This is a genomic window from Bacillus marinisedimentorum (genome assembly GCF_001644195.2).
Taxonomy (GTDB): domain Bacteria; phylum Bacillota; class Bacilli; order Bacillales; family Bacillaceae_O; genus Bacillus_BL; species Bacillus_BL marinisedimentorum.
Genome location: NZ_LWBL02000029.1, coordinates 1 through 57,671 on the forward strand (window position 1 = coordinate 1; position 57,671 = coordinate 57,671).

Below are 57,671 nucleotides of genomic sequence, written 5' to 3' on the forward strand. Positions count from 1 at the left end.
GGGCTCGCAGCTGGACATTGATCTTGCTTAAACACTTATACTGTCTTACCAATTAAAAAAGGCATCCGCCAGTTCGGCGGATGCCAGGTAAATCACATTTGCGGGGTTGGGGTTTTCCTATGATCCTTTTTGTTTAAAATAGACTGCAAAATATACATGGCTGCCAAAACGGCCAGGCCGACAAGCGAAATTAAAAGGTTAGGATAAATCAAAAGAATCCCGGCCGAAAATAGAACTATCCGTTCAATAAAGTTGGAATGTCTGACAAAGAACCCGATCATTGCCGAACTTATCCCTGCCATGCCGAGAAGTGCTGTCACAACAGCCGGCAGGACACTCACGAAAGTAGCGCCCTCCTGCAAAAGCAGCTCCGGCTGCATCACGAATATATACGGAATGATGAAAGCGGCTATTGCCAGTTTAAACGCCGTTATACCGGATTTCATCGGATTCGCGCCGGCGATTCCCGCACCTGCATAAGCTGCCAGCGAAACAGGAGGTGTAATGTCGGCAACAATTCCGAAATAGAAGACGAACATGTGGACAGCTATGACCGGAATTTCAGGGAATGCATTCAAAATAGCCGGTGCAGCCATGGACGCTGTCACAACATAGTTTGCAGTTGTCGGCAATCCCATTCCGAGCAAAATGCTGGCCAGCATCGTGAAAAACAGGATCAGGAAAAAATTCCCTGATGCGAGCTCAATAATGCCTCCGGCAATCTTGCCGCCAAGCCCTGTCAACACGACAATACCTACGACAATGCCTGCTGTCGCACACGCCGATATGACAGGCAGGGCTGTTCGTGCACCCTGTTCAAGAGCATCAAGCATCTCACGGAGAGACATACGTGTCGCTTTACGGAAAAGGCTGACGGCAAAAGCAATTCCGATTCCCCACAATGCTGCATAGGTCGGTGTCCGGCCGGAAAGCAGCATCCATACGATTGTCACTAGGGGCAGAAGCAGGTCCATCTTCTTCAGCAAGTTGGTCCCTTTCGGCAAATCCTCTTTCGAAACTCCGAGAATGCCTTGTTTCTTTGCCTCAAAATGAGTCCCCATAAACACACCTGAAAAGTAAAGAACCGCAGGGATGATGGCGATGATGATAATTTCACTGTACGGCACACCCGTATATTCAGCCATGATAAAGGCTGCAGCACCCATAATAGGGGGCATGATTTGACCGCCTGTTGAGGCGGAAGCTTCTGTTGCTGCTGCAAATTCCGGACGGAAACCTGCCCGTTTCATCATCGGGATGGTAAAGGAGCCGGAGCCGACCGTATTGGCAACCGAGCTTCCTGTCACCATCCCCTGCAGTCCGCTGGCAGCAACTGCCGCTTTGGCTGTACCGCCTGTAAACCGGCCAGTCAGGGCGAAAGCGAGGTCATTGAAAAACTTCCCGATGTCCGTCTTGACGAGCATCACGCCAAAAAACAGGAACAGGTAAATGTACTGCGAAGATATTTGAATCGGTATTCCGAAAATGGCATTCGATTTAAAAAACATTTCTGTACTCAATCGTTTCCAATCAAACCCGGCATGGCCAAACATTGGGATTCCGGTTCCCCACAGCCCATATGCGAGAGCCGCAACCGCAATGATGACGATCGGGACGCCTACCGCTCTCCTTGTTCCTTCGAGAAGCAATACAATGCCGATTGTCGCCACGGCAATATCAAACGGACTATATCCGAATATGATGGCACCATTGATCAGCCGTTCGTAGTTAAACACGATGTAATAATTCGTGAACAGGGCCAGCAAGGCTAAAATCACGTCATACCAGGCGACTCCACTTTTGCTGGTCCAGTGCTTCCTGGCAGGATAGAGAATAAAGATAAGGGCAAGCCCAGTACCAAGGTGGATCGGTCCTTGTATAAGGGAGGGATAAACCCCTTTATAGGCTGTAAACAAATGAAATATTGTTAAAGCGGCGCCAATGATGGTGACCACCCAAGCCCACTTTCCGATATCGATTCGGAAGGCATGTTCCCGGTCATATTTTGCAAGTATTTCTTCACTTTGTATGTCTTTATCTTCATTTTGTGTTTTATATTCTTTTTTCATCTCTTCACCATCCAATCTGATGTTGATTCCCGCGAAAAGGGAGGAATGTATCGGTTTCGTTACAGTAGATCCTGTATTTCGCGGAACCCGAAATTTTGCCGGCGGAGAAATTACATTGCGGCGTCATGCGGAATATTAATAATAGTGGTTTTTAATGGTGCCCGGCGTGCCTCAGAAATATTCGGCAAAACGACCGGACAGATAATGTCCGGCCGTTTTGCCTTATAGTGCAAGCTGCGGCCTGTTAGTCAAGCAGGCCGATTTCTTTATAATATTTTTCCGCACCCGGGTGCATTGGAAGGCCTTCAGAGCCTTTGAGAGCATTTTCTTCGGTGATATGCGCGCCCTGTTCATGGGAAATGTCACCGGAGTTTTCGATCATGGCTTTCGTGATTTGGTAGCCAAGCTCTTCACTGATCTGATTGGTGGAGCCGACCAGGATCGCGTATGCTGTCACGGTTGCCACGGGCTCTTCCAGCCATTCAAACGTATCAGCTTCAATGGTGAATTCCTGGTAGTCCGTGTTTTCTAGCAGCGAATTAAGTGCGTCCCCTTCAATTTCAAGGTATTTGACATCTTTTGTTGCCGCATACAGTTCATCGACACTGGCAGCCGGAAGTCCAAGGAAACCGAACGTGGCATCAAGCTGGCCATCCTGGAGTTTCTTCTTGGCATCGCCAAAACCTTCTTCAAACGCTTCGTAGTCTCCATCACTCAAACCGTAAGCTTCCAGGATTTGCTTGGCCGCAGCCTGTGTTCCGCTTCCCGGAGGACCGATGGCGACTTTCTTTCCTTTCAAGTCAGCGATTGTTCCAACGCCAGTTGAATTAAGGGTGACAACTTGCATGACTTCAGGGTAGATATGCCCCATAAAGCCGAAGTTTTCAATTTTTGAGCCTTCAAACTCCCCTTCACCGTTGGCAGCGTTCAATGCAGGAATATGGACAGTCATACCAAGCTGGAGTTCGCCTCGTCCAATTTTTGCAAGGTTTTCCACAGAAGCACCGGTTGATACAGCACTTACATTGAAGCCTTCAACATCTACATTTTTCTTCATCACTGTCGCCATTTCCTGTCCTAGCGGGAAATAAGTTCCGCCTGTACTGCCTGTACCAAGCTGGATATCCGTTTTAAAGTCTTCTTCGGACCCTCCTTCTCCGCCTTCACCTGCATTGCCTCCATTGCCGGAATCACCGCAGGCAGCCAGAAACATGGACATTGTGAGGACAGTCACAAGCATAATTAGCCATTTCTTCAAAAAAACTCCCCCTTCTAATTTTTTTATAAAACCATCAGAATATTCTGACGGAATGTCCCATAGTTAAGTATTGAAATATCAATCATTATGTCAAAAGTTAAAATTCTACTATATCAAGGAAAGATATACAACACCTGTTATATAAAATATATATTTATATTAAAACAAAAATGTATCAAACCGTCAACAATCTGTAACAGACATGAAACCGGTCAAAAATATTGCTGACGGCTTTATCCGGCTGTTATCCGGCTTTTTTAACGTTGTTGTGCGCATGAACAAATGCTCCAGGCGCCCGCTTATGACGATAGCCGCTGGCGCCTGGAGCTGGACGATTCCCTTCTGGCTTTTTATTCACAACGCTTACATTTTATAATTTCCTTAACAAAGAAAAAACCCGCTTATGATAGCGGGCTTTCTGCTGTGAATATTTCTTCGATTTTCTCTTTGGATACGAGGATATCACGCGGCTTGCTGCCTTTTTGTTCTGAAACAATACCTTGTGCCTCCATTAGATCAATCAGGCGTGCAGCCCGGTTGAAACCAATTCGGAATCTCCGCTGCAGGGCAGACGATGAAGCACCGCCCTGTTGTGCAGCAAACAGGCATGCTTCTTCAAAAAGTTCATCTTCTAACTGATCGGGTTGGGACCGCTGGACAAGATCCTCCGGTTCAAACATATAAGAGGGCTTCTGCTGCGCCCTGACAAAATCTGCAACTCTGTCAATTTCATCATCTGAAACAAAATTACCCTGTATGCGTACAGGCTTGGATGATCCATTTTCCAGGAAGAGCATATCACCTTTTCCAAGAAGCTTCTCTGCTCCTCCGCCGTCGATGATCGTCCTGGAATCAACCTGTGAGGAAACGGCGAATGCAGCCCTTGTCGGAATGTTGGCTTTAATCAAGCCGGTAATGACATCGACAGACGGCCGCTGGGTCGCAAGGACAAGATGAATCCCGCACGCTCGCGCCTTCTGGGCAATTCGGCAAACAGCATCCTCGACATCCTGAGGTGAAACCATCATTAAGTCTGCAAGTTCATCAATGACAATGACCAGATAAGGAAGGAGCTGGTCTTTTTGCCCGAATTCCCTGGCTTTATTGTTATATCTCGTAATGTCTCGGACACCTGCATGAGCAAATAACTCATATCTGCGCTCCATTTCTTCAACCGACCATTTAAGTGCGGCGGTAGCAGCCTTCACATCAGTAATAACAGGGCTGACCAGATGCGGCAGATTATTATAAGGCGCCAGCTCAACCATTTTCGGATCAATCAACAGCAGCTTTAATTCATGAGGAGCAGCTTTATAAAGCAGGCTGACCAGCATGGAATTGATACAGACACTTTTTCCGGATCCGGTGGCGCCGGCGATCAAGCCATGCGGCATTTTATTTAAATCCGTGACAACCGGCTGTCCCGCAATGTCAAGCCCAAGCGCAACCGTCAGCGGCGAATTGCTTTGCATGAATGCGGGGCTTCTTAGTATCTCACGAAGGAAAACAGGAGCACTCTTCAAGTTCGGCACCTCGATGCCAATCGTGTTTTTACCGGGAATGGGTGCTTCTATGCGGATATCTGCAGCTGCAAGGCTGAGTTTTATATCGTCAGTCAGATTGGTGACTTTATTCACCTTCACACCGGGCTCCGGCTGGACTTCAAACCTTGTGACTGCAGGCCCTTTCGTCACTCCCACCACATGAGCGCGGACATTGAAGTTTGCCAGGGTGGCATCAAGAAGTTCACGCTGTTCTTTCAGCCAGTCTTCATCATCGCCTGGTGACTTGGGAGGCACATCGAGAAGCTGCAAGGACGGGTACTGATAAGATCCTTTCCCGGGCATCTTTCTTGCAGCCTTGTCTTTGTCACGCTTCAACATGACAACATTGTACGGCACGTTAGCCGTTTCATTTTCACGGGTTCCTTGCGGACGGTTCAGCTTCTCATCCACTCGTTCCCGATGCTGTTTCGGCACAGGTTTATCATCGCGTGTGTTTTGCTGCCGCCCAGCAAACTCCTCTTGCATGTTCACCGCATCCGGAGTGGTTTTATCCGTTGATGCCCTGTCACTTTCAGTTATTTCCGGCGTTTCTTGAAAATCGGCATTCTCCGCTTCATTGAATCCGTCCGTTTGTTCCTGCTTCAAGCTGTCATTTCTCCCGTCAGGAATTGATTCTGCTTCATTATCCATGTGAATCATCGTCTTTTCCGGGGAAGGCTTTTCAGGGGAATCCACAGGTGCAGCCTCCATAAAGGATTCATTATATCCTGGACCGGTCCCCTGTTCCGCTGCATGGTCGTCCATTCCAGAAACGGCCTCTTCCCTGTACACTTCATGACCGGCTCCAACGGCAGGCTCATGATGCTCCAGGACCGTTTCCTGTGCTTCACCATAACTTTCATACACTATCTCTTCGCTGTGCACATCGTGTTCAGACCTGGTTTGTGACTGGTCACTTTCCAGCATGATCTCCCGGCCAGTGTTACGTTCATGATTTTCATTGACGGACTCCTCATCTGCCTCTGGTTCCATAACAGGCCAATTATTCTCCATTTCAGCTTCATAATCATCATTTCGATATCCTGTTTCCTCTTCCCTTTCAGCGTCTTGCTCAATTGGGGAGAGGGCGTTCAAAAATGAAGAAATGGAAGGCGGCCGGGCCATATCGCCATACCCGTCAGACATCATCGTTTCCCGGGCCATTTCTTTCAATTTTTTGACATCATCCAGCGGTGAAATATAAGGCTTGTTAATGTCGATGAAATGGGATCGGTACATGCCGTCAGGAGCTTTGCCGAATCCATAAATGGGTGACGGGACTTCAGTCCGTTGAAAGGGCCGCTTACTTTCAGAAGGCCGATCAGCTCGTTCAGCGGATTGACCAGCCTGTTTGTTGACAGGTTTCGATCTGCGGATATCCCGGTAAGTTCCTGGTTGCTCCTGATAGACGGCTGGATTATCTTGCTGCTCTTGTTTTTGCCGGATCCGCCTATTTTTCACCGGTTTTTCTTGTTCACGCCGGTCCCTTTTTCGGCCACTTTCATTTTCTTGCCGCCCATCTTCATCAGGGATGAGCGGAAAACGAAAATTCCCCTGCGGATACTGGTAGGAAACACGCGCTTCCACCTCTCTATGTATTCGGGTTTGCTGAGGCGGCATTTCTTTTTTGCTGTCCGTCGGGGGAACACTGCCGTCTTCTTCAGTAAACTGTCTGATCAATCGTTTAATCCAATCCAATCGTTATCACTCTTTCTTGTCGAATGAGAATTTTTACTAATTGTCAAGATGACTTTATTGTACCAAGATTTTGTCGTGATTTGTCTAGTAAATCTCTATTATTTCCAGCAATATAATTGTAAAGAAAAAGGAAAACGCAGGAATAATATCCTGCGTTTCATTTTTCGCTCCAAGGCTGATGTTCATTTTATTTATTAGCTCTGTCAACCGCTGCTGTTAAATTCCACTGCAGATACTCGTTTCCGAAACATCGACAATATCCTTAAAAACAAGGCCGATTTATCAAGACTGAAAAAACGGTTCGCCAGGCTTGCGGCTTTCCTCAAGGATGAGGATCCCCTTTTCAGCCGGTGCATCCGGAAGGTCCAGTTCTTTCGCGGAACAAATCATGCCTGAAGAAGCAATGCCCCTCAGGTCTGCATCTTTGATGATCATACCGCTTGGCATAACCGCCCCCGGTTTTGCAACTACGACCTTTTGGCCATCATCGACATTCGGAGCACCGCATACGATTTGAAGGACGTCTTCTCCTACATCGACTTTACAAATGCTCAGTTTGTCGGCATTCGGATGCTTTGCTTTTTCAATGACATGCCCGACTACGAACTTGGGGGACAGGTCAATATCGAGCGTCTCTGCAAATCCATTCTTTTTAATCATTTCATTGATTTTTTCAGCAAGATCTTGATTCAATTCCACCATCCCGTCTCCTTCGAGAGACAAAAAGGCGGATGCGTTAAATAGATTATACCCGGTTGTTTCACCTGATGTTTTGTCAAAAATACGGACTGCATCGCCCTTCTTTTCATAATCGAGGGTAGTGCGGTCACCGTCTTTCACTGTGACAAGCAGGACATCACCAATGCCTTTTGTATTGTAAAACACATTCATCACTGATTACTCCTTTTCTGTACTTTCCTTTTTTTTATTCTGGGCCAATATGAAAATAGGCTCTAGTTCCTTATTCTCATACAGGAAAGAAAGGGCGGTGACAGGCACCCTTCCATCCGCAAAAAATTTCATTGTCATCTGCGCCAAAATATCGTAGCCGGTATCATTCTGGATATCTGAAATGATCAGCACATCCTGATGGGGAACCGAAATCGCCATCGTCCCTTTCACCGACGCAGCCATTTTTTCAAGGAGAGCTTCATTTAATATCCTGCTCGCATCATAGCCGTCGTTCGCATTCAAAAAGTAAAACGTATTGCCTGCCACCTGATCCTGTTTCATGTCCACAGAAAGGGATCGGACATTGAAACGCGCCACTTCACGCACACGATCGGCGCTCCAGCCTTCCTTCTTTATGAAATCCATATCAAGCAGACGATACGATTTTCCAAGATCAAGAGCATAATAAATCCGTGTTTCCGCAGTATGGTCATCAAACAGCAGCTTTTTCCCGTCTTTCGATTCGACCGGGAACGAAGCCGAGCGGATGACAGGGAATATGTTCTGTTCCTTTCCTTCGAGATGCTGCTGTTCAGCCATCACTTTCAGCGCCTCTTCGACATGATAGACAACATCGTCAACAGCTGCTTCTTTTCTTTCCTCATATTTCGCGACAATCCCTCCGAGTTTTAAATTAATTCCTTGATTTGTCCGTTTATGTTCAATGCGGAGTTCATCATTGTCCCGGTTATAAGAGGTCTGCCAGTCAGGGTTCTTAAGCCTGTCTTCAAGCAGCCTTTTCATTTTGAGGCTGGTCATTTTCACTGCGATCGCCTCCCTGTTATTTCGTTGGTCGCACAATAAATTCATTTTACCATTCTTCGCTGTGAAGTAAAAATACCGTCTTTGAAGACGGTATTTTTGCCTGGTCACACAATATCCGCGGCGTTAAAAAGGATGCATTCAATCTATCCGCCGTGTCGTCTATGTGAGAGATTCAATGAATTCCTGCACCTGTTCTTTTGTTTTTCTGTCTTTGTTCACGAACCGTCCGGCTTCTTCCCCGTCCCGGTATGCGACAAAACTTGGAATGCCGAAAATGCCGAGATCAGCGCACAAATCGATCATTTCATCGCGGTCAACATAGTAAAATCGGTAATCCGGGTATTCATTTTCCAATTCAGGCAAAAACGGTTCGATGAATCGGCAATCCGGGCACCAGTCTGCCGAGAACATCAAAATCGCATCACCTGATTTTACAGCCTCTTGATATGCTTCTATCGTTTTTAGTTCTTCCATTTCATCACCTGCTTTTAATAATCAATTTTCATATCGCCGAATTTGATCCAGCCTTTTTTCCTCATCCATTCAGATAGTATCAGACTGATGACAGCAGGTCCAACGAAATGCAAAAGGATTACTGCCAAAAAAATATCCCAAGAAAAGCCCATTACAGAAAATGTCATGATTTGGCCGACAAGGCCGCTCGTTCCCATGCCGGCTCCGGCGGCATTATTAATCAATTCGAGCCATACCGTAGCGAATGGGGCAAGAACTGCTCCGGCAACAGTAGGCGGAATGAGGATGTACGGATTTTTAACGATATTCGCCACCTGGAGCATGGATGTGCCGATCCCCTGGGCCAGCCAGCCGCCAATGCCGTTCTCACGGTAGCTGCTTGTCGCGAAACCGATCATTTGCGCTGCGCATCCAATTGTTGCCGCTCCCGCTGCCAGGCCATGCAAGTCAAGCATCAAGGCGATCGCAAGGCTTGAAATCGGGGCTGTCAGAGCCCATCCCATTAACACCGCAACCAAAATCCCCATAATGAATGGCCGCTGGTCTGTCGACCACATGATCACCTCACCAAACCACTCAGTGAAGCCTTGAATATATGGTCCGACAAGTGCCGCAACAGCATATCCGGTCAATAACGTTACGAGCGGTGTGACGATGATATCAAGTCTCGTTTCCTTGCTTACAAGTTTTCCGATTTCTGCTGAAATCAGCGCCGCTGCATAACTTCCTGCCGGCCCGCCAAGCTGTCCGCCTGCAGAACCGGTAATAATGGCAGCAAAAATAACAAGCGGAGGTGCCTGAAGTCCGTATGCGATCGCACCGCCAATTGCCGCTCCCATCAAGCCCATGGCGAGCGTCCCGATTTCTACAAGGAACCCGAGCTGAGGGACCTGCTCCCCGATTGTTTTAATGATCAGTCCGATAATTAATGATGAAAAAAGTCCCAGTGCCATATAGCTTAATGCCGTAACAAAATAAACTTTCGGCGAAAGTGTGACTCCTTTTTTAGCTAAAAATTCCCTCATCTGCTTTCCCCCCGCTTTTCTAATATTTCTCCCCTTCTTATTATAGATCGTTTTCTACATGTGTAAAGACACTTGTATATGCCTTTCGTATGAAAATCTGTTTGCCAGTCCCCGATAATCGTTCTATAATTAGTAAAATAGAGAAATTTTTGCCGAATAAAGGGGGATGTTGGTGAAAACAATCCGCAGTAAAATCCGTATCATTGTTGGTGCTTCGCTGTTTGCACTTTTAATTGTTTTACTTTTTACCACGGTCTTTTTTACTATGCAGGAAAATGTTAAGGAAAAACAGCAGAACTTGAATGGGGCCATTACGGTGAGCCAGGATATCATGATTAAGATGAGTGAAATCCGCGGCCTTGAGCAAACCTTTTTAAGGACGCCTTCCAAAGACCTGGCACAAAAATTGAATGAAAACACTGATGAAATGATCGGCATCTCAAAAAAAGTCGAAAAGCAGTTTGAGAACGAACCCGGTTTAAAAAAGCAGTTCAGTGAATTATCAAGCCTGGCAGAAGAATATAAAGGCAAATTACAGCCGCTTGCCGCAATGTTCAAACAGCTGGGTTATTCCGACAATGAAGGACTTAAAAGCAGCCTTATTTCAATCCATGAATCATTTGACGGATATGCCGGCATGTCAGGGGATGATGCTGCAAACGAACAGCTCAGCAAAGTAAAAATGCTTGAAGCGCAATTCATTGCAGATGGCAATAACGAAACATACGTACAGCTCCAGAGTGAAATTGATACATACGAAACACTCGTTATGGAAGCGGCTCAGGGCGAGAGCAGTTTCACAACAGATTTTTTGAAATACCGGAGTGCACTCGACACCATCCAATCAGCATTTATCCGCTCTGAAACAATCACATCTGATTTTGAGGAAATCGCAGAATCAGTAGCAGCTGAAACGGCTGCTGTCAAAAAAGAGGTATCAAACAAATTATCTCTCATCTCCGAACAGCAGCAAAAGCTCCGCAGCTATTTAATCGCCGGTTTAATCGCAATCGGAATCCTGAGCGTTTCCGGCATTCTCGGCATGAGTATTTATCTGACAAGAAATATCATGTCATCGATCCAGTCACTAAAAAAGGGAGCAGAAGTAATCGGGGAAGGAAACCTTTCCTTCCGTGTGGATGTTGTTTCAAAGGATGAAATGGGAGAGCTTGCTGAAACGTTCAACCGCATGGCTGAAAAAATGCAGCTTACGATGAAAAACGTCCTGGATGCCTCTTCTGAATTATCGGCTTCATCCGAAAACCTGACGGTTGTTTCCCGGGAAACGAATGCAAGCGCCCTGGAAGTGAATGAAGCGATTCACCAGGTAGCAAAAGGTGCACAGGATCAAGCTGAACAAATCGAAACGAGCAATCAATTATTGCACTCCGTTTCCAGGGCAATAAGTGAAACGAGTGAATCCGCTTCGGCAATCAACGCAGATGCATTGTCTGCCGAAAGAGAGGGGTCCGAAGGTCTGCGGGTCATGGCTGAACTTGACCGTGTGTCACAGGATTTCGTTAAGCTCGCGGCCAGCCTGACCGACCAGGTAAAGCTTGCTGCCGATCAATCGCAGCAAATCCATCATATTGTACACACTATCGAAGAAATTGCAGAGAGCACAAACCTGCTTGCATTAAATGCAGCTATTGAATCGGCACGAGCGGGCGAATCCGGACGAGGCTTCGCTGTCGTTGCCAAAGAGGTAAGAAAACTGGCGGAAAGATCCAAAGGGGAGGCCCGTTCAATAAAAGGGCTGATTGAACAAATGTCAGCAAAAATGGAACAGCTTGCCGGCGAAGCAGAAGCCATTGATCACCTCCAGGAAACACAGCTTCATTCCGTCGACAGGACGAAAGCTGCGTTCGAAGCGATTGTAGAAAATGTTTCCCATATCGGTACAGCGGCCGGATCGGTGCACAAAGCTTTTCAACATGTCGAGGAATCTAATCGTGAACTTGCTTCCAAACTTACAGATGTAAGTGCAATATCAGAAGAATCAGCCGCCACAGCGGAACAAGTCAGTGCGTCAAGTGAAAGCCAGATGCATGGAATCGAACAGGTGAGCAATGCCGCCAGTCAACTTGATGAAATAGCCAGACTGCTAAAAGAACAGGTTTCCCAGTTCGAGATCGGGGAGGATGAATACGCAGAAGCAGGCAGGCCGGATGAACTTGAGCAGGAAAGAAATGATGATTCAGAAAAAGTACAAGCAGAAAGCAGCTTGGACAGCGTTGAACCATCAGCATTGGATGAGTCAGCAGAACGAGAAGCGGCAGCCTCTGCAGAAGACCGGGAGATTGAGACAGCTGACGATTTAATTGAGGAAAAGATCAAAGAGAAACAGCTGAAAAGCCATAAAGAAAACTCGCCGATTGACGAACCTTCAGGCGAAGACAGAGGCATACGGTAAAAAAGCTGTTTGTACAATCGAATGCCGGTTAGAACAAAAGCGCAAGGCGCCCGCCTAGCGGCGTACGCATAAGCGGGGGTACCCGCAGGAAGGTGATCTTTCCTTCCAGAGGGGATCACCGCTTATGACGATAGCCGCTGGCGCCTGGAGCTGGACATTGATCATGCCTAAAAACTTATGCTTTCTGACCTATTAAAAAAAGACCAAAAAAACGTCCTTTTCCAGGACGTTTTTTTGGTCTTTTCAGAACAGCCGGCTACTCCTTCTGCTCTTTTTTCTGGATGGAACGAATGATTTTCATCATCTTCCTGCTGTCTTCAGCGAGCTCATCCCTTTCAGTTTCCGCGGTTATTTTAGCACCGCCGATTCCGGTGATGACTTCATATCCATTATCTCCTACAGATATGACTTTTATGAAACCAAAGCGCCCATCCTCTTTGAACGATTCAAGCAGAAGCGATTCTTCAGCTCTGGCGATATCTTTATACAGTGCTTCGCTTGCTTCATCCTCCAACTGGTTAAAGAATAAAAGATATTGCTGATCTTCTTCTGCCAGAACAAAATTGTTCCCGTCTTCAGATTCCATGCTCATATTTTCAGGAACATAAAATTCCATCAGCTTCGTCGTTTTATTCGGTTCAGCCGGTTGGGCGCTGAACTCTTCCTCAACAGCGGTTTCCGTCTCTGCCAGCACCTCCTCTTCCGATTGGGTGCAGCCGGACAGGATAACAGCGGCAAGCAGGATAGTGAACAGTAAGAATGAAAGCTGGTTAAAACGGGGCATATGCTCCCCTCCTTGGCAAGTCTTTTTTCCTATTCTTATCATACCCTATTGCAATTTTTTATGCCAAGAGCCCGTTACGCCGTTAAACACATCAAAACAAGGGTGACAAATAACTGTAACAATTTCCCCTGTTTCTGTGAATCATTCTTTGTCCGGAAATGTCAATCCGAGTTTGATACAATGGACAGGAGTATATTAAATCGAAAGAGGAGGGATTAAAGTGGAACTGACCGTATATCTCGCCGGCCAAATCCATGACGACTGGAGACAGCAATTCAAAGAAAAAGCTAAGGAAAAAGGACTGCCGCTTCAATTTGTCGGCCCGATGGAAAACCACGACAGATCGGATGACATTGGGGAAGATATTCTCGGGAAGCAGCCCAACAACATTTATAAAGATGACAAAGCATCTGACTTCAATAATTTGCGAACCCATGTACTCATGCAAAAGGCGGATGTCGTTGTAGCCTTGTTCGGTGAAAAATATAAGCAATGGAACACGGCCATGGATGCCAGCACTGCAATCACTTTGAATAAGCCGCTTATTCTCATCCGTTCAGAATCACTTCATCATCCTTTGAAAGAGCTTTCAAACAAAGCGTCCGTAACTGTTGAAACCCCGGATCAGGCCATTCAGGGACTGGCGTATATATTTGAGACAGAGTAATACAGAAAAGTGGCAATCGCCTGCTTAGCGGCGCAGGCGTAAACAAGCGTGCAATCGCATGGCGAGAAACAGCCCGGGTTTTGCATGAAGGCATCAATCATTGGCTTGAAAAATGTGAATACGGTGCGAACTATAGCCTTTCCCGAATAAGCAAAGACCATTTTAAGCGGATTTTTCCGAACTGAAGCAAAATGATATCAAAACAAACACATACACTTGATTGCCGTATTCAACTGAAAAGCTTCCGCCTCTTAGGCGGAAGCTTCTTTTATACAGGGCTAAGGTTGATAACAACGTCACTGAAACAATTCGTTTTCCGTGAACGAGCCATTGCTCACACCTTGCATCAGGCTCTCTTTATTTTACAAGGGTGACCGGAATATTGGAAAGGTGAAGGACCTTCGTGCTTGTGGAACCCATCACCATGTTTTTCACACTGCCCATACCGCGCGTGCCCATAATGATGATGTCCGCATTGATGTCTTCTGCGGTTTCCACGATTTTCTCAGCCGGATCACCTGTTTCTACTGTCGAATCAGCCACTATCCCGGCTTTTTCAAAGATCGGCACCAGTTTTGAAACGTCTTTCATACCTTCATCATAGTAATAGTTGCCCAGGTCCTCTTTGCTGATAAACATACGGGCATGTGATGAATGCAGGGGCGGCTGAACGTTTAGGATGACAACCGCCGGGGCATCACTGTCCTGCTTACCTCCGTAATGCTTGACGATAAATTCGGCCGCGCGTACTGAGTTTTCAGAACCATCAGATGTTACGAGTATTTTTGTCATTGTTTTTCCTCCATCCTGTCCATTCATTTTCCGGCAAGAGGCTTAGCATGGTACTCATATTGCCCTGCTAACAATTTCACCAGATGATGATACATTTCCTGCCGGGTGACCAGTCCGTTGGTAAATATTCCGATGGCCCCTTCTTTTTTCCGTATATTTTTCCTCTTCGTAAACCAGTCCATCACTTCTCCCAGTTCTCTACCCTCTTTCACCTTCTCTGACACTTCTTCGGGCAGCAAAAACCGTGCGCCGCTGGCTATGAGTATTTTTCCACTGCGGTCGGAAATGGCTCCCCAGTTGCAGACAAACATCCCGTGTTTTGTATCCGTAACCCCGCCCTCAAGACCGATTGCCAGGTCTGCGTCACTTTTTTCCAGGCAAGCCTTTGCCCGATTGATTGCCCCCTGTGCAGTTTCTTCATCTCCAAAAGGCTGAGCCGAGACACCGGAAACTGCATGGAGCTCAATGAACTTATTTGCTTCATGGCCAAATACTTCTCTTACAGCTTCCGCCTTAACAGGATTGGTTGAACCGATTGCAATCTTCATTTTTACACTCCTTCTGAACAGTTTGCCTGTTTTCTGAATTGGGCAAACACGCCACCTGTAAAGAAAACATGCCGATTGGCGAGCCTTTAGGCGAAGGCAGAGGCGTAGTTGCCCTTATCCATATTCTTAAAATTGGCCGCTGCGTCGAAATACTCCCTTGCTGACAATTTATGCTTTCCTGTATGGTAAAAAAGAAGCCGTTTCCGGCTTCTTCTTTCTGGTATTTCTATCATCCGTTCTGGCGAATGGAATCGACTGTAGATTGATCAGACGCTCTAACCAGTTTAAGCAGCAGCTCCTTTGCCGCAGCATAATCATCGACATGGATCATGGAAGCAGCAGTATGGATGTAACGCGAGCAGATTCCCACAACTGCTGACGGCACACCGTTATTTGAAAGATGGACTCGTCCAGCGTCAGTGCCGCCCTGTGAAATAAAATACTGATATGGAATATCATTGCTCTCCGCTGTATCGAGTATGAACTCACGCATCCCTTTATGAGTAACCATCGAACGGTCGAAAATTCGAAGCAGGGCGCCCTTGCCAAGCTGCCCAAACTCCTTCTTGTCTCCTGTCATATCATTGGCAGGGGAAGCATCAAGTGCATAAAAGATATCCGGGTTGATCATATTGGCAGCTGTCTGCGCCCCGCGAAGGCCAACTTCTTCCTGGACAGTGGCACCGGAGAATAGCATATTCGGCAGGCTTTCACCTTTCAATTCTTTCAGCAACTCAATTGCAAGCCCGACACCATACCGGTTATCCCATGCTTTAGCCAAAATCTTTTTATTGTTTGCCATCGGGGTGAACGGGCAAATCGGGGTGATCTGCTGGCCTGGTTTAATCCCTATTTTGCGGGCGTCCTCACGGTCATCCGCCCCGATATCGATTAACATATTTTTTATTTCCATCGGTTTTTTCCGTTTCTCCTCATCAAGCAAATGTGGAGGGATAGAGCCGATGACACCTGTGACAGGCCCGTTGTCTGTTATGACCTGAACCCGCTGGGCAAGGAGAACCTGGCTCCACCAGCCGCCAAGCGTCTGGAAGCGGATCATGCCATTGTCGGTGATTCCTGTCACCATGAAACCGACTTCATCCATGTGGCCGGCAACCAAAATGCGCGGGCCGTTTTCCCCGCTCTTTTTCACGCCGAACACACCGCCGAGATTATCCTGTATGATTTCGTCTGACACCTTTTCAAGCTCTGCTTTCACATACTTTCGAACTTCATGTTCAAACCCGGGGGCACCCGGAATCTCTGTCAATGTTTTGAACATGTTTAACGTCGTTTCATTCATATTTTTGCTCCTTTCAGCATAACCTTTTCCTCTTTCGGTGAATCTGAATATGTATCTTCTTTATTGTATCGAAACTGAAAGCATGTTTCCACTTCCAGCCAGCCGGTTTAATAGAGAATTTTGCCATTCTTTTGTATAATACAATTAACACGTTTTTACCACCACCGGTGATTCTTCTGGATTAACTTGGAACAATAGTTGAATTAAGACTCTATTAGGAAGGCAGGGAAAACGATCATGAATGTGAAAAACTTTTTGATTGGTGCAGGCATCGGTGCTGCTGCGGCTGTATTACTCATGCAGGCCCGTGACGACCAATATATTTCCGCCGAAAGAGCACTGAAGGATGTAAAAGATCTGTTTAAAGAGAAAGGGCCCATTGACGGATCGTGGATACATATGGTACCGGAGGAAACTGAAAAATTCGGTTTACCCTATACCGTCTATCGGGGAGGCGTTTCCCGTTCTTCTGAAGGAAGCACAGAGCAATATGAGTTTATGATCGATGCAAAAACCGGATCGATTCTGGAAGTCGAAAAATCCGGGTGACGATCTTTACTGATACCTGAAAACCTGCGTAGTGTAACGGGTTCTTTTATAAAAGAAAAATGCTCTTAAACCAAATGAAGTTGTTGATCCGGTCGCATTGGAAATAACAATTAAATTCTGCGCAAAAACAAACGGTCAGAGTTTTAAACTGACCGTTTGTTTTTTTTTTTGCCTTATTCCATTAAAGCACCCTTTTTAATGAAATAACCTCTTGAATATGATAGCGTTTATTCTGGAACTTATCCGTTCCTTTCCGCTGCAGGCATTCGCTTTCACCACGGGCACAAATGAGACATCCGTTCCTGCTTCCCTCTGGTCGCTTCATCCGCAGGACATTGAAAAAGCTTCTTCGAATTGACACCGCACGAAGAAAATTGGTTTTAATTTCGAGGAGTCGAATGCCTTCGGCTCCAATCCACTCAGTTGTAACATCATGTTTTGCAACAAACACTGAACAACTGTGATGTTATGATCTTCGCTCCAGTCATAAGCTTTTTGCAAACATCAATCTTTCATAAGGACCCTAAACCATATCGATAAAGGCAAGAATAACATGGATTGAACCATTATCGTTCGAATTATTCAATCGGATCTTATAGGTAACAGAGAGTTATCTTCCTTAAAATAACAATGGGCGCATGAATGCTTGTTTTTATCCAAACAAACAGGCTAAATAAACTTGAAGCGGGATATCTTTTCACGCGCCAGTTGATTGAAGCGGAAGGGGCTCGACTCCTGCGGGAGCAGCGGGACAGGTGAGATCCCGCAGGAGCGGAGCGACGAGGAAGCTCACCGCCCGCCCCGCGGAAAGCGAGCCCCTGCAGCGGAAATCAACTCCCCGTTTAAAGTGCAACGTATGGGAACAAAGTCTTCCCTTATTCCACAATCCTGCCCGTTTGTTGAATATCATCTCATATTAATATTTTCGTAAACCTCTCTTTCTTGGGATTTAGAGGTGAATTTGAGACCATTTAAGAAAACTGCAGATTGGCGGGCTTTTAGGCGAAGGCAGAGGCAGATCTGCACTGTCTATATTCTTTAAATTGTCCACTCCGCAGAAATATTTTTTGCTGACAATTTATCCTCTTTTGCAGGAACAAAAGCGCAAGGCGCCCGCTTATCGGCGTATGCATAAGCGGGGGTACCCGCATGAAGGTGATCTTTTCTTCCATAGGGGATCACCGCTCATGACGATAGCCGCTGGCGCCGGAAGCTGGATGACTCCCTTCTCGCTTTTCATCCACAAAGCAAAAATTTTATAATTTCCTTACAGTAAAAAAGGGGTACCAAATCTGTACGATTTGGTACCCCTTTTTTTGATATTCATTAATATTTATACCTCTACACAAAACCCATAACGCGAAACGGGCTTTTCTTTTTAATGATATACTTGCCTGCTGCCGTAAACATTGTTGGCAGTCGTCCACTCAGTTGTGGAATACTGGCGATTTTCCCAGTAGAACATGAAGAACGCTGGAACAAGCAAAATGGTAGCGAGCAGCGTCAGGATAACTCCGAAATGCATGAATTTTCCGTTTTGATCCTTCTGGGCTTCTTGATAGTCTGCCACTTCCGGAAAAACCGCCACATCCTGCAGGGTCAACGCTTTATCATTTTGCGGATCATAAAAGACGGTGTCTCTGTGTGAAAAGGCAAAAAAGTTATCGCGGACCGTTTTATAAGTAGCCGTTCCGGCGACAACCTGCTTTATATCGCTTTCCTTTGAGGACACTTCAAATAGTTCAGTATTTCGGATTTCTAGAGAACCATTCTTAAAGTCGCTGTGCTCCTCTTTCAATTGCTCATTTACCGCAGACATCATTTCTGCATTGTATTTACCCGTATTAGTGCCTTCTGCCGCAAATGCCTGCATTCCCATGACAGTTCCTGTCAGCATAACAGCTGCGAACAGTGCTGCAAACCACTTTTTCATCCTATTACCCTCCTAGAATCCATGATAAATGATCAGTTCATGCTACTATAATAATAGTAGATACATAGAAAAGTTTCAATAACGGTTATTTCCTTTCTTCCCTCTTGACCGCCTCGATAACCTCTTTGCCGTCCCCGGACCATTTTATCACTCTGTACTCGTTATCATGGTAAAAGGTGAACCATGCATTGCGGCTGTATGCTTCTTTCATCCATTTTCTCTTCTGGTCAATCGAGTCCATCGGGTAATCATCAAACGCTAGCACCCACAAAACATTTTGATGGGCCTGGGTAGGCATTAAATCCGCCATATGGATAATCGGCTCTTCACCCGTTTCCAATATAACGATACTGTGACCGTCACTATGCCCGCCGGTGTGATGCATGACCACGCCCGGCACCGGTTCCGCTTTATCCGCAAAGGTGCGGACCTGGTGTTCCAGCGGCTTCCAATTTTCCTCCCAATATGTATTACTGGAACGAATATTGGGATTCTGCATTTCATTCCATTCCGTTTCGGAGACAAAAATTTCAGCATTAGGGAAGGCTGGCACAAGCCTGCCGTCTTTCCACTTTGTTAGGCCGCTTGCATGGTCGAAGTGCAAATGGGTCATTAAGACAAGGTCGATATCGTCAGCAGTAAACCCCAGACGCTGTAAATCTTCATCCACGGAGCTTTCCTCCGTCACGCCGTAATTCCGTTTCATTTTGTCAGAGAACTTTCCATTGCCGATCCCTGACTCGATCAATACATTTTTTCCGCCTGTCTGAAAAAAGATCGGGTCTGTCCTGAGCGGAACCTGGTTCTTTTGGTTGGACGGATATTTTTTGCTCCACAGTGCCTTAGGCACAACGCCAAACATTGCACCGCCGTCCAGGTGTGTCATTCCGCCGTTCAGCCAGGTTAACGTCACATCCCCTTTTTTAAATGTTTCCATCAAATCCCCCCGTGTTATTAAAACTACTTCTTAGTTTAGCAAAAGTCATTTATTTGTTAAATTAAAAGTATTCAGAATAAGATAGGCGTAGGAGGAGACTGTTTTTCGTTCACCAGGGTTTTGCCGTAATAAAGCTTGAAGACAGCAAAAGCTGCCCCAATCGGGACAGCTCCGGAAGTATCAACGGAATGCGGCCTCACATCTGTATATCCGCATCCCCTTTGATGAAAACTTTTGTTCATATTCAGTCATGATATTTCCTTCAAACCCGCTGTCATGCAGATTCAAGCTAACATTTTTTATCACCATGCCGTATTTTGAAAAGCTTTCCAGCGAATATTCAAAAAGTCCCTGGTTATCAGTTTTCAAATGGACCTCGCCTTGTTCACAGAGTACCTTTTCGTATTGGGCCAGAAAGGTTTCATAGGTAAGCCTTCGTTTTTCATGGCGGTTTTTCGGCCACGGATCAGAAAAATTGAGATAAATCCGGGATACTTCACTATCTCCGAAAAACGCTGTCAGATCATTAGCATCTTCATTCAGAAGCCGAATGTTTTCAAGGCTTTGGTCAAGCACCTTATCAAGTGCATTTATAATGACAGATGGAGCCTTCTCAATTCCGATAAAGTTAACGGCGGGGTTCGCTTCAGCCATCCCAGCAACAAACCGGCCTTTACCGGTCCCGATTTCCAGATGAATCGGGTTCCCGTTTCCGAATTCCGCCGCCCAGCTGCTGCGGAGGCTTTCTGGATGGGTCGGTATGACCGCACTGTTCTTTTTGATTTTATCTTTTGCCCATGGCTTATGTCTTTGCCGCATAGTACCACTTCTTTCTTTCAATTTCACAACAGGTTTTATCCGTTTTACAACATAACACGAAATTACGCAAAACGGAACTGTTTTTCAGTGTGCAAACACCGGTTTATGGCGTGAATATCACTGTATATCGTGCGAAACCGGCCTTGTGGCGTGAAATGCAGAAGTTCTGGCGTGAATGAACTGGTGGTTTGCGTGAATTAGGCATAATAACGGATTATCCGACGAACTGCAGAGGATTTCACGGCATGTCAATAGAAGACAGTTGAAGTCCAAAAAATAAAACGAAAAGGATGGATAAGCATGATATTAAGGGAAACTGCAGACCATTTTATTTTGTACAAACAGCATGATCACGGACTATTATCGGGTGAAATGGGTGCCAATTGGGGAAATGGAGTATTCGGCCCGCTACCTTTCCGGATGACTTTTGCTGCAGCCATCCATGATATCAGCTGGATTGATGAAGATGAAAACATCAGCTGGAACAGCGATGACAACAAACCATACGATTTTGTCGACTTGCCATTGAAAAGGCGCCTTGATATGTATGCTAAAGGCCTTGATCATACTGAAAAACTGGACCCTTACAGTGCTGTACTTGTTTCCAAGCATTATAGTTCCTTTTACAGCGAAGAGGACGGGGAAGAGGTTAAAACTTTTTTGCAAAACGAGCGAATTAGGCGCACTGAGCTTGCCGAAACAGCTTCCATTTCATCGTCAGAGCAAACTGATGACCTGAAAATCCTGCGGATGCTCGATAACCTTTCTCTGTATGTTTGCCTGAATGGGCCTGGCACACCAAAAACAGAGGTGCACCCATGGTATCAAGACGGCCTAATGGCGTATACAGCGGATGGCGGAGAGCAAAGATTGTCTCTTGAATGGACGAATCAGCATACGATTACAATTGATCCTTTCCCTTTTCAGGCGGAGTGGACAGCTTCCATTCCCGTTTATCGTATTCATAAGTCGCAGAAAGGAGATAATCTTGATAAAATGAAGGAACAAAGCCTTCAGCTGGTTACATTTGCACCGGTATCGGCCCGGCCCTAAAGGAGGGATTGCCTTTGAATGAATTTCTGATTACCTGGGCACCCATTCTGGTGGTTTTTCTTGCAATAGCAGCGTTATTATTGTGGGGTGCCAAAGGCAAATAATATGCAAGCCGGCCTGAAAAAAAGGCCGGCTTTTTTCGGCCGCGTTAACCATCAGCTGCCGCCATCCCAAACATTGGTCACACTAAGAATGTATAATCCCACAAAAGCGACGGTAATATAAAAGCAAAAAAGGAAGTGTCAATTGTGACGATTACCTCGCAGGATCAAATCGGGATGATTCGCGAAATTTTATATAACCATAAAACAGACTGCTGCGGGCAGGTTTCAGAATATCAGCAAATACAGCGTCTTATTCAATCACTCGTGGCAAAAGGAAGCCTGAATGAACAAGAAAAACAAACGATGTATGACATCTACCAATACACCCAGAACGGTGTCAATGGGCGGAATATTGATGAACACATCACCACACATGATGAATCACTGGGCAAATGGATCCATGAATTGGATGCCTCTTACATTCAATAACAAAAAAGTAAAAAAAGAGAACATTTCCGGGGAAATGTTCTCTTTTTATCGCAATGTGTCATGATTTAGGACATTAGACAGATAGTTGAGCCAGTTCCTTGATTCCGAAGGCTGGTTCCGCTCGCTATGCCAGATCACCCACAGGATGGTCTGTGATACAACATACCATTTCATTCGTTCAAGCAGGCTGCCGGTCAGGTCAATCCCGTATTCCTCAAGCCAGCCTTGCCATTCTTCCCTGGGGATATACCAGGATAAAAGCATGCCGAGATCAAGTGCCGGATCGGCGATCATTGCCCCATCCCAATCAATCAGGAAAAGTTCTTCACGCTCACTGAGCAGCCAGTTGTTGTGATTCACGTCACAGTGGCAAACGACCATATCCTGCGACTGGACTGCCGCCATCTCTTTTTCCAAAAAACGCATTGCATGCCGGATGACATCGTTCCCCCGGCATTCTCCGCTCATTCTTTCACCGATTTCAGACAGAATATGTTCCGGCAGAAGCGGTTCCTTGCCAATACGTTTCAGCATGGAAAGCAGGGCGTCTGACTGATGAATTTTGCTCAGCAAACGCGCGACCGAAACACTGTTCATATCGGTGGGTTTAAGCTCACGCCCGTTCAGCCAGTGCTGGGCCGTGAACACATCGCCGTTTTCCATGCGTTTCGTCCATATTAATTTCGGAACAATCCCTTCGGCTGATAAAACAGCTAGGAAAGGTGATGAGTTGCGTTTCAGGAACAACTTTTCACCGTTCTTCCTGGCAATGTATGCTTCACCTGTCTGCCCGCCGGCAGGGGTGATCTGCCACTCTTTTCCTAAAATCTGCTCCAACCATTTCACCTTCAATTTCGTCATAACATATTCTTCCTAAACTGTCATTTTTATCGGTGCATCCATATAGTAAAAGTATACAGCAATTTCCCGCATGTTCACACAATATTTTTCATTTCTTCACGTATTTCGCCATATTTCAAAGACCAGGAGAACTCACGTTAACCGAAAAATAACTATATCGGGCTTCTGTCCCTCCGGATAATTATACATTTGCACAATGTTTTGCCGTTTTCACCATTTTTCTAAACCACTTTTGTATGTTATTACAATTTTCATTGACTACCATATCACAGAAAGCGGTTTTTGAAAAAACGAGCCAGCAAAACCAATAAGGTAAAGACAGCGATTGGCGCTGTTATCCATACCCAATCGGCAGCGTATTGACTTAGTGATGCCCGCCAGCTATCTTCTTTATAAAATAAAAGGACCCATAAAAGTGCAAATAAAGCTGAGACAATCAGATCTGAAAGTTTCACCCGTTTTTCCCTCCTCTTGCGGCTGCTTCTATGCTTCTGCCCGATTTAGTCCGCTTTTTCGAATAAATACTCCTTCTCGAAGGCTGTACACTTACCTGAATCGGAGTCATTCCCGCCTGTTCCCCATCTGTATGGACCGGGAATGGCGATTCGCTAGTAACACTTATATTCCGGCCGGTAAACAATTCGACTTCCTTCAAATGTTTATGCCAGCCGAAAAACACACTTCCGAACAAAAGAAGAAGTTTCCATGCGGGCAAGTTATATACGACACAAACATCCAGTATCCCGTCAGCAGGGTCGGCAGCCGGGGATATTTTCATCCCGCCGCCGTAAAAAGGGCTGTTGGAAATCGTGATGAACCATACCTTTTCAAACATAGCCGTTTTTCCATCAATTGTCACCGTCACATCTGCAGGCTTGTATGCTGCCATCGTTTTTAAAAGGGCGATCATGTAAGCAAACCGGCCCAATCCGAGTTTGTTCAAAAACGGTTTATAGGCAGCTTCGTCAGCCGTCTTTGATACTTCGGCATCAAAACCGGCGCCAACACTGTTGACAAAACGCTTATGACGTCCTTTCCCCGTACTGAACAACACTCCGCCGACATCATACTGCCCTGTTTTGCCGCCTCTTCCAATGATGGTATTCAAGGCATCAAGCGGCGCTGACGGTATTGAAAAGCCCCTTGCAAAATCGTTGCCCGACCCGGCAGGTATATATCCGATCTTTATATGCTCATGAAACGTGAGTCCGTTCATGATTTCATGGATTGTCCCGTCACCGCCTACGGCAACAATCGCTTCCAGATGGTCGGCATGAATTTCCGCAATCTGGCGCGCAATCTGCTCGGCATGTCCGGGCCTTTCCGTAAAAAAGGAACGGAATCTAACGTTTTTTTGTTGAAGTTCCACCTTGACTTTATTCCATTTTTTTAGAGCTTTTCCATTTCCAGCTGCCGGATTAATGATAAAGAAATAAATTTTCATCTATGTGTACCTGTCCCCGTGTTTGATATGCAATATAATCTGAATATCTTCATTTTACCTTAAGAACCGGAGATATGACATATGCAGTTATCCACTTGCTTTTGCAAAGGTGCAGGAGAGTTGCAGAAAGAGCTTCATTCATCAATCTCCCATTCAGGCCGCCGGTAAGCTACGGTTTCGCAGTGAAGCAGCAGTTCACGGGCTGCCTTGAGCTGCATATGTTTAAGCGGAACCGGCTGCCTCACCCGCATGACCCGCCACTCCGGATATCCTGATTTGTCCAGCACTTTGAGTCCGGCAGGCGGATATGGAAAATCGATTCTGTCTCTGCGGCTGTACAGCACTTTCTGCACGGGAAGTGCAATCGAAGCGGATGACAGGATACGCGATATAATCCTGGCGGAACGATCGAGTGATATCATCGGGTTCAGTCGCTTCTTTATATCCTTACCGGTTTGTTCCTGCCAAAACTTTCCCTTCGCCGCTTTGAATACTGTTTGCCCGCTTCCCTGCAAATGCGTCATTACGATGACATCCACAGGCGTTACGAGAATGGTATCCAGTTCAACAGTCGCCTGCTGAAAACGGAAAACCGGCTTGTGCATCAGCAGGTAACTGTCAGGAAAGCCCTGTAATAAGTGAATGAGTTCAACGTTTTTGTTCCAGTTTCTATCAACTGAGGATTTTTCCCTCAGTGTTGATGTACCCCATCGCATCTTATAGCCGAGCATTTCATCACGGAAACGCTCTTTTAACTCCTCTTCGCTTACAGAACCGGCGGAGTGCGGGATCTTGCTGCTCTCTTCCATCGTAACAGCACTGCGTTTCAGCAGCGTTTTTATTGTTGACAGGGGCCCCTTTCTGTCCGGTTCGTCCGCAGTCTCCCACTGCTCGAAAAAGTCATGCCTTTCAGCACCGGCCTCAGGCAGCGGCAGCCCTTCCTCCCACGCCGCTTTAAACGACTGCCAGCGTTTCTGTTTATGGCTGATGAATTGGCCTGGATAACGGTATATATCCTTTTCATATCTTGATATATAGTCCTGAAGTTTGATCAACTGTGCCATTTTTAACCTCCAAATGGAATTTAGACGAACATTGCTGTCAGAACAGGTGCAAGCACGGAAGCAATTATCGCGCTAAGTGTCATCGCGATTGAACTGATGGCCGCTTCTTTTTCGCCGATTTCAAGCGCCCTTGATGTCCCCATTCCGTGAGCTGCGCTGCCCAGACCGATTCCTTTCCCGATGAAATGATCAATTCTGCATACTCTTAAAAGCCCTGGGCCAAACATCGCTCCCCCGACGCCGGCAACCATAACGAACACAGCTGTGATGGCTGGAACCCCTCCCAATACGGTGGAGATATCCATGGCGATTGGGGTTGTTACCGACTTCGGAACGAGCGACGCCAGGATCTCCGGTTCTGCTTCCAGCCAGACGGCAAATATAATCCCTGACAAAATTCCAATTGCCGTACCCGTAAAAACCCCCGCCATGATCGAGAGAAAATATTTTTTCAATACGAAAAACTGGCGGTATAAGGGATAAGCGAGCGCAACCACAGCCGGGCCGAGCAGTTCATCAATCCATTGCGCCCCTATCATATAGGCATCATAGGAAACACCTGCTGAAAGCAGGATGGTTACAATCATGATTGTTGATGTCACGATCGGAACAGTAAAAGGAGTGTACCATTTTAAATATAATATCTTGCTGAACCAGTAAACGCCTGCCGTCATGAATATGGCAGCTGCAGCCAGAAGAACCGTCATCCCCTTTCCATCCTTTCCTTCCGCCGCGCTGTCTCCTGGCTGATCCATCCGCCGCCTGTCATCACGAGCGCAGTACTGACAAGGACGGCAGCGACTGCGAGCAGCCCTTCACCCGTAAACAAATCCAAGTAATTCATGACCCCAACGGTAACCGGGATAAAAAGAAACGGCAATCGTGACAGCAAAAACGAAGCCCCCCTGTCAAACCAACCCGTCTTGACCACACCGGAAATCAGCAAGCCAAATAACAGCAGCATCCCAATGATGCTGCCGGGGATAAACAGTCCGAATAATTCTGCTATTCCATTCCCCAATTGATAAATGCCATACAGGAAGGCAACTTGAAGGCCGGCGAGCACCGCCTTTTTCATTGCTCTCCACCGAGCTGGAATATTTTTAATGGCTGATACATAGGTGTTCGGCGCATATGGGTCTGGTAAAGGACTGCATGTTCAACATCCTCGATGATTTTTCCTTCTTTAGGAGCAGGGGCTTGATCGGATACATGTGAAAAACTCTCATCCCCGACCCACTTCCTGGCAATCGTGATATGCGGGTTGAATGGACGCTCATCAAGAATAAAACCGTGTTCACGGCAAACATCATATACTGAATCACGCAGACGTTCCAACTGTTCGGATTTTTCGGTTCCTGCCCAGAGGATGCGCGGAGAATCCTTCCGGCCGAATGTTCCCATCTCGTTAATTTGCAGCCTGAATGGTTCCTGGCCGTCCAAAACGGGAGCGAGTGCATTTTTAAGCCGTTCCATGCGGCTGAATTCTGCCGATCCTAGAAATGCCAGGGTAATATGGTAATCCTGGGGGTGGACCCATTTTTTAAAAGAATATCTTTTTTGCAGCATAGCGGCCCAATCCTTGATTACACTTCGGGCCGGCTCTGTAACCGGGACTGCAATAAAGTAATGTGCATCTGCCATTCCTTTTAACCTCCTGTCGGTTTTCGTATATAAATAGTAACAAACTCATAGTGGAAAACAAAAAAGAATACCGGAACTGCAATTCCTACTTTGTTTATAAGAAATACGGATTTTGTGATAGACTAAATGTATAAACAAGCATAAAATCTGCGCACATTAAAATTCATATAAAATGCAAAGGAGAGAAAATGATGCGTGTCGTAAATAATGTTGCCGAATTAATCGGAGAAACGCCAATCGTTAAACTCAACAAACTGCCGGATCCTTCCGGAGCACATGTATATATAAAACTCGAATCGTATAACCCGAGCCGCAGTGTGAAAGACCGGGCTGCACTCAACATGATTGTTGAAGCTGAAAAAGACGGCCTTTTGAAACCCGGCTCCACCATCATCGAACCTACAAGCGGCAATACCGGCATCGGACTCGCCATGAATGCGGCCGCACGCGGCTATAGGGCGATCATTGTCATGCCGGATACGATGACACAGGAACGGATAAATTTATTGAAAGCATACGGGGCTGAAGTCATCCTGTCCCCTGGTGAGGAAAAGATGCCGGGAGCCATCAAAAAAGCTAAAGAACTGATGCATCAGATTCCCGGCAGCTTTATGCCGATGCAATTTGAAAACGAAGCGAATCCGGGAGCCCATCGGAAAACAACCGCACTCGAAATCATCGAGGCGATGAAAGAAATCGGAAAACCCCTTTCTGCCTTCGTCGCTGCATCCGGTACAGGCGGCACGGTAACCGGAACTGGGGAAGTGCTGAAGGATCACTATGAAGGACTCACCGTTCATGTTGTTGAACCTAAAGGGTCCCCTGTCCTTTCCGGAGGCAAGCCTGGAAAACACAAGCTCGTGGGCACCAGCCCCGGTTTTATTCCCGATACGCTGAACCAGGAAGTTTATGATGAAATATTCCAAATAACCGATGATGAAGCATACGATACAACGAAAAGGCTTGCTTCTGAAGAAGGCATCCTTGTCGGGCCGTCTTCCGGCGCAGCATGCAATGCCGCCTTGAAAGTCGCCTCCAGGCTATCCTCTGAGCAGATTGTCGTTTGCATCGGGTGTGATACGGGCGAACGGTATCTTTCAAGTGATTTGTTCGGTAAAGATTCTTGATTATCAAGGCTGATCCTGTACGAATCTCTACCGATCGAACAGGATCAGCTTTTTTACATTTGCCTCCGCTTTTTCCTGTCAATTTGAAGGATCACAAACAATAGGAGGACGCCGGCGGCGGTTTGAACTGAAAAAAACATATAGAGGCTGAAAATACCGGCCCGTTCCAAAATGATACCGCCGATGAATGTGGAAAACCAGCTACCAGCGCCATTCCCCATTGCCGAATACAGGGAAACAGCCGTTGCCCTTACATCCTTCGGTGAGATATCCCGTACATATTGGAGGGCAGCCGGGATAAACAGCCCGATTGAAAACCCCTGGGCAACCGTCGTAGCGTATATAAGCGCCAGTGACGGTTCATAGAAATAAAACAGCCATCGTAAACCTGATACCAATGCAGCAAGAAACAACACTCTGATCATGCCAAGCCGCCTTATAAATGCGGATGCGAACTTCATGAAAGGCGCTTCACTGCCTGCCGCCAATAAAAAAGCCAGACCGACCCCTGTCAGCGTCCCCCCTGAATCCTGGACGAATATACCAAAATAAAAATTGTTTGCAAAAATAGGGCCAAACACAAGAAAAGTCGTTATCAAAAACAAAACGAATCGGGGAAGCTTCAGCAATGTTGACAGACCTGCCCCGAGATTCACCTGCTCCAATCTGCCTTCTTCAGGCATTTTCCAGGAGAAAATAGCGGATACAGCAAGGACTAGGGCAAAAATATAAAAAATAACCCATAGGCCTGCCGATTCAGAAAGCCGGCCGACCACAAGCACCGAAACGGCGAATCCGACTGCTCCCCAAAGCCGGATTGCGCCGTAATCATACCCTTCTTTTTGAACATAGTTCAATGTGATGCTGTCCGATATCGGCACGATTGAGCTCTGGAAAAAGGCTAGCAGGGCAGCTGCGGCGATGAACAGCCAATATTCTTCTGCAAACGAATAAAAAACAGCTGCCAGTGCTGTCGCCAAAATCGTAAATGCGAGAACATAGCGAGGTTTTTGGGTATAATCCGCAATCATGCCCCACATCGGCTGAATCAAAATCATTACAACCGGGCTGATTGACATAATTATTCCGATTTGCCCTCCTGTGAGACCGTTTTCCCGCAAATACACAGCAAGCAGGGGAAACAATCCGCCAAACCCAAAGAAAATTGTAAAATAAAACCACTTGAATGTCATATATTGATGATATCTTGAATCAATTGCTGCATGCTCCAAACGAAACTCCCCTTTTTTACTGTGTGCACATCTTACTGAAACAGGGTCCAGTATGCCCCAGAGTTATTCTCCGCAAAATAAGACCGCTCCCTCAGTGGAGGAAGCGGTTGCCGGTTCAGCGGGCCAATTCATATATCGCCTGCCCATAAATAGCAGCAGCTTTTATCAAGTCGTCAATGAAAATATGCTCATCTTTCTGGTGGGCAACATCGGGCCGGCCGGGGAACAGCGGCCCGAATGCAACTCCAGCCTGTAAAGATCGGGCATATGTCCCGCCGCCAATGGCAACCAATTCAGCCTCATCACCGGTCTGTTCTTCATACACTCTGCTCAATGTCCCGATCAAGGGATGCGATTTGTCGACATGATGAGGCGGTGTGTCATCAAACCCTTTCATACGGAAGGAAAATTTGGCCGCCTCTCCTTCGATTTGTTTCTTTGTCTCTTTGATTTCAACACCGGCTGGATATCGAAGGTTAAGGCCCAGTGTCCCGCCCTCCGCTTTACTGTACCGAAACAGACCGGCATTGATGGTCAGGTCTCCAAGCTCATCGTTTGCTGCCGCAACACCGAAGCGGTTCCCGCGGGAATCATCGTACAAATACTGGTTGATGAATTCGATGTACTGGGCACTTTTCTCATCGAGGTCCAGATTCGAAAGAAAGTTTGCGAGGAGCAGACCGGCATTTGTACCGTTATCAGGCTCCATGCCATGGGCGGAAACCCCTTCAAGCCGAATCTTCATCTGCTGGCCGCCCAAATCTTCATAGGTCCCCTCCACTTTGTATTCCTTGAGGTATTGGTCCAATTGCTTTTGAAGCACTTGCACTTTCATTTCTGTATAGATTACAGCTTCGGCAAAGTCCGGAACCATATTCAACCGGTGACCGGAATGGAACTGTTCAAGGATGAAGGCTGCGTTTTCTGTATCAAGGCTGGCATTTTGCACAAGTTCAAAATCAGCTATGCCTTTTTCTGCGTAAATGATCGGAAAATCGGCATCAGGTGCAAACCCCATGTCCGGCATTTCCTCTTGCTCAAAATAATGTTCAACTCCACGCCAATCACTTTCCTCATCCGTGCCGAGAATGATCCTTGCCCTTTTGGAAAGAGGGAGCCCAAGTTCCTTCACCATTTTCAAACCAAAGTACGCAGCAATCGTCGGTCCCTTGTCATCCATTGCACCTCTGGCGAAGATTTTACCGTCACGGATTTCAGCGCTGTAAGGACCGCTTGTCCATCCGTCCCCTTCAGGCACGACATCTACATGGCAGAGAATACCTATTAGCAGTTCTCCCTGACCATATTCAATATGTCCTGCATATCCATCAAGATTTTTCGTTTGGAAACCGTCTTTTTCACCCATCTCCAGCATGAAACCGAGTGCTTCAGCAATACCGCTGCCGAACGGAGCGCCAGGCTGACTGCCGTTCTCATCCAGAACACTTTTGATCCGCAAATAGCGCTGTGCCGTTTCAATTATCTCGTCTTTTCTCTTTTCGGCTTCTTCCTGCCAGTTAATGTGGGACATTGTAACAGCTCCTTTATTGCCCGCCGGCAATTTTCTTGTAGGTTTCTTTATCGCATATAATATACAGCATGGCATCGTCCGGAATCTCTTCATCCAGTTTTCTGTTAATGTCAAGGCTGCTGCGGTCGGCAATGAGCGTCGCCCCTTCGTTCAACAGGCTGTCAAACGCATCCCTGTACGTGTGCCAGTGCCGTTTCTTTTCAATCGGATATAAATCGTCGCCATGGTTACGGCTCATCAGCTGTGAATAGAGCGACGCAATTCCTTTTGTAAAAGCTGAGCGGACAGCAAGCCGTGAAATCGTTTCGTGCGTCACAACGAATTCATCCACCTGGCTGTGCTGGAAATTATGGATATGCTCTTCATTCAAAATCTCTACTGTCGTATGTACATTTGTCGCATAATGTTCAATAGATGACGCGATCAATAACGTTTTCCCATCTGCAAGCTGTGTGTTTTGGATCGTATCATCCGCAAAGACGATGACCGCCTGTGACTGGCTGACATTCGCCATTTCGATAATTTTTTTATCGGCAGCCTGTCCCTGTACATAATGGACACGCTCATTTAAATATGGAGCAGTCGGCAGTTCATCGATTATGACGATTTCGGCCTTATCCGAAGAATCCAAAATTTCTTCCACAGCGAATTCAGCTTTCCGGGACCATCCGATAATGACAATATGTCCTGTTCCTGTATACGCCAACTTTCCTTCCTCCCTCAATTTCCGGAACACTCCGAACCAATCGATTATTTTCCCGATCACAACGCCGATTAGTCCAATACCGAATATGTATAAAAACATCGCATACATCTTGCCGGCAATTGTAACAGGCGAATAATCACCATACCCTACAGTCGTCACCGTTGTCATTACCCACCATAGACCTTCAAAAGGAGTAGGAAACGTCTGCGGTTCCAGGTATGCTATAAAAAAAGAGCTGAAAAACAGCAGGGTGGCAGTTGACCAGAAAAGGACCCAGTTGTTTAATCGGACCATTTTAATGATGAATTTAGTTATCACAAGCATACCGGCACCTCCCTCCCACGATCTCCATATCATGGAAAATTACAAAAAAGCCCAAAAGGCCATGTGATTATTCTAGCATAAAAAGTGCACAATGTTATCCTTTACATTTTTCTTAGTAATAAAAAATGGACTGCCAGCGATATGGCCATAGCAAACATTGCCCAACTCCCGATGATTGTAAACCAGGCTGCACTAAATGTAATGAGCAGCACCGGGCGCCCAATCGCTTTTTCAGTTAACGCAGCAGCGGCTTTAACATAGCCTTTGGATGAAAACATCATGGTAAAAGGGTCAGCAGCTATTTTCCGAACAATATCGTGTATCCCTGTCTTTAAAAAGAAAAAGGATGCCGTCCATACAATCATTTTAATGGCAAACGGCTTAATCAACACGAGAACAGCTGATGTCAAGCCGATAAACTGTAAATAAACCGGCATAAACTCCCTGCTTCGCAAAAATACCTTAATAAAGCTTTCCGATAACCGGTTAGAAGCAGTTCTTCTTTTGTATAATTTACCCGATGACCTGCAGACAAGCGGCCGCTCCCTGGCCGGAACAGGTTTTTCCGCCTGGAACATTCCATCAGAAAACGCTCCTGCCAGCTGATACACCAACTTTATCAGCACTGATGTTTGCAGCTGTTCATACATGATGTCCCGGTAAAACGTATTTTTTTCTCGTATCCGTTTGCCCGCGGCAAAGATTCCAGCGGCGAACAAAACTGCAGATACAGCAACTGAGAAAGCCGGGGCAGTGCCGGTAAAACTGATCCCGAATCGCACCGCGATGAACAGCAAACCGAATACAGCCGGGGATAGGAGGACCTTATTCCAACCCTGTGCCGGGATAACCCGCGTTTCTTTAACTTGTAAAATAAGCGGCTGGACAGCGTAAAGGAACCCAATCACAAGCATCAACTCTTGAAGTGTGAGCCCATAATGGACAAGAATCAACGGGGAGATAAAGCCTGCTGCAAATAATAGGGCCGCAAAGTTTCTTATATAAGAATAGATGGCACCCCGGAGTTTCAGGCCGGAAATAACATCATTGCGCTGCAGGAGAAACAGGGTGTCAGCTTCAACAAGGAACGTTCTAGATCCCCCCTGCCAAACCACCCAATAAAGAATCAGCCAAACAAAATCGATCGGAACCGGCATGATCCATTCTGGAGAGGTTTTCCACCACAAATAATAATTCGCTGTAAATACGATAAGTGCGGGGATGATGATATATACTGCAACAACCCGGTCCACGATCATGTCCATCAGGCCGGAAAAGTGCTTCCATTCCTTTCCCAGACGCTGCCAAAACAACGATCCATCCATCACCTTCCCGCTCCCATGACGGAATGGAAACAATCAAACAGCGTGCCTTCCGAAAGATTGCACTGCGCCTTGATCTCTTTAAACGTGCCGCCGCCTATTAAGGTGCCTCCGGACATTAGCAAAAAGCGGTCACACGTTCTTTCAGCTGTATCAAGAACATGAGTTGACATCAATATTCCAGCACCCTGAGCTCTTGCGTCCGTTATTTTTTGGAGGAATGTTTTCATCGCATTAGGGTCAAGCCCGATAAACGGCTCATCAATGATGAATAAAGAGGGCTTTACCAAAAAAGCAAGAATCAGAAGCATCTTCTGCTGCATCCCTTTTGAAAAGGTTCGCGGCAGCTTTTTCAGCGCATCCTCCATATTGAATTCTTTCAGAAGCAAGCGGGCCCTTTTCTCCGCTTCTTGTTCATCGATATTAAAGCTGGCTGCAGCAAACCGCAAATGCTCTTCCATTGTAAGTTCATGATAAAAAACAGGCCGTTCTGGTATGTAAACGTAGCTGCACCCTTTCTGGAAAGTGATATTCCCTTTGCTGAAAGGCATGACACCGAGCATGGCTTTCATCGCAGTACTTTTTCCTGCCCCATTTGGACCGATCAAACCGATGAGGTCACCGGGACGGATGGAAAACTGCACATCTTGTATCGAAGTGATCCCCTTTTCATAGCCTGCACGGTGTATATCTACTGTAACTAATGGCTCCATTTCATTCACCTCATTCTTACTTACGCCTGCAGGATGAAAAGGTTTCAGTAAGTAAACAGACAATAAGAACAGTAAATATGTTGTTAAAAATGTGTGAAAAAATTAAAATCTTTGGCATTTTCACAAATAGATATAGTAAAATGGTGTTGAAAATACATTCTGCGCTTTACGGAAAAGGTGATCAAACTTTTAAGGAGTGGTTATTTGAAGCCGACAACTTCTCGTATGCTGAACAGGATTAAAGCCGTGTATATGTATATCAACTCACATGGAACGGTATCCACGAAGGAACTTGTAGAAGAATTCGGAACAACTCCGCGAACGATACAGCGTGACCTGAATGTTCTTCAATACAACAACCTTGTAAAGAGCCCGGGAAGAGGAAGATGGACCACCACAGAAAAAAAAGTGAAAGTAAAAAAACCGTCGTGACGGCGGTCCCTTACATATGCAATCAAAAAGCGCTCCTGCTTTTGCCTGGCAAAGGCAAATACAGGAGCGCTTTTCTAGCTGGTTAAAGTTCCGCGGGATCGTCCGCCATCTTGTCCTCCTGTGTAAAGTCAAGCTGGATCCGGTTATTTTCAACCACCATCCCGCTCGCGGCAGGCACATATTTGTAATCATGCCGGAGCAGTTTGTCGGCAGTCTTAATTTCAAGCCCCGCCACTTCTGTTCCGTCAAACAGCACATCATGCACACGGCCCACAGTCTCTCCGCCGCGGGTAACTGCATCATATGTGATCAATTCATGATAAGACAATCCCGGTTCAACACGGGATCCATCAAGTTCAAAACCGCTGTGGTCGACAACCAGTTCATCATGATTATTTTCAAGCAGGAAATCTCCTTTGATGATATACTGTTTCACCATGCTCTGCGTTTTTTCCTCCATTGCCTGAGATGGGGCGATATTAAATGTGTTCATCCCCTGGGCAGCAGTCATATCCACTGCTGTATCATAAGACTGATTAGGGGTTACATCTTCACGTGGCATCTCCACTGTGTGCTCATAAGCAAGATAAGAAACAAAAGGCTCCTGGTCGGTATTCAAATAAAAATCTTTGAGCATTCCCAGTTTTTCGCCGCCGTCTTTTGTCAGCAAAGGCTTTTTCAGCATATCTTTTCCTTTTTCCATGAAAGGGTCACTCCTTTTAGGTATCGTTATCTTTGTATGATAAGTACCCTTGAGTCCCCTTAATCAAACAGTATCTGCATGTTGCGGGCTTTGCAGCTGTTCAAGTTCCTCATCGGTCAATTCCCTGTATTCACCGAGTTCAAGCGTTTCATCCAGTTTAAGGCTGCCCATGCTGATACGCTGCAAATACGTAACCGTTTTGCCGACTGAGACAAACATCCTTTTCACCTGATGAAACTTCCCTTCAGTAATCGTGACTTCGATTTCTGAACGGCCAAGCTCTTCATCAGCCGATAAAATTGATAAATCGGCAGGCTTTGTTTTATATCCGTCATCAAGTGTGACTCCTTCTTTAAACGCCTTAACATCATCGTCATCCACAACGCCTGATATCACGGCATAATACGTCTTCGGCACATGCTTTTTCGGGGAGAGCAGCCGGTGGGCGAGCTGGCCGTCATTTGTCAGCAGCAGCAGACCTTCGGTATCCCTGTCCAGACGTCCAACCGGAAAGGGTTCGAAAATGATGTCTTCCATTTCGAGAATATCGACAACTGTCTCCATGCTGTCATCCTCGGTCGCTGAAATGACGCCGGGGGGCTTATTCATCATCAAATAAATAAACTCCCTGTACTCCACAAGTTCACCGTTGACGGTTACCTCATCTTTTTCGGGATTGACCTGTGTCTTCGGATCGTTCACTGATTCACCGTCTATTTTCACTGCCCCGCTCTTCAATACTTTTTTCACTTCTTTACGGCTTCCGTACCCCATGTTTGCCAGCAATTTATCAATACGCATTTGACTTGCGCCTCCTTCCATATCCTTATAAAATAGTGCCTATATCTATTCCGCCAGGCAGATTGACAAAAGGCATCTATATTAACGCACCCTCTTAATGGTTTCTTCAGATATCCATTGATTTGTTCCTGCTATTAAAAAGTTCTAAGGTTCGGGAGGATTTAAACTGGTATGTTCCGCTAATTCATCCATCACCATTAAAATCAGCCAGACACCCAACCGGAACTCCATTTTCGCCTTCATTCCATATCCGTATACAATTGAATCATCTGTTGCCTTTTGAACTACCTGAGTCACAAGACAACCAGCAAGGAGTTGTTGTTATGAAACGTGTCGGATTATTGGCTACCGCCCGGAAAAAACAGAACAGGCCGGCACCTGTCCATTCTTTTTACACAAGCACGCTGTTTCAAAAATCGATTGCATATGCAGCTCAATACTATGATACCCTTTATTTTTATAATGCAAAAGATGGTCTTCTATTTCCGGATACCATCATGCAGCCGTATGATGTTTCGATTCGGTCTTTATCATCTGGACAAAAACTGGAATGGGCTGACCGGATAGTAAAACAGCTGAGCAGGCATGAACCAGCCGGAGAATGCAGCGTGTTCCTGCACGGCGGCAAGGTATACCGGGATTATCTTGAGCCGGCATTGCAAAAGGCAGGGTTTTCCTTTGAAGTGCCGCTGCAGGGCCTCGGAATCGGCCGCCAGCTCTCATGGTATAGCGACAGGCTAGAAAGACGCTCCCTCTAGCTAAACTTCATGAAATATGGGCATCCGCCCTTCCGCTTTTGCCCCAGATACATATAGTGTACAGGAAAATAAAACAGTAAGGAGCGGGTAAGATGTACGATTACAACAGGCAGCAGGACCAATCATTCTTCCCTGGGGTCCCCGGATTTCCAGGCTATCCTTCACCAGGTTTCCCTGGTACACCGGGCTATCCAGGTACACCAGGATATGGAAATATCGAACGGCAGCTTCAACGTATCGAACGCCGCCTTGACCGGCAGGAACGGCAAATTGACCGCCTTGAACGCAGAGTGTCCAGAATTGAGCGCCGCCTTGGCATAAGCTGATCAGACAGCAACTGTAAAAAAGAAGGCCGTTTATAAGGCTAAGTAGTTCCGATTACGTGGAGAAAATCTAAAATAACAGCCGAAGATTTAGCACCGTGAATAACAAGGAAATTAACTTTACAAAATGCGCACAAAAAGCTTGGGAAACATCCCAAGCTTTTTCCTTTTGATATAGTGTTCTTGTATCCTTCGGGCAAAATAATCATGAGATTTTATCTTCTAATTCTTTAACTCTTTTTTCTAACTTTTTCGACCTTTGTTCCGCTTCATAAGCGGTATAAAATGCTCCCGATGCAAGAGTAAATGCTGCCAGAACCCAATACCAATCCACTTCATTTCCCCCTAAGAATACAATATTTCCACAAAACGGAACTACATATTATAAGGCCCTCTTTCTTCTCTTTCTGAGAAAACGCACTCGCTCTCCGAGAACAGTATAAGCAAGATTAGAGTAAATGCCCAGAAGCAAATACACAATGCCGCCGATACCGATGCCGACAATCAAGATCAAAAATGATTCCATCCTGCCGTCTTTGTAGAAAACAAACGGTGACATGAGCCACTGGGCCGCCAGGACAGCTCCGCCCATGATTGCCGCAAACAGCGCCATAAGCAGCACCCTTTTGCCCAGAAAAGCAAGATTATAGTTTGCATGTATCCTTATTTTCCATAAGTTATAGATGACAGCTGCACCAAAACCGATATAAGTTGCAGTTATGGAACCGAATGTTTCAAATGCCATAATGAGCGGGACGTTCAGCACCACTTTCAGCACCCAGCCTATAGCAAGTCCGCGAACCGCAAAACGCTGGGCATTGATTCCCTGCAAAATTGCTGCTGTTATTGTAAACAGGCCGAAGAAGAGTGCAAGCGGTGCATAAAATTGTAATATCTCTCCGCCTGCCTCACTGATATCAAAGAAAAAACCATACGCCGGAAAAGCGAGCACAGACAAGCCGACACCTGCCGGCATAATCAAATAAATTCCGATTTGCAGCGCCTGGCTGATCTGCCGGTGCAGTTTCCGTATATTATTTTCTGTAAATGACGACGTTACCGTCGGAATCAAAGTGAGCCCGAATGCAGTTGCCAGCGAGACGGGAATCAGCACCAGTTTGTTGCTGTAAAAATTGAAGATCCCGAGCAGCGCCTCGGAATCCGGGCTGTCCATCGTGCGGTTGAACGTGAACTGATCAACTATCTGGAAAAGCGGGATTGCAAGGCCGACAAACACAAACGGACCAGCATAAGACAGCAGTTCTTTGTACATATCCTTTAAAGGCATATTATGATTGGCGGTGCTGTCTTCAAGCAGTTTATCAAGATGTTTTTTCCTTTTGGCCCAGTAGATGATCAAAACGAGCAAGCCCGCGATGGCTCCAATAAACGCAGCAAAAGTCGACCAGCCGACAGCATCAGCCATCTCGCCTTCCCACACCCTCAAAATCAAAAAACTGGCACCGAGAATGAAGGCGATGCGGATAATTTGCTCCACAACCTGTGAAACCGCCGTCGGACCCATCGATTGATGGCCCTGAAAAAAGCCCCTGATCAGACTCATCACCGGAACGACAAGCAATGCGACACTTACCATCCGAATGACCATTGTCACATCGGCAACCGAATTCCCCTTACTGTTTTCTTCGATGACATATGGGGCGATAAACGGAGCCAGCGTAAATAACAGCAAGAAAGCGGCAAGCCCTGTCGCCGACATAAGAACGAGCCCTGTTTTAAACAGCCTTCTGCCCGTATGGTAATCCCCCATCGCGTTGTATTTGGAAACGAACTTTGAAACAGCGAGCGGAACCCCCATCGTCGCGAGGCTGATGAAAATGGTATATGGATTATAACCGTATGAAAATAAAGCACCGCCCTTCTCGCCGACAAGCGCATAGAACGGGAAAACATAAATCATACCGAGGAATTTTGATAAAAACGTTGCGGCAGTTAAAATCAATGTACCTCTTAAAAGACGGGAATCTGACATACTGTTCCTCCTGTACGGCCTTTTAGACGGCCGGGCAAAACTGTTTCTGGATAACTCCTGTATTTTATCATATCTCAACAAAATAGCGTTAACCAGGCTGCCGTTCTTGATAGGCATCCGGTTAAAAACCATTCCCTCATTCGTCTCAAACAAATCTCATTATAACAGTTAATTTGAAATCACGGGCCAATACTGCTATAAAAAAAGTACTGGCAGTAAATGCTGAACCAAGAGGAAGCTGGTGAAATGATGAAATATGATGCGATCGTAATCGGCGGGGGGCCTTCCGGCTTAATGGCAGCCATCGCCGCCGCCGAACATAACAACAGGGTCCTTCTAGTTGACAAAGGAAATAAGCTTGGCCGCAAGCTTGCCATTTCGGGAGGCGGCCGCTGCAACGTGACGAACAGGCTGCCCGCCGAAGAAATCATTAAACACATTCCGGGCAACGGCAGATTTTTATACAGTGCATTTTCCATCTTCAATAATGAAGATATCATCGCCTTTTTTGAAAATCTTGGCGTGGAATTGAAAGAAGAGGACCACGGCCGTATGTTCCCGGCCAATGACAAAGCCCAATCCGTTGTGGATGCATTACTGGGGGAGCTGAAGAGACATAACGTTGATATCCGGACAAATACACCTGTCAAAACTGTCCGTTATGAAAAAGGGGAAACGGCGGGAATTACGCTGAACGACGGAATCAACGTGGATGCAAAAGCGGTCGTTATCGCTGTCGGGGGCAAGTCAGTACCACATACCGGGTCGACCGGTGACGGGTATGCATGGGCTGAAAAAGCCGGACATTCCGTGACTGATTTGTATCCGACAGAGGTTCCGCTCACATCTGCTGAACCATTTATTAAAAACAAAAGCCTCCAGGGGCTGTCGCTGCGTGATGTATCCCTCTCCGTCATTAATCCGAAAGGGAAGACAGCCGTCACACACCGGATGGATATGATCTTCACCCATTTCGGCATTTCCGGCCCGGCCGTCCTTCGCTGCAGTCAATTTGTCGTTAAGACAATGAAGAAGTTCAATACGGAAAACGTGGAAATGCGCCTCGATGTGAAACCTGACGACAATGAGGAAGCTGTGTTCCAAACAATTGCCAAAATGCTGAAGGATCATCCAAAAAAGGCCATGAAAAATGTATTGAAAGGGTATTTTCCTGAGCGATATATGCTGTTTTTGCTGGACCAATCCGATATTGGCGCTGACACACCGGGCGGCCAAATCAGTGCTGAATTGGTGCGCAAACTGGCAAAGGCTGTAAAACAATTCACTTTCACGGTCAACGGCACACTCCCGATTGAAAAAGCATTTGTCACTGGCGGCGGTGTAAGTGTCAAAGAAATCAATCCGAAAGAAATGAGTTCAAAAAAAATGGCCGGATTGTTCTTTTGCGGGGAAATTCTTGATATCCACGGCTATACAGGCGGTTATAATATTACGTCAGCCCTGATCACAGGCCGGATTGCCGGGATGAATGCAGGACTGTATGCATCCGGGTCCTGACGTCTGAATGAAGTAAGAGGTGCTAATTCGCACCTCTCTCGTTCAGTCCGATTCCCTATAAATGATCATCGCTGAATACAGGTACTCGAAACCCGCGTTCTCATCACCCGCTATTGCCGTATGGAATTTGATATCTTTTACGGCGTGCTCGTCAACCTCTTCCAAAAAAGCATTCACACCTTTCTGCAAGTCCTCCTCGTGCGCTTCATCCACTATTTTCACTTTAAGCATACGCCACCTCCATAGAGGAAAAATACAACATCCGCCCTGTCGAACCCTTTGGCGAAATGGAGGTTTTTTTATTAAAAATTGACAATAAAACCGTATTGGAAACTTTGAGTCTTCATGAATGTCAATATCAAATCATGCTGTCGCCTGCGGTGGAGTTTTCATCAGATAAGTCCTCCATCGGCAAAGAAACCAACAGCTGTGTTTGACACACCCTTTACAGTAAAAACACTGCACTCCATCGGTCTCTGGCCGGGAGTCCAGTGCCCGATAAAATTGCAGAATCGCTTTTATAACTCAATTGGGATCTCACTGTTGCTTTGATCGACTTTTTCCTTCAGCTCGTGATAAAATTTCACTTTGATTGCTTCCTTGTCCCCATAAAGATAAAGTGTGTCACCTTCCTGGATTTCCGTCTCATACAGCTTTTCACGGATCTTCATATCCCCCCTTATCAAGTAAAGAAGGTTAACATCCTCTTTTTCTTCGATGACATCATCGGCATTTTCCCCGAGATACCTGGACCCCGGATGAATGGGAATGTTAATGATTAAATCGTTGTCGCTTAAGTACAATACTTCTTTGGCAGTCATTTCCGGGAGCTCAAAGGTTTCCCTGATTTCGGCCTTGAATTTTTCCTGGATATAGTACTGGATTCCTTTTATGCGGATAAAAAAGAAAAAGAAGAGCATGCCAATGATGACCCACATCAATTCAGTCGTACGGAAACTGTTCGATAAAATTTGGCTGATTGTCGAGATTATTACGGCAAGCGAGAAGGCACCGAATAGGATCAGAAAGCTCCCGATCCGCCTCCGTACCGGATGGGAGATGACCAATTCACTTTCTGAGGTGGTGAAACCCGTACCCGTCAGCATGGAAATTGTCTGAAACCGCGCGACTTCATGAGACAGGCCGGTTAGTTCCATTAACACAGTCGAAATCCGAATGACAAGATAGACAGCAAGAAAATACATCAATATAAAGATAAAGGCCATGAATGTTCCCTCCACCTGCAAACTGCAGGACATGCGATACTACTTTATTTCACTCTGCCGGAAGTAATAAACCAATTTTATATGCCGATATTTACCACCATCGCCCCTCCTGCAGGATGCCAAAAAAGCAAAACCTCCGCGCCGCGGAGGTTAGACTGTCACATAAAATATTTCATTTTTTCCGTATCTGTTCAAAATACGGGCGGCTATTCGTGCAGCCCTCCGCCCTTCGCAAATAAGGACAATATCTTGTTGGCAAACCGCATTCGACTTTGCTTCCCGCTGCAAATAAGGAAGCGGAATATTTTGCGCGGCTTCGGCCGGTCTGCGATACGCACTGATGAAGTCGCGTATGTCAATCAGGCAATATCGGCCGCAATCCGTTATATTTCCTTTGAATTCTTTTATATGAAGACTTGGTTTGATATAGACCTGCCAGACTGCCAGCAAACCTAAAGCTGCTGCAGCAATAACTACAAACCATTCCATCAACATCACCTCAACCTCTTCGTTCATGCATGCCTGCCGCTTTTTGTTATATTTGGCTGTGTTCATCTGGTTACTTTAATGATTTTCCTCTTGCAGGAAAAAGCAAACCCGGCCAGCCACGCTCTTACCGGAAGCTGTCGGGAAACAGGCTTCAGCCTGCCTTCACTCTTCCATATATACTTCCTGATACGCTTCTTCCAGATTCCGTATCCGCCTGACAATTTCAGAGTTCTTATTGATTTGATCGTCTAAAATCGAGCCGACTACCAATTTATAATAACTATTCATTGCCTGTGTTTTAGTGAAATGATTCCGGTTTTTGGCTATGTAGTCCCTGAAATTTTCAGAGAGCCGGTCTTTGCTGAACATTTCATTGTTCACAGCTTTCTCCCCCTTTAGCACTGCAATTGAGCAAGGAGTGCAGGAAAATATTTGTCGAGCTGATTTTTATCATAATCGCCTCATGCTTATTAATCAACGAAAAAGCCCTGCCGGCAAAAAACTATTTTTGTCCTCTTCCTGAGATGTTATGAGTTCCTCTAATCGGACCAGTACACATATATATGGACGATTCAGCGGAAATTAACAGCCGCATTTAATAGAGCCAAAAAGAAAGGACGAAATCAAATGCGATTTCGTCCGCCAATTGTTGTGTTATGTTCATTTTTTCTCCCGCTGACTGAACCAGGTTACGGCAAAACATGGCTTTCTTCAATTCATTAATTTGCTACGATATTCACCAGCTTGCCAGGCACGGCGATCACTTTGCGGATCGTCTTGCCTTCGAGCATTTCCTTGACGTTTTCATCATTCATGACAAGCTCTTGCATCTGTTCTTTATTGGCATCGGAAGGAATATTCATGCGGTGCTTCACCTTGCCCATCAGCTGAACCACAATTTCCACTTCGTCTTCCACGAGCTTTGACTCATCATACGTTGGCCATGCTTCGTACGTAATGGTGTCAGCATGCCCCAGTTTCTCCCATAACTCCTCTGCAAGGTGCGGAGCCACCGGTGACAGCATCTTCACAAAGCCTTCCATGTAAGTCGTTGGCATCGTTTCTGCTTTATATGCTTCATTGATAAACACCATCAGCTGCGAAATGCCGACATTGAAACGCAGCTCATTAAAGTCTTCTGTCACTTTTTTCACGGTCTGGTGATAGACACGCTCAAGGGTGTCGTTCGACTGTGCATCCGATATCGCTGGATTCAGGGCTCCATTTTCAGTGACGAATAGGCGCCAGATCCGATCCAGGAAGCGTCGTGAACCGTCAAGGCCGTTTTCAGACCATGCTATCGATGCTTCAAGCGGTCCCATGAACATTTCATACAGGCGCAGCGTATCGGCGCCATGGCTTTCCACGATATCATCCGGATTCACAACATTGCCGCGAGACTTGCTCATCTTTTCGTTGTTTTCACCAAGAATCATTCCCTGGTTAAAGAGGCTCTGGAACGGCTCTTTTGTCGGAACGATCCCTGCATCATACAGGACTTTATGCCAGAAACGGGCGTAAAGCAAGTGAAGGACAGCGTGTTCCGCCCCGCCGATATAAATATCAACCGGAAGCCACGTTTTCAGCTTTTCCGGGTCGGCCAGGCTGCTGTTGTTATGCGGATCGATATAACGCAAGTAGTACCAGCAGCTACCGGCCCATTGCGGCATCGTATTCGTCTCGCGGCGGCCTTTCATGCCGGTTTCTTCATCCACGACATTAACCCACTCTTCCACATTGGCAAGCGGAGATTCACCTGTTCCGGACGGTTTGATTTCATCCAGTTTCGGAAGCATGAGCGGAAGATCCTCTTCAGGCACCGGCTTCAGCGTTCCATCCTCCAGGTGGATGATCGGAATCGGCTCCCCCCAGTAGCGCTGGCGGCTGAACAGCCAGTCACGCAGGCGGTATGTTGTTTTCTTCGTGCCTTTTTCCTTATCTTCCAGCCACTCAATGGCTTTTTCGATCGCCTCTTCTTTTCCGAGCCCATCAAGGAACCCGGAGTTGATGTGCTTACCGTCTCCTGTATAGGCTTCTTCATCGATATTTCCGCCTTCAACGACTTCCGCAATCGGCAAATCATATTTTCGGGCAAATTCCCAGTCGCGCTCATCATGTCCCGGAACGGCCATAATTGCACCAGTGCCGTAACTCATCAGCACATAATCGGCGATCCATATCGGCAGCTTGCTGCCATTGATCGGATTGACCGCGTAAGCACCGGTGAATACACCTGTCTTATCTTTGGCAAGGTCAGTCCTTTCAAGGTCGCTTTTCGCTTGGACCATTTGCTTATATTCATAAACAGCAGCTTTATGCTCTTCCGTCACGATTTCATCAACAAGCGGATTTTCGGGGGCCAGCACACAATACGTGGCGCCAAACAATGTATCAGGCCTGGTCGTGAAGACGGTGAACCCTTCTGCAGAGCCTTCGATCGCAAAATCGACCTCAGCCCCTTCTGACCGGCCGATCCAGTTCCGCTGCATTTCTTTAATGCTTTCCGGCCAGTCGAGCTCCTCAAGGTCTTCAAGCAGGCGGTCCGCATATTCGGTGATTTTCAGCATCCACTGCTTCATCGGCCGGCGTTCAACCGGATGGCCGCCCCGTTCACTTTTTCCGTCAATGACTTCTTCATTGGCAAGGACAGTGCCGAGTGCCGGGCACCAGTTCACCGGCACCTCATCTACATATGCCAGCCCGCGCTCATACAATTTCAAGAAAATCCACTGCGTCCATTTATAATAATGGGGATCAGTCGTATTGATTTCACGGTCCCAGTCGTATGAGAAGCCGAGAGATTTGATCTGGCGGCGGAACGTGTTGATGTTATGCTCGGTGAATTCGGCCGGATCATTTCCGGTATCAAGGGCATACTGTTCAGCCGGCAGTCCGAACGCGTCCCAGCCCATCGGATGCAGCACATTATATCCCTGCATCCGCTTCATCCTGGATAAAATATCAGTTGCCGTATAGCCTTCAGGGTGCCCTACATGAAGTCCGGCACCTGATGGATACGGGAACATATCAAGGGCATAAAATTTTTCCTTATCCTGCTGTTCCACCGTCTTGAAAGTTTTATTTTTTTCCCAATACTGCTGCCATTTCTTTTCAATCGCTTTGTGGTCAAATGACATGAAATTTCCTCCTTCATCGTGTTTGGCTCCAATAATACGGCTAAAAAAAGCCTCCCATCCCTGATAAAGGGACGAGAGGCATCATATCCTTCCCGCGGTACCACCCGGTTTAGTGCATAGAGCACCCGCTTATCAATCCTTAACGCGGACGGACGGCAGATCTTACTTTATCTGTTTCAGACCTGCAACTTTGAAGGCGAGTTCATGGAGAAATCAGGGTTGGCTTGCACCGGCCGCCAACTCTCTGGACCCTATTCTGCCACTACTAATCCTTCTCATCGTTATTAAGCCGTTTCCATAATATCTTAATTCTAAATATAGGCCTTCCCGACTGTCAAGTCAAGAAATGCGGAGACCACCGGCCCGGTGTACACATAGCAGGTCGTCTAAAGGAATTCCCTCCTTTATCATCAATCAAAATGCGTTCTGGCCAAAGCGCCTCATACTCCTGAAACGACAGGCTCGGGCTTGGCGGCTTCAATCTCTTTCAGCTTTCTGTCATATACAATCGTTGCAGCCATAGCAGCTGCATAGAAACCGATCAGGAGGGTAAAGAGAATCTGCATGCCAAACATATCGGCAACCAGGCCTCCAAGTACAGGTCCCAGCATCCGGCCCCCTGTCGCCGTGCTGTTGACAATCCCCTGGTAAAAGCCCTGCCTGCCTTTTGGCGCCAGTTCATTAGCTGCGGTCGGCACCGCCGGCCAGACAAACATCTCTCCGATTGTAAGTATGACCATTGCAGCCGCAAATCCGGTGAATTCAACTGCCTGCCCTGCTACTGCAAAGGCAGCAATAAAAATGGCAAGCCCTGTCAAAATCTGGGCTTTGATTGTTTTAACTCGACGGTCTACAGCAAATTTGAGGAGCGGCTGGCCAAGAACAATAAGCGCGCCGTTGATCGTCCACAGCAAGCTGTATTGCTTTAACGAAATATTAAGCTCCTGTGTATATGCAGCAATAGTCGATTGCCACTGCACATAACCCATCCACGCCAGCAAATATCCGAAACTGAGGAGGATTAAAGCCTGGAGACGTTTTTTGCTCTTTACGGAAGAAGCATGGTTCAGGATACTTGTCGGGCTTGCCCCGTGATCAACCTGCCCGTCCTGAATCCCTTTGAATCCAAAAACAGCGAGCGCTAAAAACGCAAGGTACATGACGGTGTTTGCGATAAATACGTATTCAAATTTATACGACGCAACCAGTCCGCCTCCGGCGGCACCAATTGCCACCCCGAGATTCTGGGCGACATAAACGGCATTAAATGCTTTACGGCCGCCTGCAGGCCATACGCTTCCTGCCATCGCATACATGGCTGGAAAAATCATTCCGGCTCCGAAGCCGAGCACTGCCATCAAGATCGCATAGGCATAAAAATTCTGGTGGAAGAAAATCATAGACGTTATTGCTGTTGCAGTAAGCAAGATCCCGCTTATAATCGTCCGGTATCCGCCAATTTTATCAAACAGGGTTCCGCCGAAAAGATTGCCGATAATTCCTGCACCTGCATTAAACATAAGCACAAGCCCTGCAACTGCCAACGATTTCCCTAAATGTTCATGTATATAAATAGTATTGAGCGGCCATAGGAACGAAGCCCCCGTTACGTTGATTACCATGCCGGCAACAAGCAGCCACAGTGCTTTTGGCATGTCCACCCTCCTCTTGCATAATAATCCTTCGCATACCAAAATAATTTTAGTCATTTCCTTCAAAAGATGCAATAAAAAAATCCCATTCTTACTGTACAATTTTTTAAGAGAAAAAACCGAGAGAGACAGCCTCAAAAAGCTGTCCCTCTCCGTTCTGTTTTCGCAAAGTAAATTGAAAAAAATTAAAACTCGTTCAGAATCATATGCTGCTGCAATTGCCGGACTTGCAGCTGAATTCTGTACACCTGCTCCTTTTGCTGCTGATTTCCGCTTTGCATTAATGTATCAAGATCGTATGCAAGCTTTTCAAGCTCAAGCTGTGCCTGTGAATACCCTTCTTCGTTATAATGCTCCTGTTTTTTCGATTCATTTAATTGCTTTTCCGCAAACGTCAAGACCTCTTCGGCCCGATGGATGTGGTCATCGACTGAGGCGCGTGTCGCCATTTGTAACCCTCCTTCTTTTTGCGGTTAGTTTGCTCAAAACCTTTTTTGCTTATTTATGCCGGCAGAAGCTGCATGTCTTTTCCATTTGGAGAAAAAGGCGGAACATGCTAAAATGCCTTAGTATAACTTTTTACACCTCGCTTAAGGCCAGGTGTGTTCAGAAAGGGTGAAAATGGATGAAAAGCATCAATCCGTTTCCTTATTCTAATGACCAAAAAAGATACCATACATGGAACTACCATTTGCGCAAGCAGTTTGGACATAAAGTGTTTAAAGTATCCCTTGACGGAGGATTTGATTGCCCAAACAGGGACGGCACCGTCGCACACGGCGGCTGCACATTTTGCAGCGCAGCCGGCTCCGGTGATTTTGCAGGAAACCGGAAAGAAGATCTCATCACACAGTTCAATACGATCAAGGACCAGATGCATGAAAAATGGAAGGACGGCAAGTACATGGGCTACTTCCAGGCATTCACGAATACCCATGCACCTGTTGAAGAGCTGCGCGAAAAATTCGAACCCATTCTTGAACAGGAAGGGGTTGTCGGCCTATCCATCGCCACACGGCCGGATTGCCTTCCGGATGACGTCGTGGAATATCTTGCCGAGTTGAATGAACGGACTTACTTATGGATCGAGCTCGGCCTGCAGACTGTCCATCAGGAAACAGCAGATTTGATCAACCGTGCCCATGATTTCAAAACATATGTTGAGGGCGTCGAAAAACTGCGGAAACACGGCATCAGGGTGTGTTCCCATATCATCAACGGTCTGCCGGGGGAAACACCCGGGATGATGATGGAATCCGCACGTGCAGTAGCAAAGCTTGACGTACAGGGAATCAAGATCCACCTCCTCCATTTGCTGAAAGGCACACCGATGGTCAAGCAATATGAAAAAGGGCTTCTTAAATTCCTGTCTTTCGAAGAATATATCAACCTTGTTGTCGATCAGCTTGAAATCATGCCGCCGGAAATGATTGTCCACCGTATTACAGGGGACGGACCACCCGATTTAATGATCGGCCCAATGTGGAGCTTAAAAAAGTGGGAAGTCCTGAATGCCATTGATTCCGAACTCGAACGCAGAAACAGCTGGCAGGGAAAGAAATACGAACTTGCCGGGGCTAAAGCGGAGGCATGATATGCTTGAGCGAGTGATTCCGTTTGCCCACAGCTTGTTAAAAGAAGCATTGCACCCCGGCGATACAGCAATTGATGCGACTGCCGGGAACGGTCATGATACCGTTCTGCTAGCCGAACTGGCCGGTCCGGACGGCACTGTCTTTTCGTTCGACATCCAGGAAGAGGCGCTGGCCAAAACACTGGAGCGTCTAAAAGCCCGGCACCTTGACAGCCGTGTCCGTCTCTGCCTTGACAGCCATAGCAATTTGAAACAGCATATCCCAAGCGAAAAGCTGAATGAAATCCAGGCTGCCATATTTAATCTTGGATACTTGCCCGGGGGTGACAAGTCAATTGTGACAAAGGCGGAATCTACGATTTCCTCCCTTTCCCAGCTTCTCGATTGCATGAAAGCCGGCGGGATCATCATACTTGTCGTTTATCCAGGACATCCTGAAGGGAAAACCGAACGCGACGAACTCTTATCCTATGTAAAAAAACTAGACCAGCAATCCGTCAGCGTTCTTCAATATGGATTCATCAACCAAAAAAACAGCCCTCCTTTTGTGCTTGCGCTCGAGAAAAGGGCCTGATCGAAGCTGTCCGCAAAGGGCAGCCTGTTTTTTTGCAGAAAATATTTTTCAAGGCAGCCCACATTCCGCTCCAAATGTAAGCGTTAACATTTTTGTCACATTTTTATTTGAATTTTTAGATAATTAGTGGTACACTTAAATCAAGATAAAGAAACAAGCATTAACATCGCAGGGGACTCAACCATCTTGGCACGTTCCGTAAAGGAATGAAAGACCAGGTGAGTCCTGGCAAATGCAAAATCGAGTAACGCCGGCAACGGCAGTGAAAGTGAATTGCAGGGATGACATTTGGACAGCGGGACGACAGATCGGAAAACGGATGTAATGAATTGTAATCCGATAACGGTTATGAAGACCTTTAAGGTTCAATGAACAAAACTCATTCCATTGATTTCAGAAACAAAGCGCGGAAAAGAAAGCAGTACTTCTTTTCTTACCAGAAACGAAGAGATCGATGAAATAGGTTCAAAGAAACCCGAGAGGAAACCAAATCGATTATATGGAAAACATCCCCCATTACACATCGTATTCTGTAAAACCGAACCAACGTTCATCTGCTCAAACCAAAATCGGGAAAGGTAACAACCACCACCCGCATGAAACATGGAAAGATGGAAACACGGAAACATGAGAACGTCGAAAGTGGCAACACAAGTAAACAGTATTGTGTGAATGTGAAGAAATTGGAACATGGAACATGAATGATTGAGACGGCTCTTACGTTATGGAGAAGTGCCATAACAGAAAGCCAGATCAAAACGGAGCGTACACATATCATCACACAAACGGAATTGGAGTAAAATTGTTAGATCCTCCAGTCAAATCGTATAAGCGATCCGCTGGTTTCCAATAAAACCCGTTACCGTTAAATCATTTAGTGGTGATGTGGCATGGTTGAGCCCCCTGCGGTGTTAAAAATCCCCTCATTGCGAGGGGATTTTTTTTGCCTTTTTCGATAACCCATTACGCGCCACCCTGCGATATAGCTTCCCGTTCACGTAAAAAAACCGGGTAATGTGCCCGCCGCATTTTATCATTTTCCGTGCAATCCTGTTTACGCTGTGCTGGCGGCCCACCTTTTGGTCAGACAAATAAATGCCTAGCAGGCCTTTATTGATCATCCGGTGAAATTGACGATTCGGCAATTGATCAGTATGCTTATCCGCTTCCCGGATAAAATGCTTGAAACGCTCGAGCATTTCCCCGTCATGAGGGTAGTAAAAGCAAAAATTCAAATCACCGCCATCCCTGTCCTCTTCCTGGTCAATGAAATAATCCAATAAGATATGGAGCCCCTGTATATATGGAAAATAGCCGTTCATGACTTTTCGGGCCTGTTCCTCTGTAAACTCTTCCTTGAACCCGTAAGAAACAAGACAAAAGATTCCAAGAGTGGAACCAGCACATGCAGAAAATTCATACCATGTCATTTCAGGAAGGCTGCTCTTATTCTTTTCAAACCAGGCCTCCAGTCTTGGAACCCTTTCTTCCGCATGGACATGTTTATGTACCTGAAGATCACAGTAATAGTCCGCAAGTTGATAAAGCATCGGCGAAATCATTTCATAATGCGGAACCTGCGCCAAACTATTCTGGCAGGCAAGGACTAGGCTTTTCAAATATCCGCCATCATTTTGCTCTGCTCGATGCCGATAATAATCAGCTGTCGGTGCACCCGGTGTAAGGGCATGGAGCATCGATTCGTGAAGGGCAGTAAAATCATCGGCATCCTGAGAAGTGCTGCGGTCACACAAATTATCAAGATAATCGCTTATTGTCTGATATGCTGTAATGAATTCAATGCTCGTTTTCAAATCACGCCCAGCGAGGATGCCATAAATCGATCCGCCTTCACAGTGGAACGTTTTCGTTTGTATGCTTGCAAGCGCCTGTTTTCTCAGTTCTGGATCAGGTATCGATTCAGCCCGCCTCTTCCAGCGGTTTAACTGGTTATGGACTTCGGGGAGCACTTTCGTGTAGATGCCGGCCATCAGGGTAACTGGTGTTTTCGGTACTGCACCCAAGCGATCACTCCTGTTCATTTTGTAACTTTTTTTCCCAGGCAAGATTTTCAAGGGTCATATCCACAAAGCTTTTTGCCATCTCAAAAACCTGTTCCCTTTCTGGATCATTGAATACTTCATGGTATAAGCCAGCCCATTCTTTATACATCTTTTCGTTCACTGGAAGCTTGTCAAAAAATTCACGTACAAGCACTTTATCTATAATTTTATCCTCTCCGCCCTGGAATAATAAAACAGGAACGTCAGGAAAATTCAGCACCTGTTCGGACGCTTGCTTTATTGCCTGGACCAGCTCCCGGTACCATCGGACGGAAACCTTGCGGACAATCAGGCTGTCATTTTCGTCCATTTCATTGATTTCCCTGTTCCGTGTCCCCATGCCGGGTTTCAAATGGGAATCAAACATCGCTCCCGGAAGTACTGCGTTCAATGCCTTGGATGCCATTTCCAGCCTTTTCGGAGGCGGTTCTACAAGACCGAGCGCCGGTGATGATAACAGGACGGCCGCAACGGGGAAATGCTTTTCCTGCATTGACCTGATGGCTATCAGCCCGCCCATGCTGTGCCCCAGTAAAAATACCGGGAGCTCGTATGTGAATGCTTCTTTCAGCCACATTTCAACCGCTTCGATATACTCATCGAATGAATCAATATGGCCCCGCCGGCGTGTTGAGGTTCCCTGGCCGGGCAAGTCACCCATGATGACATGAAAGCCTGCCGCCCTCCACATTTCAATCAGCCATGAATATCTGCCATGGTGCTCCCCTGCTCCATGAACCATGACCATAACCGCTTTTGCATTGTCAGCCTCCCATTTCCACATCGTGCTCGCTCCTTTTTAATCTTTTCTTCTATATCGACTTTTCTGGTACACTGGTTTTATACAGGATACGTTATATTTTAACGTTGTAATTAAGAATGATTTTGAAAGGCAGGAACTGAAATGATTTACAGCTATAAAGGGAAAACTCCGCAGATCTCCAACAGTGCCTATATCGCTGATTATGTCACAATCAGCGGCGATGTATCAATCGGCAAGGATTCAAGTATCTGGTTTAACACATCCATCCGCGGCGATGTCGCCCCGACCATCATCGGGAACGGGGTGAATGTCCAGGACAATTGCGTACTCCACCAGAGCCCGGGCAACCCGCTTATCCTTGAAGACGGCGTTACTGTCGGGCACCAGGTCATTCTCCATAGCTCCATTATCCGGAAGCACGCCCTCATCGGCATGGGGTCAATCGTCCTGGACGGCGCCGAAATCGGGAAAGGGGCTTTCATTGGAGCCGGCAGCCTTGTTCCGCCAGGCAAGAAGATCCCGCCCAATTCACTTGCATATGGACGTCCGGCGAAGGTTGTAAGGGAATTGAACGAGGAGGATCTGGAAGATATGGCGAGGATCCGCAGAGAATACATGGAAAAAGGCCATTATTATAAAAAACTTACCCCCATCGAGCCAAAGGATGATAACTAAAACGGCATTGTCAAATGGCAATGCCGTCCAGTGCTTTTTCCAATACTAATAATTCCCCGGTCAGCACAAAGAAATCATCTTTTTGACGTTTCGTTTCACTGAAGCCGGCTTTCCTGTAGAAAGCAAGGCCCCGCTGATTGCGGACTTCAACACAAACGCGCAGCGGCCCTTTTTTAACCGTCTGCATAACAGCCGCAAGCAGCTCGGTGCCGATCTTTTGCCGCTGGAATTCCGGCAGCACATAAAGCCGTAAAATTTCCCAGCCCGCCTCACGCTTGATGATTTCCATTATTCCTGTAATCGATCCGTCTTCTTCCGAAACAAGGAAATGGTGATTCTCGGATGATTCACTCTCTGAAATGGATTTCAGCAAGTTATCATAGGCATATACCGTTTCCATGAATTCTTCGGTTTCTTCCTTTGTATAAAACGTCCCATACGTATCCATCCAGCTTTTAACGGCAACTGTACGGACCGCTTGAGCATCCTTGCTTGTTGCAGGTCTAATTATCATCATAGCCTTCCCCCTGTTTTGTAATAATCCCTTTGTAAAAGATGCAAGGCTTGATCGCCAAATCATATGTCAGAAATCGAACAGCTTCCAGATGCCAATCAGGCATATTCCAGCAGCTGAATTTTCTTACTATTTATTCAATTATAAAACAGCAGGAAAGGAAAAGAAACGTGTGATTTCATTACAGTCACTTTTTGGCTTGATTTAAACAGGGTTTCGAGCCAAACAATTTCGCATGCATTCTCTGTGGGCGCGTGACGCGCCGTATAACGCCAAACGGCTTTTCGGTGTCGGCCCAGTGAGCGGGTTTCACGCCGTTTCTCCCGGTTTTTGAGCCAAATCTGCCGCTTTTCTTGCCAACTCCTTCAAATTTCACGCCACAACTGTTCGCTTTCACGCCATACGGGTGGTTTCACGCCATTCAAACGAATTTTCGCGCCATAGGAGCGGGTTTTCGCGCCGACCGGCTTTACGCTACGTCCAGGGTGCGGCTTTCGCGCCGTCTCTCCCGGTTTTCGCGCCAAATCTGCCGCTTTTCTTGCCACCTCTTTCAAATTTCACGCCACAACTGCTCGCTTTGGACGCCATACGGGTGGTTTCACGCCATTCAAACGAATTTTCGCGCCATAGGAGCGGGTTTTCGCGCCGACCGGCTTTACGCTACATCCAGGGTGCGGCTTTCGCGCCGTTTCTCCTGGTTTTCGAGCCAAATCTGCCGCTTTTCTTGCCAACTCCTTCAAAATTCACGCCACAACTGTTCGCTTTCACGCCATACGGGTGATTTCACGCCATTCAAACGAATTTTCGCGCCATAGGAGCGGGTTTTCGCGCCGACCGGCTTTACGCTACATCCAGGGTGCGGCTTTCGCGCCGTTTCTCCCGGTTTTCGCGCCAAACCGATTACGTTTCACGCCGATATAGCCCGCTTTCACGCCACTTGGTTTGTTTCACGCCGTTCAAGCATTATTTCGCGCCAAAAAGCTGCGCGCTCAGGCCCTCTGACCGGATTTCTCCCCAAACAGCTCCGCGAACAGACCCCATGAATTACACCTCACACTAAAGGAAAGAAATTTTCCGACTGGCCTTAAGTGGGTAATCTCTAAAAAAAGCTCAGAACCGCTAATTAAAACGATTCTGAGCCTTTATTATTGTTCAGGATTCTCTACAGAATGAACTGCTTAAAAGATTCAGCAGTGATTTTAACACTATCCAAACACTTATTCAGCAGAAGCGAGTTCCTTCAGCGCGCCGGCTTTATCGGCTTTTTCCCACGGAACATCGATATCCGTACGGCCGAAATGACCGTATGCCGCTGTCTGTTTGTAAATCGGTTTTCTCAGGTCAAGCATTTTAATGATGCCTGCCGGACGTAAATCAAATGTCTGGCGGACCATTTCCACCAGTTTCTCTTCAGAAACTTTTCCTGTTCCGAACGTATCAATTGAGATGGAAACAGGCTGGGCAACACCGATGGCGTAAGCAAGCTGCACCTCGCATTTGTCAGCAAGGTCTGCAGCTACGATATTCTTGGCGACATAACGGGCCGCATATGCTGCGGAACGGTCCACTTTTGTCGGATCCTTACCGGAAAAGGCCCCTCCGCCATGGCGGGCATAGCCTCCATACGTATCGACAATGATTTTTCGTCCAGTCAAACCGGCGTCACCGAGCGGACCGCCGATGACGAACCGGCCTGTCGGGTTGATGAAAAATTTCGTGTCTTCATCAATCAGGTTTTCAGGAACAATCGGCTTGATGATATATTCTTTGATATTCCGCTGAATCTGTTCAAGCGAAACTTCCGGATGGTGCTGTGTCGAAATGACGATAGTATCAATCCTGACAGGATTGTCATTTTCATCATATTCCACCGTCACCTGTGTCTTTCCATCAGGGCGTAAGTATGGGAGGATTTCTTCTTTGCGGACTTCTGTCAGCCTGCGGGCAAGCTTGTGCGCGAGTGAAATCGGCAAAGGCATCAGTTCCTCTGTTTCCCTTGTGGCGTACCCGAACATCAAGCCCTGGTCGCCGGCTCCGATTGCTTCTATTTCGGCATCTGTCATTTGCCCTTCCCTTGCCTCAAGAGCCTTATCAACGCCCATCGCAATATCGGGGGACTGCTCATCGATAGATGTCAAAACTGCACAAGTTTCCGCATCAAATCCGTATTTTGCCCGTGTATATCCGATTCCTTTTACGGTTTCACGCACAAGCTTCGGAATATCCACGTATGTCGAAGTGGTAATTTCACCTGTTACAAGGACAAGCCCTGTATTTACTGTTGTTTCACAGGCGACACGTGCATTCGGGTCGCTCTTTAAAATTGCATCAAGAATGGCGTCTGAAATCTGGTCACAAATTTTATCGGGATGCCCTTCTGTCACCGATTCAGACGTAAACAAACGGCGGGTTTTTGTCATGGAACACTAGTACCTCCTTAAATAAAGACTGCTGATTGATACGGTACTCATTTCCCTAAAGGGATTATAAATTAACTTCCTCTTTGGCCTCTTGATGCCTGAAAGAGTCCTGTCAGCGGCAATAACAGGCAAATGATCCCCCCTTGCAGCAATTAACTCCGCTGCCCGGCAGGTTGCTATACTTCCAAAGCCTAAAGATGGGCTGAAAGTATAAAAAAACCTTCCCGTTTGAGGAAAGGTTTTACGCTCTTGCCTTTCGCTCTTATCGATCAAGGCTGTCCGCCTTGCTCAGGTTAGCACCTTTTCACATAGGGTGACGGTTGCCGGGTTTCGTTGGGCCTGTCCCTCCACCAGCTCGGGATAAGAGTATCCGTTCGCGTGCTATCATAACGCATTGGTCGAACCATGTCAATAAAACCGTCATGAACATCCGGACGTTTCAGGCAGTTTCCTCGTTTATTGTGTGAATAATATAAACATCCATTCCTTCTATTATCGTTATATTCCTTTCTTACGGTGTCTGCTTATAACCAAACTTATTCAATTTTACAGGTAACAGGCTGCCATTGTTCACGCCTGACACAGCCCTTTTCATCCGTTTCCTTCACAAACTTTTCATTCCCTGTGGCCAGCAAAATTCAAATGTATTTCAGTTCCTGAATCTGTACAAAGTAATGCCAACAGCTTACCTAAGGCACAGTAAGTGCATTTGTATCATATTGATACATAAACGTATTGAAAGGGATTTCAATATTAGAACACATTTTCCTTTTAAAGAGAAAAACTTGAAAATTTTTATAAAAAATTGCAAAATAAGTGTTTTCTGATGAAGAGACGGGCATATATAAGTATATTTTTCAGGTAAGCAACTTGTTTAGTGTAGACTGAAAAAATAAATGTGTTATACTATTTTTAGCATATCGAATCAAGTGTAAAACTCGGTCATTTATCCCTATGGGACCAAAGATTTTACACCTTCTGTTCCACAGCGGAGTCTCATAAGGAATCTCATATTATGAAGAAAGAAGGTTTGTGTAATGAACTCAGTAGATCTTACAACCGGCCTGGCCGCCATCCTGAATGGCAATAATGTCCGGCATAACCTATCCGTACCAGAATTGACTGAAAAGGCGCTTCTCCGCAATGAAGGGGTTTTGACATCAACCGGAGCACTCAGGGCTACAACCGGAAAATATACCGGGCGCTCCCCTAAAGATAAATTTATTGTAGAAGAAGCCTCCACAAAAGATAAAATAAATTGGGGACCGGTGAACCAGCCGATTTCCGCGAGTGTATTTGAAGCGCTTTACGACAAAGTCCTTACTTATTTGAAAGAACAGCAGGAATTGTTTGTATTCAAAGGTTTCGCCGGTGCTGACAAACGTTACCGCCTGCCTATCCAGGTTGTAAACGAGTATGCATGGCATAACCTGTTTGCCCGACAGCTTTTCATCCGCCCGAACGAAGAGGATCTCAGGGATCATGAAGCCGAATTCACGGTGATTTCCGCACCTGGCTTCAAAGCTGATCCTGCGGTGGATGGGACGAATTCCGAAACATTCATCATCATTTCCTTCGAGAAACGTATCGTATTGATTGGCGGAACCGAATATGCCGGCGAGATTAAAAAGTCGATTTTCTCCGTGATGAATTATATTCTTCCTGAACGCGGTACCCTGTCTATGCATTGTTCAGCGAACGTAGGCCAGGAAGGAGATGTCGCCCTGTTCTTCGGTCTTTCCGGTACAGGGAAAACGACTCTTTCTGCAGACCCGAACCGGCGCCTTATCGGCGACGATGAGCACGGCTGGTCCGAGAACGGCATTTTTAACATTGAAGGCGGCTGCTATGCAAAATGCATCAATTTATCGCAAGAAAAAGAGCCTCAAATCTGGGATGCCATCCGTTATGGATCCGTGCTTGAAAATGTCATACTCGATGACCATTCTCGTG

At 46.4% G+C, this 57,671-nt stretch carries 58 protein-coding genes, 1 pseudogene, 1 riboswitch and 1 other annotated feature (1 of these 61 running past the window's edge); of the genes and pseudogenes, 17 read left to right on the top strand and 42 right to left on the bottom strand.

The genetic code is table 11. The features are described 5' to 3' along the window. Window positions 1-92 precede the first annotated feature (92 nt). The 7 genes from A4U59_RS08775 to A4U59_RS08805 form a co-directional block, all read right to left on the bottom strand. Window positions 93-2,069: a TRAP transporter permease gene (locus A4U59_RS08775; protein ID WP_070120537.1), complete on the bottom strand. Its 1,977-nt coding sequence runs from the start codon at window positions 2,067-2,069 to the stop codon at window positions 93-95. 244 nt (window positions 2,070-2,313) lie between these two features. Then, a complete protein-coding gene (locus A4U59_RS08780) occupies window positions 2,314-3,327 on the bottom strand; it encodes a TAXI family TRAP transporter solute-binding subunit (RefSeq protein ID WP_245680528.1) in 1,014 nt (337 codons plus the stop codon). A gap of 401 nt (window positions 3,328-3,728) precedes the next feature. After that, window positions 3,729-6,569, bottom strand: a complete 2,841-nt coding sequence (locus A4U59_RS08785; RefSeq protein ID WP_070120538.1) for a DNA translocase FtsK — start codon at window positions 6,567-6,569, stop codon at window positions 3,729-3,731. Between the two features lie 282 nt (window positions 6,570-6,851). Continuing rightward, window positions 6,852-7,460, bottom strand: coding sequence for a YtpR family tRNA-binding protein (ytpR, locus tag A4U59_RS08790; protein ID WP_070120539.1), 609 nt, complete (start codon window positions 7,458-7,460; stop codon window positions 6,852-6,854). Between the two features lie 6 nt (window positions 7,461-7,466). After that, the gene (locus tag A4U59_RS08795) at window positions 7,467-8,279 is read right to left on the bottom strand and encodes a DUF1444 domain-containing protein (RefSeq protein WP_083270770.1); all 813 of its coding nucleotides are present in this window, start codon (window positions 8,277-8,279) and stop codon (window positions 7,467-7,469) included. Window positions 8,280-8,444: 165 nt separating this feature from the next. Further along, entirely contained in the window at window positions 8,445-8,759 is a 315-nt protein-coding gene (locus A4U59_RS08800) for a thioredoxin family protein (RefSeq protein ID WP_070120541.1), read from the bottom strand. Between the two features lie 14 nt (window positions 8,760-8,773). Continuing rightward, window positions 8,774-9,784: a PTS sugar transporter subunit IIC gene (locus A4U59_RS08805; protein WP_070120542.1), complete on the bottom strand. Its 1,011-nt coding sequence runs from the start codon at window positions 9,782-9,784 to the stop codon at window positions 8,774-8,776. 1,042 nt (window positions 9,785-10,826) lie between these two features. Between A4U59_RS08805 and A4U59_RS22580 the strand changes: the two are divergent. Together A4U59_RS22580 and A4U59_RS22585 are read left to right on the top strand one after the other, a co-directional pair. Beyond that, a pseudogene (locus A4U59_RS22580) lies at window positions 10,827-10,976 on the top strand (HAMP domain-containing protein); the annotation flags it as partial. A gap of 21 nt (window positions 10,977-10,997) precedes the next feature. Continuing rightward, entirely contained in the window at window positions 10,998-12,197 is a 1,200-nt protein-coding gene (locus tag A4U59_RS22585) for a methyl-accepting chemotaxis protein (RefSeq protein WP_425388892.1), read from the top strand. A 256-nt stretch (window positions 12,198-12,453) separates the two neighbouring features. On the opposite strand, the gene A4U59_RS08815 is transcribed toward A4U59_RS22585, so the two are convergent. Continuing rightward, window positions 12,454-12,981 (bottom strand): hypothetical protein, encoded by a 528-nt coding sequence (locus tag A4U59_RS08815; protein ID WP_070120544.1) that lies wholly within the window; start codon window positions 12,979-12,981, stop codon window positions 12,454-12,456. 220 nt (window positions 12,982-13,201) lie between these two features. Here A4U59_RS08815 and A4U59_RS08820 point away from each other — a divergent pair, with 220 nt between their 5' ends. Then, window positions 13,202-13,648, top strand: coding sequence for a YtoQ family protein (locus A4U59_RS08820; protein WP_070120545.1), 447 nt, complete (start codon window positions 13,202-13,204; stop codon window positions 13,646-13,648). Window positions 13,649-14,005: 357 nt separating this feature from the next. On the opposite strand, the gene A4U59_RS08825 is transcribed toward A4U59_RS08820, so the two are convergent. From A4U59_RS08825 to A4U59_RS08835, 3 genes are all read right to left on the bottom strand, one after another. Then, complete coding sequence (locus A4U59_RS08825; protein WP_070120546.1) at window positions 14,006-14,440, bottom strand: universal stress protein; 435 nt, start codon at window positions 14,438-14,440, stop codon at window positions 14,006-14,008. Between the two features lie 23 nt (window positions 14,441-14,463). After that, entirely contained in the window at window positions 14,464-14,988 is a 525-nt protein-coding gene (locus A4U59_RS08830) for a DUF84 family protein (RefSeq protein ID WP_070120547.1), read from the bottom strand. 229 nt (window positions 14,989-15,217) lie between these two features. After that, complete coding sequence (locus tag A4U59_RS08835) at window positions 15,218-16,291, bottom strand: M42 family metallopeptidase (RefSeq protein WP_070120548.1); 1,074 nt, start codon at window positions 16,289-16,291, stop codon at window positions 15,218-15,220. Window positions 16,292-16,528: 237 nt separating this feature from the next. Here A4U59_RS08835 and A4U59_RS08840 point away from each other — a divergent pair, with 237 nt between their 5' ends. Both A4U59_RS08840 and A4U59_RS21730 read left to right on the top strand, forming a co-directional pair. Next, window positions 16,529-16,840, top strand: a complete 312-nt coding sequence (locus A4U59_RS08840; RefSeq protein WP_070120549.1) for a PepSY domain-containing protein — start codon at window positions 16,529-16,531, stop codon at window positions 16,838-16,840. A gap of 217 nt (window positions 16,841-17,057) precedes the next feature. Continuing rightward, entirely contained in the window at window positions 17,058-17,198 is a 141-nt protein-coding gene (locus A4U59_RS21730) for a hypothetical protein (RefSeq protein WP_169823941.1), read from the top strand. A 1,020-nt stretch (window positions 17,199-18,218) separates the two neighbouring features. On the opposite strand, the gene A4U59_RS08845 is transcribed toward A4U59_RS21730, so the two are convergent. From A4U59_RS08845 to trmB, 3 genes are all read right to left on the bottom strand, one after another. After that, on the bottom strand, window positions 18,219-18,773 hold the full coding sequence (locus A4U59_RS08845; protein ID WP_070120550.1) for a hypothetical protein: 555 nt from the start codon (window positions 18,771-18,773) through the stop codon (window positions 18,219-18,221). A gap of 85 nt (window positions 18,774-18,858) precedes the next feature. Further along, window positions 18,859-19,710: a YtnP family quorum-quenching lactonase gene (locus A4U59_RS08850; RefSeq protein WP_070120551.1), complete on the bottom strand. Its 852-nt coding sequence runs from the start codon at window positions 19,708-19,710 to the stop codon at window positions 18,859-18,861. A 180-nt stretch (window positions 19,711-19,890) separates the two neighbouring features. Then, window positions 19,891-20,529 carry a tRNA (guanosine(46)-N7)-methyltransferase TrmB gene (gene trmB / locus A4U59_RS08855; protein ID WP_070120552.1) on the bottom strand — a complete coding sequence of 213 codons (639 nt, stop codon included), beginning with the start codon at window positions 20,527-20,529 and terminating at the stop codon, window positions 19,891-19,893. A gap of 300 nt (window positions 20,530-20,829) precedes the next feature. Between trmB and A4U59_RS08860 the strand changes: the two genes are divergently transcribed. The 3 genes from A4U59_RS08860 (at window position 20,830) to A4U59_RS08865 (ending at window position 22,115) form a co-directional block, all read left to right on the top strand. Continuing rightward, the gene (locus tag A4U59_RS08860) at window positions 20,830-21,582 is read left to right on the top strand and encodes a DUF3891 family protein (protein WP_070120553.1); all 753 of its coding nucleotides are present in this window, start codon (window positions 20,830-20,832) and stop codon (window positions 21,580-21,582) included. A gap of 14 nt (window positions 21,583-21,596) precedes the next feature. Continuing rightward, the gene (gene cydS, locus A4U59_RS22590) at window positions 21,597-21,686 is read left to right on the top strand and encodes a cytochrome bd oxidase small subunit CydS family protein (protein WP_425388890.1); all 90 of its coding nucleotides are present in this window, start codon (window positions 21,597-21,599) and stop codon (window positions 21,684-21,686) included. A 144-nt stretch (window positions 21,687-21,830) separates the two neighbouring features. Beyond that, on the top strand, window positions 21,831-22,115 hold the full coding sequence (locus A4U59_RS08865; RefSeq protein WP_070120554.1) for a YtzH-like family protein: 285 nt from the start codon (window positions 21,831-21,833) through the stop codon (window positions 22,113-22,115). 45 nt (window positions 22,116-22,160) lie between these two features. On the opposite strand, the gene A4U59_RS08870 is transcribed toward A4U59_RS08865, so the two are convergent. The 7 genes from A4U59_RS08870 to thpR all read right to left on the bottom strand — a co-directional run bounded on the left by A4U59_RS08870 (window position 22,161) and on the right by thpR (window position 27,128). After that, complete coding sequence (locus tag A4U59_RS08870) at window positions 22,161-22,976, bottom strand: phosphotransferase family protein (protein ID WP_245680529.1); 816 nt, start codon at window positions 22,974-22,976, stop codon at window positions 22,161-22,163. A gap of 266 nt (window positions 22,977-23,242) precedes the next feature. Continuing rightward, entirely contained in the window at window positions 23,243-23,431 is a 189-nt protein-coding gene (locus A4U59_RS08875) for a hypothetical protein (RefSeq protein ID WP_070120555.1), read from the bottom strand. Beyond that, on the bottom strand, window positions 23,428-24,420 hold the full coding sequence (locus A4U59_RS08880) for a diacylglycerol/lipid kinase family protein (protein WP_070120556.1): 993 nt from the start codon (window positions 24,418-24,420) through the stop codon (window positions 23,428-23,430). Before A4U59_RS08880 ends, A4U59_RS08875 begins: the two co-directional genes overlap by 4 nt. A gap of 134 nt (window positions 24,421-24,554) precedes the next feature. Next, on the bottom strand, window positions 24,555-25,484 hold the full coding sequence (locus tag A4U59_RS08885) for an NERD domain-containing protein (RefSeq protein ID WP_070120557.1): 930 nt from the start codon (window positions 25,482-25,484) through the stop codon (window positions 24,555-24,557). Between the two features lie 20 nt (window positions 25,485-25,504). Continuing rightward, entirely contained in the window at window positions 25,505-26,239 is a 735-nt protein-coding gene (locus A4U59_RS08890; protein ID WP_245680530.1) for an LrgB family protein, read from the bottom strand. Beyond that, window positions 26,188-26,562 (bottom strand): CidA/LrgA family protein, encoded by a 375-nt coding sequence (locus A4U59_RS08895; RefSeq protein ID WP_070120559.1) that lies wholly within the window; start codon window positions 26,560-26,562, stop codon window positions 26,188-26,190. The genes A4U59_RS08890 and A4U59_RS08895 overlap by 52 nt, the downstream gene beginning before the upstream one ends. Next, window positions 26,559-27,128: an RNA 2',3'-cyclic phosphodiesterase gene (thpR, locus tag A4U59_RS08900; RefSeq protein WP_070120560.1), complete on the bottom strand. Its 570-nt coding sequence runs from the start codon at window positions 27,126-27,128 to the stop codon at window positions 26,559-26,561. Before thpR ends, A4U59_RS08895 begins: the two co-directional genes overlap by 4 nt. 191 nt (window positions 27,129-27,319) lie before the next feature. Between thpR and cysK the strand changes: the two genes are divergently transcribed. Next, window positions 27,320-28,255: a cysteine synthase A gene (gene cysK, locus A4U59_RS08905; protein WP_070120561.1), complete on the top strand. Its 936-nt coding sequence runs from the start codon at window positions 27,320-27,322 to the stop codon at window positions 28,253-28,255. A gap of 53 nt (window positions 28,256-28,308) precedes the next feature. Here the strand turns inward: cysK and A4U59_RS08910 are convergent, their stop codons facing one another. The 5 genes from A4U59_RS08910 to A4U59_RS08930 form a co-directional block, all read right to left on the bottom strand. Next, window positions 28,309-29,487, bottom strand: a complete 1,179-nt coding sequence (locus tag A4U59_RS08910) for an MFS transporter (protein ID WP_281183487.1) — start codon at window positions 29,485-29,487, stop codon at window positions 28,309-28,311. A 115-nt stretch (window positions 29,488-29,602) separates the two neighbouring features. Then, the gene (gene pepV, locus A4U59_RS08915) at window positions 29,603-31,018 is read right to left on the bottom strand and encodes a dipeptidase PepV (RefSeq protein ID WP_070120562.1); all 1,416 of its coding nucleotides are present in this window, start codon (window positions 31,016-31,018) and stop codon (window positions 29,603-29,605) included. 13 nt (window positions 31,019-31,031) lie between these two features. Continuing rightward, window positions 31,032-32,048 (bottom strand): potassium channel family protein, encoded by a 1,017-nt coding sequence (locus A4U59_RS08920; RefSeq protein ID WP_070120563.1) that lies wholly within the window; start codon window positions 32,046-32,048, stop codon window positions 31,032-31,034. 101 nt (window positions 32,049-32,149) lie between these two features. Then, window positions 32,150-33,373: an ABC transporter permease gene (locus A4U59_RS08925; RefSeq protein WP_070120564.1), complete on the bottom strand. Its 1,224-nt coding sequence runs from the start codon at window positions 33,371-33,373 to the stop codon at window positions 32,150-32,152. After that, window positions 33,373-34,083, bottom strand: a complete 711-nt coding sequence (locus A4U59_RS08930) for an ABC transporter ATP-binding protein (RefSeq protein WP_070120565.1) — start codon at window positions 34,081-34,083, stop codon at window positions 33,373-33,375. Before A4U59_RS08930 ends, A4U59_RS08925 begins: the two co-directional genes overlap by 1 nt. A gap of 204 nt (window positions 34,084-34,287) precedes the next feature. On the opposite strand from A4U59_RS08930, the gene A4U59_RS08935 reads away from it, so the two are divergent. Then, complete coding sequence (locus tag A4U59_RS08935) at window positions 34,288-34,515, top strand: DeoR family transcriptional regulator (RefSeq protein ID WP_070120566.1); 228 nt, start codon at window positions 34,288-34,290, stop codon at window positions 34,513-34,515. Between the two features lie 82 nt (window positions 34,516-34,597). Here A4U59_RS08935 and A4U59_RS08940 read toward each other — a convergent pair whose 3' ends face one another. The 3 genes from A4U59_RS08940 to A4U59_RS21330 all read right to left on the bottom strand — a co-directional run bounded on the left by A4U59_RS08940 (window position 34,598) and on the right by A4U59_RS21330 (window position 36,316). Continuing rightward, window positions 34,598-35,218: a PRC-barrel domain-containing protein gene (locus tag A4U59_RS08940; protein WP_070120567.1), complete on the bottom strand. Its 621-nt coding sequence runs from the start codon at window positions 35,216-35,218 to the stop codon at window positions 34,598-34,600. Window positions 35,219-35,281: 63 nt separating this feature from the next. Then, window positions 35,282-36,019 carry a pseudouridine synthase gene (locus A4U59_RS08945; RefSeq protein WP_070120568.1) on the bottom strand — a complete coding sequence of 246 codons (738 nt, stop codon included), beginning with the start codon at window positions 36,017-36,019 and terminating at the stop codon, window positions 35,282-35,284. Between the two features lie 144 nt (window positions 36,020-36,163). Beyond that, window positions 36,164-36,316: a hypothetical protein gene (locus tag A4U59_RS21330; RefSeq protein ID WP_157888157.1), complete on the bottom strand. Its 153-nt coding sequence runs from the start codon at window positions 36,314-36,316 to the stop codon at window positions 36,164-36,166. Window positions 36,317-36,342: 26 nt separating this feature from the next. Here A4U59_RS21330 and A4U59_RS08950 point away from each other — a divergent pair, with 26 nt between their 5' ends. Both A4U59_RS08950 and A4U59_RS08955 read left to right on the top strand, forming a co-directional pair. Continuing rightward, window positions 36,343-36,777, top strand: a complete 435-nt coding sequence (locus tag A4U59_RS08950) for a DUF6884 domain-containing protein (protein ID WP_070120569.1) — start codon at window positions 36,343-36,345, stop codon at window positions 36,775-36,777. Between the two features lie 92 nt (window positions 36,778-36,869). Beyond that, on the top strand, window positions 36,870-37,103 hold the full coding sequence (locus A4U59_RS08955) for a hypothetical protein (RefSeq protein ID WP_070120570.1): 234 nt from the start codon (window positions 36,870-36,872) through the stop codon (window positions 37,101-37,103). 202 nt (window positions 37,104-37,305) lie between these two features. Here the strand turns inward: A4U59_RS08955 and A4U59_RS22390 are convergent, their stop codons facing one another. Continuing rightward, window positions 37,306-37,434, bottom strand: a complete 129-nt coding sequence (locus A4U59_RS22390) for a hypothetical protein (protein ID WP_281183493.1) — start codon at window positions 37,432-37,434, stop codon at window positions 37,306-37,308. A 48-nt stretch (window positions 37,435-37,482) separates the two neighbouring features. Beyond that, window positions 37,483-39,093, bottom strand: coding sequence for a putative polysaccharide biosynthesis protein (locus A4U59_RS08960; RefSeq protein ID WP_070120571.1), 1,611 nt, complete (start codon window positions 39,091-39,093; stop codon window positions 37,483-37,485). 249 nt (window positions 39,094-39,342) lie between these two features. Here A4U59_RS08960 and A4U59_RS08965 point away from each other — a divergent pair, with 249 nt between their 5' ends. Beyond that, window positions 39,343-40,611: a BaiN/RdsA family NAD(P)/FAD-dependent oxidoreductase gene (locus A4U59_RS08965; RefSeq protein ID WP_070120606.1), complete on the top strand. Its 1,269-nt coding sequence runs from the start codon at window positions 39,343-39,345 to the stop codon at window positions 40,609-40,611. 42 nt (window positions 40,612-40,653) lie between these two features. Here A4U59_RS08965 and A4U59_RS08970 read toward each other — a convergent pair whose 3' ends face one another. From A4U59_RS08970 to A4U59_RS09000, 7 genes are all read right to left on the bottom strand, one after another. Then, window positions 40,654-40,842, bottom strand: a complete 189-nt coding sequence (locus A4U59_RS08970; protein WP_070120572.1) for a sporulation protein Cse60 — start codon at window positions 40,840-40,842, stop codon at window positions 40,654-40,656. A gap of 287 nt (window positions 40,843-41,129) precedes the next feature. Continuing rightward, a complete protein-coding gene (locus A4U59_RS08975) occupies window positions 41,130-41,837 on the bottom strand; it encodes a TrkA C-terminal domain-containing protein (protein ID WP_070120573.1) in 708 nt (235 codons plus the stop codon). A gap of 150 nt (window positions 41,838-41,987) precedes the next feature. Continuing rightward, a complete protein-coding gene (locus A4U59_RS08980; protein WP_083270766.1) occupies window positions 41,988-42,392 on the bottom strand; it encodes a hypothetical protein in 405 nt (134 codons plus the stop codon). A gap of 96 nt (window positions 42,393-42,488) precedes the next feature. Next, the gene (gene yvfG, locus A4U59_RS08985; RefSeq protein WP_083270767.1) at window positions 42,489-42,707 is read right to left on the bottom strand and encodes a protein YvfG; all 219 of its coding nucleotides are present in this window, start codon (window positions 42,705-42,707) and stop codon (window positions 42,489-42,491) included. 338 nt (window positions 42,708-43,045) lie between these two features. Further along, window positions 43,046-45,463 carry a leucine--tRNA ligase gene (gene leuS, locus A4U59_RS08990; protein WP_070120574.1) on the bottom strand — a complete coding sequence of 806 codons (2,418 nt, stop codon included), beginning with the start codon at window positions 45,461-45,463 and terminating at the stop codon, window positions 43,046-43,048. Between the two features lie 64 nt (window positions 45,464-45,527). After that, window positions 45,528-45,751: a binding site (T-box leader), on the bottom strand. Between the two features lie 152 nt (window positions 45,752-45,903). Then, window positions 45,904-47,118, bottom strand: a complete 1,215-nt coding sequence (locus A4U59_RS08995) for an MDR family MFS transporter (protein WP_070120575.1) — start codon at window positions 47,116-47,118, stop codon at window positions 45,904-45,906. Between the two features lie 182 nt (window positions 47,119-47,300). Further along, window positions 47,301-47,564, bottom strand: a complete 264-nt coding sequence (locus A4U59_RS09000) for a DUF2524 family protein (RefSeq protein WP_070120576.1) — start codon at window positions 47,562-47,564, stop codon at window positions 47,301-47,303. A gap of 176 nt (window positions 47,565-47,740) precedes the next feature. Between A4U59_RS09000 and mnmL the strand changes: the two genes are divergently transcribed. Together mnmL and mnmM are read left to right on the top strand one after the other, a co-directional pair. Then, window positions 47,741-48,709 carry a tRNA modification radical SAM protein MnmL/YtqA gene (gene mnmL, locus A4U59_RS09005; RefSeq protein WP_070120577.1) on the top strand — a complete coding sequence of 323 codons (969 nt, stop codon included), beginning with the start codon at window positions 47,741-47,743 and terminating at the stop codon, window positions 48,707-48,709. 1 nt (window position 48,710) lies between these two features. Then, on the top strand, window positions 48,711-49,283 hold the full coding sequence (gene mnmM / locus A4U59_RS09010; RefSeq protein ID WP_070120578.1) for a tRNA 5-(aminomethyl)-2-thiouridylate-methyltransferase MnmM: 573 nt from the start codon (window positions 48,711-48,713) through the stop codon (window positions 49,281-49,283). A 923-nt stretch (window positions 49,284-50,206) separates the two neighbouring features. On the opposite strand, the gene A4U59_RS09015 is transcribed toward mnmM, so the two are convergent. Further along, window positions 50,207-51,274 carry a tetraprenyl-beta-curcumene synthase family protein gene (locus tag A4U59_RS09015; RefSeq protein ID WP_425388893.1) on the bottom strand — a complete coding sequence of 356 codons (1,068 nt, stop codon included), beginning with the start codon at window positions 51,272-51,274 and terminating at the stop codon, window positions 50,207-50,209. 37 nt (window positions 51,275-51,311) lie between these two features. Next, window positions 51,312-52,130 (bottom strand): alpha/beta hydrolase, encoded by an 819-nt coding sequence (locus tag A4U59_RS09020; RefSeq protein WP_070120580.1) that lies wholly within the window; start codon window positions 52,128-52,130, stop codon window positions 51,312-51,314. Window positions 52,131-52,250: 120 nt separating this feature from the next. Between A4U59_RS09020 and A4U59_RS09025 the strand changes: the two genes are divergently transcribed. Continuing rightward, window positions 52,251-52,784 carry a gamma carbonic anhydrase gene (locus A4U59_RS09025; protein ID WP_070120581.1) on the top strand — a complete coding sequence of 178 codons (534 nt, stop codon included), beginning with the start codon at window positions 52,251-52,253 and terminating at the stop codon, window positions 52,782-52,784. Window positions 52,785-52,794: 10 nt separating this feature from the next. On the opposite strand, the gene A4U59_RS09030 is transcribed toward A4U59_RS09025, so the two are convergent. Beyond that, window positions 52,795-53,301, bottom strand: a complete 507-nt coding sequence (locus A4U59_RS09030; protein ID WP_070120582.1) for a GNAT family N-acetyltransferase — start codon at window positions 53,299-53,301, stop codon at window positions 52,795-52,797. Window positions 53,302-54,515: 1,214 nt separating this feature from the next. Then, window positions 54,516-55,718: a methionine adenosyltransferase gene (gene metK, locus A4U59_RS09035; RefSeq protein ID WP_070120583.1), complete on the bottom strand. Its 1,203-nt coding sequence runs from the start codon at window positions 55,716-55,718 to the stop codon at window positions 54,516-54,518. Between the two features lie 259 nt (window positions 55,719-55,977). After that, window positions 55,978-56,085, bottom strand: a riboswitch (SAM riboswitch). 670 nt (window positions 56,086-56,755) lie between these two features. On the opposite strand from metK, the gene pckA reads away from it, so the two are divergent. Continuing rightward, window positions 56,756-57,671, top strand: the 5' portion of a protein-coding gene (gene pckA / locus A4U59_RS09040) for a phosphoenolpyruvate carboxykinase (ATP) (protein WP_070120584.1). Its footprint extends 668 nt past the window's final position; only the first 916 of its 1,584 coding nucleotides appear in the window; its start codon is at window positions 56,756-56,758; the stop codon falls past the right edge of the window.

Coding starts and splice junctions, on each gene's coding strand:
- A4U59_RS08975 (WP_070120573.1), bottom strand. CDS start 41,837: ATGGCCTTTATCTTTATATTGATGTATTTTCTTGCTGTCTATCTTGTC.
- A4U59_RS09000 (WP_070120576.1), bottom strand. CDS start 47,564: ATGGCGACACGCGCCTCAGTCGATGACCACATCCATCGGGCCGAAGAG.
- A4U59_RS08835 (WP_070120548.1), bottom strand. CDS start 16,291: ATGAATGAAACGACGTTAAACATGTTCAAAACATTGACAGAGATTCCG.
- A4U59_RS08955 (WP_070120570.1), top strand. CDS start 36,870: ATGTACGATTACAACAGGCAGCAGGACCAATCATTCTTCCCTGGGGTC.
- A4U59_RS08890 (WP_245680530.1), bottom strand. CDS start 26,239: ATGGATCAGCCAGGAGACAGCGCGGCGGAAGGAAAGGATGGAAAGGGG.
- A4U59_RS08815 (WP_070120544.1), bottom strand. CDS start 12,981: ATGCCCCGTTTTAACCAGCTTTCATTCTTACTGTTCACTATCCTGCTT.
- A4U59_RS21730 (WP_169823941.1), top strand. CDS start 17,058: ATGATAGCGTTTATTCTGGAACTTATCCGTTCCTTTCCGCTGCAGGCA.
- A4U59_RS08925 (WP_070120564.1), bottom strand. CDS start 33,373: ATGGATGGATCGTTGTTTTGGCAGCGTCTGGGAAAGGAATGGAAGCAC.
- A4U59_RS08840 (WP_070120549.1), top strand. CDS start 16,529: ATGAATGTGAAAAACTTTTTGATTGGTGCAGGCATCGGTGCTGCTGCG.
- A4U59_RS08870 (WP_245680529.1), bottom strand. CDS start 22,976: ATGACGAAATTGAAGGTGAAATGGTTGGAGCAGATTTTAGGAAAAGAG.
- A4U59_RS08995 (WP_070120575.1), bottom strand. CDS start 47,118: ATGCCAAAAGCACTGTGGCTGCTTGTTGCCGGCATGGTAATCAACGTA.
- A4U59_RS08970 (WP_070120572.1), bottom strand. CDS start 40,842: ATGCTTAAAGTGAAAATAGTGGATGAAGCGCACGAGGAGGACTTGCAG.
- mnmL (WP_070120577.1), top strand. CDS start 47,741: ATGAAAAGCATCAATCCGTTTCCTTATTCTAATGACCAAAAAAGATAC.
- A4U59_RS08800 (WP_070120541.1), bottom strand. CDS start 8,759: ATGGAAGAACTAAAAACGATAGAAGCATATCAAGAGGCTGTAAAATCA.
- A4U59_RS08945 (WP_070120568.1), bottom strand. CDS start 36,019: ATGCGTATTGATAAATTGCTGGCAAACATGGGGTACGGAAGCCGTAAA.
- A4U59_RS08860 (WP_070120553.1), top strand. CDS start 20,830: ATGATATTAAGGGAAACTGCAGACCATTTTATTTTGTACAAACAGCAT.
- A4U59_RS08805 (WP_070120542.1), bottom strand. CDS start 9,784: ATGAGGGAATTTTTAGCTAAAAAAGGAGTCACACTTTCGCCGAAAGTT.
- A4U59_RS09030 (WP_070120582.1), bottom strand. CDS start 53,301: ATGATGATAATTAGACCTGCAACAAGCAAGGATGCTCAAGCGGTCCGT.
- ytpR (WP_070120539.1), bottom strand. CDS start 7,460: ATGAATGTGTTTTACAATACAAAAGGCATTGGTGATGTCCTGCTTGTC.
- A4U59_RS09015 (WP_425388893.1), bottom strand. CDS start 51,274: ATGGCCGGCATCTACACGAAAGTGCTCCCCGAAGTCCATAACCAGTTA.
- thpR (WP_070120560.1), bottom strand. CDS start 27,128: ATGGCAGATGCACATTACTTTATTGCAGTCCCGGTTACAGAGCCGGCC.
- A4U59_RS08880 (WP_070120556.1), bottom strand. CDS start 24,420: ATGAAAATTTATTTCTTTATCATTAATCCGGCAGCTGGAAATGGAAAA.
- A4U59_RS08895 (WP_070120559.1), bottom strand. CDS start 26,562: ATGAAAAAGGCGGTGCTCGCCGGCCTTCAAGTTGCCTTCCTGTATGGC.
- A4U59_RS08930 (WP_070120565.1), bottom strand. CDS start 34,083: ATGGAGCCATTAGTTACAGTAGATATACACCGTGCAGGCTATGAAAAG.
- A4U59_RS08830 (WP_070120547.1), bottom strand. CDS start 14,988: ATGAAGATTGCAATCGGTTCAACCAATCCTGTTAAGGCGGAAGCTGTA.
- mnmM (WP_070120578.1), top strand. CDS start 48,711: ATGCTTGAGCGAGTGATTCCGTTTGCCCACAGCTTGTTAAAAGAAGCA.
- A4U59_RS08920 (WP_070120563.1), bottom strand. CDS start 32,048: ATGCTTGTGATAACTAAATTCATCATTAAAATGGTCCGATTAAACAAC.
- A4U59_RS08960 (WP_070120571.1), bottom strand. CDS start 39,093: ATGTCAGATTCCCGTCTTTTAAGAGGTACATTGATTTTAACTGCCGCA.
- A4U59_RS08980 (WP_083270766.1), bottom strand. CDS start 42,392: ATGAACACAGCCAAATATAACAAAAAGCGGCAGGCATGCATGAACGAA.
- A4U59_RS08950 (WP_070120569.1), top strand. CDS start 36,343: ATGAAACGTGTCGGATTATTGGCTACCGCCCGGAAAAAACAGAACAGG.
- A4U59_RS08965 (WP_070120606.1), top strand. CDS start 39,343: ATGAAATATGATGCGATCGTAATCGGCGGGGGGCCTTCCGGCTTAATG.
- A4U59_RS09020 (WP_070120580.1), bottom strand. CDS start 52,130: ATGTGGAAATGGGAGGCTGACAATGCAAAAGCGGTTATGGTCATGGTT.
- A4U59_RS08845 (WP_070120550.1), bottom strand. CDS start 18,773: ATGAAAAAGTGGTTTGCAGCACTGTTCGCAGCTGTTATGCTGACAGGA.
- metK (WP_070120583.1), bottom strand. CDS start 55,718: ATGACAAAAACCCGCCGTTTGTTTACGTCTGAATCGGTGACAGAAGGG.
- A4U59_RS08825 (WP_070120546.1), bottom strand. CDS start 14,440: ATGACAAAAATACTCGTAACATCTGATGGTTCTGAAAACTCAGTACGC.
- A4U59_RS08940 (WP_070120567.1), bottom strand. CDS start 35,218: ATGGAAAAAGGAAAAGATATGCTGAAAAAGCCTTTGCTGACAAAAGAC.
- pepV (WP_070120562.1), bottom strand. CDS start 31,018: ATGTCCCACATTAACTGGCAGGAAGAAGCCGAAAAGAGAAAAGACGAG.
- A4U59_RS08885 (WP_070120557.1), bottom strand. CDS start 25,484: ATGGCACAGTTGATCAAACTTCAGGACTATATATCAAGATATGAAAAG.
- A4U59_RS22585 (WP_425388892.1), top strand. CDS start 10,998: ATGAAAAACGTCCTGGATGCCTCTTCTGAATTATCGGCTTCATCCGAA.
- cysK (WP_070120561.1), top strand. CDS start 27,320: ATGCGTGTCGTAAATAATGTTGCCGAATTAATCGGAGAAACGCCAATC.
- A4U59_RS09025 (WP_070120581.1), top strand. CDS start 52,251: ATGATTTACAGCTATAAAGGGAAAACTCCGCAGATCTCCAACAGTGCC.
- leuS (WP_070120574.1), bottom strand. CDS start 45,463: ATGTCATTTGACCACAAAGCGATTGAAAAGAAATGGCAGCAGTATTGG.
- trmB (WP_070120552.1), bottom strand. CDS start 20,529: ATGCGGCAAAGACATAAGCCATGGGCAAAAGATAAAATCAAAAAGAAC.
- A4U59_RS08850 (WP_070120551.1), bottom strand. CDS start 19,710: ATGGAAACATTTAAAAAAGGGGATGTGACGTTAACCTGGCTGAACGGC.
- A4U59_RS08795 (WP_083270770.1), bottom strand. CDS start 8,279: ATGACCAGCCTCAAAATGAAAAGGCTGCTTGAAGACAGGCTTAAGAAC.
- A4U59_RS08775 (WP_070120537.1), bottom strand. CDS start 2,069: ATGAAAAAAGAATATAAAACACAAAATGAAGATAAAGACATACAAAGT.